Raw genomic sequence first — 55927 nt, forward strand, 5'->3', positions numbered from 1 at the left:
GCCTTATGCGGAGGAGATCGCCACGGTCATCATGAAGAGAAACCGAACTAAGAATTATGTGGAGACCACCACGCAGATGAAGGATGCCATCGAGGAGGCATTGGCATTTGTGCCGGAGAAGGACAGAAAAGAGGCTGTAAAGAAATCCTGTCAGAGGTGTTTTCAGGCTCTGCGAATAGATGTGAACAGTGAGTTTGAGGTTTTGTATGATTTCCTTGACAAGCTGCCGGATGCGCTCAGACCTGGTGGAAAAGTGGCGATACTGACATTCCATTCAGGTGAGGACAGACTGGTAAAGAGAGCGTTCAAGGCGGGAGCGAAGGCTGGTGTTTACAGCGAAGTCAGCAAGGATGTCATCAGACCGTCAGCGGAGGAGTGCGCCCGCAATCCGAGGGCAAGATCGACGAAGATGAGATGGGCTGTAAAAGCAGAATAAAGGACACAGAAAGGCGACATCGTCTGTATATCATGTTAATATGATGACAGGGGATGTCGCCTTTTGGACATATGTTTCAGATGTATTGTGGCTGACTATTTCATAGGAGTTGAGGCAAGTGAGATGAATGTGAGCTGCGCCTGTGATGGCATACAGGCAGAGGAAATGCTCTATGAGAATCGGTATGATCTTTTTTCGGTGGAGATAAGCTCCCAGTAAATGCGTAACAGGCATATAGAGGATAGTAAAAATGTCCAGGATAATTTAGGCAGAACATTTATAGAAATCATAATAAAATTTTCATATATAATACAAAAATATTCATATTTTTTTGATGTAATCGGTATGATATACTTCAAAATGTAGTGATAACTTGCATATATAAAAAGAAAACATCGTAAGGATAATTTTAAGAGAGGTATCAATATGGGAGATTATAAGGCAGCAGAGAATAGATATAAGAATGTTGAGGGAACAGGATTTTACAGACATTGCGGCAAGAGCGGTCTTATGATGCCGCCTCTGGCACTTGGACTCTGGCACAACTTTGGAACAAATGACGATTACGAGAATATGAAGAAGATGTGCTTTACCGCATTTGACAACGGAATAACACATTTTGATATAGCAAACAACTATGGCCCGGTGTATGGAAGTGCAGAGGAGAACTTTGGAAAGATACTCAGAGAGGAACTGGGTGCGTACAGGGATGAGCTGATAATCAGCACTAAGGCCGGATTCGATATGTGGGAAGGCCCTTACGGCAACTGGGGCAGCAGAAAATATCTCATAGCAAGTCTTGACCAGAGCCTTAAAAGACTTGGCATCCCATATGTGGATATATTCTATCATCACAGAATGGATCCGAACACTCCACTCGAGGAGACCATGGGAGCATTGGCGCAGATAGTGAAGAGTGGAAAGGCACTTTATGTCGGACTCTCCAACTATGACGGACCTACCATGGCAAAGGCGGAGCGCATACTTGATGAGCTTCATGTGCCATTTGTGATAAATCAGAACAGATACAGCATACTGGACAGATCTGTCGAGAACAATGGGCTTCTGAAGCAGACATACGCATCAGGCAAGGGACTCATATGCTTCTCGCCTCTGGCACAGGGAATGCTGACAGACAGATATCTGAAGGATATGCCGGCGGACAGCAGGGCAGTGAAGGACGGAAGATTCCTTCATGAGGATCAGGTGCTTGAAACTAGACCTCTCCTCAACCAGTTAAATGAGATCGCAGCCGGATATGATATGAAGCTATCAGAGCTTGCCATCGCATGGCTGCTGAACAAGCCGGAGGTCACAACAGTGCTGATCGGTGCTTCAAAGCCTGAGCAGATCATCAGCAATCTCAAGGCTGTTGAAAAGCAGGCACATACAGTCATGACCGATGACGAATTACAGAAGATCGAGGATGCCGTTGCAGCATTTGAAAGATCATAAAATAGGCAAAACTTTTTTTATACCCCCTCGCAGGAGAAGCCGGATAGAGCTTCTCCTGTTTTTTATATCTGTGCAGACGTTGGGAGAAGTCTGTGCTGTTACAAATACATAAAAGTATGGTATTATATCACACAGAATCTATGTTACGGAGAAAAACTGGTGAAGGAATATATAAATGAAGCACTTGAAAAATATATAGAGAAGGGTACATACCCGTGGCACATGCCTGGGCACAAGAGACAGCCGATAGAAGCCGTCCAAAATGTTGATAACATTTCAAAATCCCGGGAAAACTTCTGGAACGGGGTGTATGCACATGATTTCACTGAGGCTAAAGATCTTGACGACATGCATGAGCCGGAGATGTTCATAGCGGATAGTATTGCCGAGATGAAGAAGGTGTATGGAACATTTGCAACATATATGCTGGTGAACGGTTCCACATCCGGACTTATGACAGCTATACACGCCACCTGTCACAGAGGAGACGTGATACTTGCGGCAAGAAACTGCCACAAGGCGGTGTACAACGCTATCTGTATGTTGGAGCTTGAGCCCGAGTATATAGTGCCGGATTATGTGAGTATGAGCTGGCCTGACGGTGTGGGTCAGAATGAAGTCGGAGCAATATCGAATGGAATGTCAGATGATGGAGAAGATGACTGCGAAATATCGCAAATGATGGCTCCAGGCGATGAAGATGATCGTGAAATGTCAGAGAGGACAGACATACTGGGTGACATATCGCCGGATAAGCTGGAGCTTGCTCTTAAGGAATTGGTAGCAGATGGCAGAAAGCCAAGAGCGGTGATAATCACATCGCCGACATATGAGGGTGTCATATCTGATATAAGGACCATAGCCGGGATAGTACACAGGTATGGAATATATCTCATTGTGGACGAGGCACAGGGAGCACATCTGAACTTCATGGAAGGACATGAGACCGCCATGCAGCAGGGCGCGGATATTGTCATCGAGAGCCTGCACAAGACCATGCCGGCACTCACACAGACATCACTTCTTCATGTGATGAATCCTGAGCTTGATGAGAGGGTTAGAAGATATCTGCAGATATTCCAGACATCTTCGCCTTCATATATATTTATGCAGAGCATGGAGAAGGCAGTTGCATTTGGCGCAAATAACAGAGATGAATTTGCCAGGTATGGGCGGAGGCTTGAGGCATTTGCCGGGAAATGTGATGGGCTCAGAAATATACGGCTGTTCAGACCTGATGCTTCCTCAGTGAAAAATGATGAGATCTGTAATGCGTGTAAAGTGTTCGACCGTGATGAGGGCAGGCTGGTATTTGTCGTGAGACCGGGAACTGTAGACGAGTCGGGACAGAAATTTACAGGGGTTATGCTTGCTGAAATTCTGGCGGACAGGTATGGGTTGATTGTTGAGATGGCATCGGTGAGTTATGTCATTTGTATATCATCTGTTGTGGACAGTGCAGACAGTTATGATATACTATTTAATGCTGTGGCTGAGATAGACGGGAACCTTGGCTATGAGCCGGATAAAACAGACCGGCAGGAGCTGGATATCATATCCGGCAGAAGGTCAGCTATGCCGCCGGGAACCGCGTGGGACAGACCAGTGGAGAGCGTGCCGATTGAGGGTGCGGCTGGAAAGGTGTCGGGGGCATTTGTATATGCATATCCGCCGGGAATACCTGTGCTGGCGCCGGGAGAGGTCGTTGACCGGCAGGCGGTGAACGGAATAAAGTCCATGATAGACAGCGGACTTAATGTGGCAGGAGTCAATGACGGTTATATCAAAGTGCTGTGCGGAGAATGATATGTAGCATTATGATCTGGAAGGTTTGATAAGAATCACAATATAAATATGAAAGGTGTACATGTGCAGGAACAGCATATGGCAGGGTTAGGATATGAAAGGAATATTTATAACTATAGAGGGCCCGGACGGAGCGGGCAAGACCACACAGAGGGAGCTGCTTAAGGAATATCTGGAGAAGAAAGGCTATGACGTGCTGATAACCAGAGATCCGGGGGGAAATCCCATAAGTGAGGCGATCCGCGAGGTTATATTGAACAAGGATTTTACAGAGATGGGATATATGACTGAGCTGCTTCTGTATGCTTCGGCGAGAGCCCAGCTTGTGAAAGAGAATATCAAGCCTGCACTGGATGCCGGTCAGGCGGTGATTGCAGACAGATTTGTGGACTCATCCGCTGTGTATCAGGGAATCGGAAGAGGACTCGGAGTTGACACGGTGTATAAGGTAAATGAATTTGCACTTCAGGGAATCATGCCGGATATGACATTCCTCATGGATCTTGACGCCCAGGAGGGAATATCCAGAAAGAAGAACCAGGCTGAACTTGACAGAATGGAGAATGAAAAAATGGAGTTCCATCAGAAGGTCGTGGATGGGTACCGCATGCTTGCGGATATGCACACTGAGAGAATAGTGAAGATAGACGCTACTTTACCTATTGATGAGATTCATGGTATAATAGTAGGGTATGTAGAGAAGAAACTTAATCTTTAATATATTTTGATTTTGGAGAAGGTCAGAATAGAAATACAGAAACAATTAATTGTAAGGGGGTTGGTATATATGATAGATTTCACAGACATAATCGGACATGAGGACATAATACGCCACTTCAAGAGCAGCATTGAGCTGGGTAAGATATCCCAGGGCTACATCATCAATGGCGAGACAGGAAGTGGAAAAAAGACCCTTACCAGGGCGTTGGTCAAGACTCTCCAGTGTGAGGAGGGCGGTACAGAGCCATGTAATCATTGTAAGTCATGTCTTCAGTGTGAGACGGGAAATCAGCCTGATATCGTGTGGGTGACCCACGACAAGCCAAATGTGATCTCGGTTGAAGAGATACGTGATCAGGTGAATTCTGATATTGATATAAAGCCTTATAGCAGCAGATATAAGATATATGTTATAGAGGATGCACAGCTTCTGAATGTGAATGCACAGAACGCTTTGTTAAAGACGATCGAGGAAGCTCCGTCCTATGCAATAATCATACTGCTCACCAACAATCTTGATAAGATGCTTCAGACTATACAGTCCAGATGTATAGTGCTGAATGTGAAGCCTGTCAGAGAACATGATATACTTGATTATCTCATGAACGAGCTCAAGCTGGACAAGCAGAAGGCTGACTTCTGTATGGATTTTGCCCAGGGCAATCTGGGAAAGGCCATCAGGCTTGCAACTAGTGATGAGTACAAGGAGATCAAGGAAAATGTGGTGAAGTTCATGAGACATATAAGTGATATGTCGGTTGATGACATGATATTTGCCATTAAGAATATGGAGCTGTACAAGCTCAAGGTAAGTGACTACATCGATCTGATGATGATGTGGTACAGGGACATTCTTATGCTCAAGGTGTCCAATAACCCGGGCCGGTTGATGTTCAAGGAGTATTATTCTGATATAAGAAAGCAGTCCTCACACATCAGCTATGAGGGTATAGAAAAGGTACTCAAGTCTATGGACAAGGCCAAGGTCAGACTTGAGGCGAATGTCAGCTTTGACATTGTCATGGAGCTTATGCTCCTAACCATGAAGGAGAATTGTTAATGAAAGAGATTATAGGAGTTCGTTTCAGACCAAACGGTAAGATATATTATTTTGATCCACAGAACTTTGAGGTCGAGGCCGGCAGTTTTGTCATTGTCGAGACCGCAAGGGGTGTGGAGTACGGTAAAGTGGTTCTGGGAAGACGAGAGGTAGAAGAGGGCAAGATAACGGCGTCACTCAAGCCGATCATAAGAATTGCCACAGAGGATGACACCAGAAGATACGAGGATAACAAGAAGAAGAGCAAGAGAGCATTTGGCATATGTCTTGAGAAGATCGCAAAGCATAAGCTGGACATGAAGCTCATCGAGGCTGAGTATACATTTGACAACAATAAGGTGCTGTTCTACTTCACAGCAGACAGGAGAATCGATTTCCGAGAGCTGGTAAAGGATCTGGCATCTGTGTTCAAGACAAGAATAGAGCTCAGACAGATTGGTGTCCGCGATGAGACCAAGATGGTTGGCGGAATCGGCATATGTGGAAGGGAGCTCTGCTGTAACAAGCATTTGTCGGAGTTTGTTCCAGTATCAATCAAGATGGCAAAGGAGCAGAACCTGTCACTGAATCCTACTAAGATATCCGGTGTGTGCGGAAGACTTATGTGCTGTCTGAAGCATGAGCAGGACACTTACGAGTATCTGAATGAGAAGCTTCCGAATGTAGGAGATTTCGTTAGGACCATAGATGGCAACAAGGGCGAGGTCATGTCAGTGAACGTTCTCCGGCAGAAGGTTAAGATCGTGGTGACAGACAAGGATGACAACAAGGAAGTTATGGAGTATCCTGTGGCTGAACTCAAGTTCAAGCCTAAGAGAAGAAAGAATTCAGAGAGACTCAGCGCTGAGGAGTACAAGGCACTTGAGGCATTGGAGGACAAGGGTGGAAAGTCCAAATTTGACGATTAGACCGGAAGTGGTTATTAAATCCTGTGAGAGGATAGATGACCTGCAGTGCAAGGGTTATCAGATCATACAGAACAGCGGAATGTTCTGCTTTGGGATGGATGCTGTGCTGCTGGCAAACTATGTGAGATTTAAGCGCGGTGGCAGATATCTGGATCTCGGAACGGGAACAGGTATCATACCTATACTTCTTGCTGCAAAGGAGTATGGGGATGAAGCTCTTACCAGAGAGGAGAGACTTGCTAGTTTGAATGCCGATGATTATAGATCCTCACATGATTGTATTGCCGTAGATGGAGTTACTAATTCGGATGCAGGGGTGAATCAGCAGCCTAGCGGTAAAATGGCAGATGGAGCACGGTTTATAGGCATAGAGCTTCAGCCTGCATGTGCGGACATGGCGGCAAGGAGCGTGAGCCTCAATGGGCTTGACGGTTTAGTGCGAATAGATAACGGAGATATAAAGGAGGTCTCTTGTAACTACAAGAAGGCCTCCTTTGACATAGTGACCTCAAATCCGCCATACATAAAGGGCAGTCACGGTCTGGAGAATCCGGATGCACCTAAGAACATAGCGAGACATGAGGTACATGTGACATTGAATCAGGTGGTGGCGGCGGCAGAGTATGCCCTTAAACCCGGCGGAAGCTTCTATATGATACACAAGCCGTTCAGGCTTGCTGAGATATTTGAATGTCTGCATGAGCACAGGCTTGAGCCGAAGAGGATGCAGCTCGTACACCCATACATAGATAAGGAGCCGAACATGGTGATAGTTGAGGCTGTGAAGGGTGGCAATTCCATGATCAAGATCGATCCGCCTATGATAGTCTACAAGGCTCCGGGAGTGTATACGGAGCAGCTGCTGGCGACGTATGAAGGCAGTGCAAAGCGGTAACAGGCAACGGCTGCAGCATGAAAGTGAAAAATGTTGTAAACACCCTAATGTACATATTACAGATAGTGAGGTTTATATATGGCAGGCAAATTATATCTGGTGGCAACACCCATAGGAAATCTTGAGGATATGACATATAGAGCCGTCAGGGTTCTTTCCGAGGTGGATGTGATAGCGGCGGAGGATACGAGGAACAGTATCAAGCTGCTCAATCATTTCGAGATCAAGACTCCCATGACGAGTTATCATGAATACAATAAATACGACAAGGCGAAGGTTCTCGTTGAGAAGATGCAGCAGGGACAAAGCGTTGCAGTTATCACTGATGCCGGAACTCCGGGTATATCTGATCCCGGGGAGGAGCTTGTGAGACAGGCTCTTGCCGCAGGGCTTGAGGTTACACCGGTGCCGGGGGCGTGTGCATGTATATCGGCGCTCATCAGCTCAGGACTTTCGACCAGAAGATTTGCATTTGAGGCGTTTCTGCCGTATGACAAGAAGGATAGAACAAGAGTGCTTGAGGAGATGAAGCGAGAGACGAGGACTATGGTGATGTATGAGGCTCCACACAAGCTGAAGAAGACTTTGGCGGAACTCATGGAGGCTCTCGGTGACAGGCATATAACACTTGCCAGAGAGATCACCAAGAAACATGAGACGATAGAACCAATGATGCTTTCACAGGCGATAGCCCGCTACGAGGAGGAAGATCCAAGAGGAGAATTCGTTATCGTGATAGAGGGGCTTGATGTGAAGAAACTTGAGGAGGAGAAGAAGAACTCGTTCGAGGCTATGTCCGTGGAGGAACATGTCCAGATGTACGTTGATCAGGGTATGTCCAAGAAGGATGCGATCAAGCAGGCAGCTGTAGACCGCGGAGTCCCTAAGAGGGATGTGTATAATGCGGTGATGAAATAGAAAACGGAGGTAGATTGGTGTCAGGTGCGGATAAACAAAAGTTTATCTGTACCTGACACTTCTTGCTTAAAAATCTCCTTCATTTCAGATTTATCTCCATCATTTTATCAATAAATGATGGAGATAATAATAGACATGATGGAAATAACACTCCCCATATTCACACCTTATCTTTTGAATTGTAAAACATACTGGTTTCTTATTCTCTGTTCCGGTCTGACATCAACCAGATATAAGAATAATAAAAATATCCATTCCAATGGTTTCATTATAATATAAACAACATCTGCTCTAAGAGGATTTGTTATGAGTTTCGACAGTGGATAGCCGTATGTATCATATATGTGGCGAACCATCCTGTGAAAACTTGGAAATTTTATCTGAATCACTTCTTCAAATGCGTTGGCAATACATAATTGCCTGTTTACAATGATCGTTGCACCTCTCCTGCTTCCAAATCTAAGCGGTTTCACAACTTTTTTGTGCCCACCGGCGGCTACCGTACAAAGATAATGTCCTTCGTAATCTGATGGCGGTGGTGGTGTCTGCTTTGAAAATGTCCAATCTGCAGTATCTGTAAATGCCTTAATCGGAGCATCCAGTCCCTGACCAATTAGGACAAATATAATCTCGATAATTGCCACAACCAGAAACAGTGCAACAAAAATTACAAAGGTGTACCTGGATAAGCTGTTAATGATATCGTAAAATTTCTTGAAACGTATATTGTTATCCTGTGCTGCTGCTCTGTTTTTAAAGATTTCTACCTGTTGCAGCATATGCCTCTGAATTGCTCTTGCAGATAACAGCAATATGTTGAAATGATAAACATAAAATGACAATTCTAAGGGATTATTGATATTTTTAGATAACTGAACAGCAAACGTAATCTGCAATATATTAAGCAGGATAATAAAGGAAATTGCAGCCGCGGATACTAATGGCGGCAGTCGGTCTGCATTTATGTATAACAACACAAAATATGCAGCAAATCCTAATAAAGCAACCCAGGAAATTCCCCAATACCCGGAAGAAATCACATAGTGAAATTGCATAGTATTAACCTGTTCATACCAGTCGCCGGCTGTATCATACGTTATCGCAAACAGCATCAGATATAACAGGCCGCCAACCAGAACGGTTACGGTTGAGATAAGCTTTTCCTTTTTTGGTTTGGCAGAAAAACAATTGTAAATATTCCAGACTGTTAAAGTTCCGGGTATAACAAATGCGACTATACCGAAAAATAAAAATATTAATATGTCGTTCAAATGAAACATTTACAAATCTCCCTTTCCCCAATACTGCCGATCAGATATCCCCATTTATATACACCCTCGGAACCCTTACCGATATGTTGCACACGATCACATCCACATTCGTGTCAAGCATATTTGCCATGTCTTCGATGGACATGCCCTCGCCGAGAAGAGTCACGGTGTCGCCGCGCTTTACATCCGGGATGTCTGTAATGTCTGCCATGCACTGATCCATACATACGCGTCCGATGATCGGCGCTTCATGGCCGTTTATGATGACCTTGCCCTTGTTGGACAGATAGCGGCTGTAGCCGTCGGCAAATCCGACAGGCAGAGTGGCGATCTTTGTAGGCCTTTTGGTGACAAATGTTCCGCCGTAGCCGATTTCTGAACCGGCAGGAACCTCCTTCACCATGGCAACGTATGTGTACCAGCTGAGGATCTCCTGAAGTCCTGAATTCTTCCAGTCAAAATCATCAGAAGGAGTGAGACCATAGAGGATATCACCGCATCTGACTGCGTCGAGCTGTGCCTCAGGCAACATCAGTATGGCAGGGCTGTTGGCTACGTGGTGCTTTGGTATGACAACCCCCATTTTCTCAAGTTCATTTACGGCGTGGAGGTATAGGTCAAGCTGCTTTCTGGCGCTTGTGTGGTCGCCCTCGTCTGCCCTTGCAAAATGTGTAAATATACCTGTTACGTTCAGGTCATCCATCTCGCAGATCTTCTTTATAGTGTCAAATGATTCCTGACATACCGGGAATCCTATTCGGTTCATACCGGTGTTCAGCTTTATCTGGACATTCTGTTTCTTGCCGGCTCTTCTTGCAGCGGCAGCCATGTTCTCAGCACCCTCCATTGAAAAGACAGTGAGATCAAGGTCGTACTTTGCGGCCTCATCCAGCATGTCATCTGCTGTATCGCCGAGGATAAGGATAGACTCTGTGGCCCCCGCGTCCCTGAGCATCTTTCCCTCTTCCCAGATGGCAACGGCGTAGCTGTCTATGCCACATTCCTTGAGTGTCGGGTAAAGTCCTGCAATACCGTGGCGGTATCCATCGCCCTTCATGACAGCGATAAATTCAACACCCGGTTTCAGTCTTGATTTTATGTTGGCAATATTGCTCCTGAGCTTTGCCAGATCTATAACTGCTGCAGTTCTTCCTGCAAATGGTCTGTTATTCATAGTCATTCTCCTGTTTTACAACTGTCAAATTATAGTAACCATGTAATTATATTTTTATTTGTTGAATGAGTCAACATGTGTGTTATGATGTTGTCAAAAGCCACGCAGAATATATATTTTACAACCCCGTTGTATCTAACTCTATGATCATCTGTTCCAGTTTTTGCTCTCTTAATAAATAGCACATATAGATTGGAAGATATGTTATAGCACCATCTGTCTCCACGTTTCCAATTGATAAAACATATGCTTTTTCAAGATGATAATCCGGAACTTTCATAAAATTATCCAACGCTTTGTGCGATTTATAAGCCTTTCCCGATTTAACTTCAATTGGAACAACCTGACCATTCATTTCTATTGCGAAATCCATCTCTCCGATTTTCTGCTTTTTACAGAAATAAGGTTCGAAACCATTGGCAACCAATTGCTGTGCGACTGCATTTTCAAAATGAGCACCATTGTTGACCTCTCCGTTTTTATTTATCAGCTCAACTTTAGTTTCTGCCGGATAAGCGCTGGTCAGCAGACCGATGTCACTCGAGAAAAGTCTGAACACATTACTGCTCTTGCTCGCCAGAAGTGGGATTACCGGCGCATCTACATTGTAAACAGGCAACGCCACGCCTGCATCTTTTAACCATAAGAAGCTGTTTTCATATCGATTAAATTTCAATTCTTTATCCAACATGGTAAATACAAACTTCTTATTTTGCTTGTTCAGCTCAGCCGGAATAATCTCATATATAGATTTCACCTTTAACTTTTTGTCTTCAAGCTCATATTGTGAAAAATCTTCCTTGTAAAGAGTTGTAATATCCCGTTGAACTTTATCGACTTCCCGAATATCTTTGGTATTTATATAAGCTTTGACAGCATCCGGCATTCCACCGACAATAAGATACACAAAGAACATTGACAGAAGCTTTTTGTGTATAAATTCATCAACCGGGCTGGCTGTTTTAAATTTATCCTCTAACATATTCAAGGTTGTTGCTGAGACATTATTTGCCACCATAAATTCTTCAAAATCCATGGGATACATTCTTAAAACTGTCAGATACCCGACTGGGGCAGATGCAATTCCTTTAAGTTCCACACCCAATAGTGAGCCGCTCATGACATATTTATAACTGCCCTCGTCTACCAGAAATTTTATTTTTGTTACTATTTCTGGGCATTTTTGAATTTCATCAAAAAAAACAACCGTTTCGTGCTCCTTACAATCTTCGGGCATGATCATTTTCAGTTTAACCAGAAATTCTTCTGCACTCATTTCTGCATTTAGATAAGATACCATATCCGGTTGATCAATGAAGTTGACTTCAAACTTGGTATATTTGCCCCGTTTTTTCAATTGCTATGAGATTATTTTGCCCCGTTTTTTACTATTTTATTTTGGCAAAAAGCCCCGTTTTAATTGCCGCTCCGAATAATTATTGTCATTAAAACCCGCAGAGGGTATAATATCAGAATATAAGCTCTAAAACAGGATTGGAAGGGAATTAAGATGAAGAAAGAATATGTAATGGGAAATGGAGCGATCGCCCTTGGCGCTCTTGCAGCCGGAATCAATTTGGTTGCCGGATACCCGGGCACTCCATCCTCAGAGATACTTGAGACAGTAGCAAAATACCCGCATGACGGAGTCCATGTGGAGTGGTCGGTAAATGAGAAAGCGGCCATGGAGGTTGCTGCCAGTGCATCATACAGTGGAGCGAGGACACTTGTGACCATGAAACAGGTGGGACTCAACGTGGCATCGGATCCGCTTATGTCGCTGGCGTATGTCGGGATAAAGGGCGGAATGGTCATCGTGTCTGCGGACGATCCGGGACCGATATCGTCACAGACGGAGCAGGATACGAGGATGTTTGCAGACTTCTGCAGGATTCCGGTATTTGACCCGTCGACTCCTGAGGAGGCGTATCAGATGATACAGGATGCATTTGACTACTCGGAGAAATACAAGACGCCGGTTTTGTTCAGACCGACAACCAGAGTGTGTCATGCATACGCATCCATAGAGGTAAAAGACGAGTGGAAGGCAAAGGAATATGAGGGATTTGTAAAGGATTCAAAGAAATGGGTCATCTTCCCGAGATTGTCATTTGCCAATCATGCCATGATAGAAAAAAGAAATGTGGAGATTGGGGATGACTTCGGCAGCTACTCCATGAATACGGTGGAGGGCAGCGGCAGCAAGGCGGTATTTGCATCGGGAATCAGCTACTGCTATGCAAAGGAGACACTTAAGAACGTGCCTGATGTGAAGCTGGTCCGTATAGCAACCCCGCATCCGTTCCCTGAGCAGTTCGTGAAGAATGCGCTGGACGGAGTGACGGAGGTCATGTGTCTTGAGGAGCTCAGCCCATACATAGAGAATCAGATATTACGCCTTGCAGGCAAATATCATATGGATATAGATGTCAGAGGAAAGCAGACCGGGGATGTGCCGGCGAGCGGAGAGCTTTCTACCAACAAGGCTGCGGATATCCTGTGCGATTTTCTTGACCTTGAGAAGACTTCCCAGGTGGATGTGTCAGATGCACCAGAGCTTCCTGTGAGGCCTCCGGTGCTGTGTGCGGGATGCCCTCACAGAGCGTCATTCTACGCGGTAAAGAAGGCGATGGCCGGAAGAAAAAGCTACTTCTGCGGAGATATCGGATGCTATACACTTGGAAATGCCATGCCGCTTGACATGGTGGATACCTGTCTGTGCATGGGTGCCGGAATCACCATGGCGCAGGGCTTCCACTGGGTGGATGAAGATGGCGTGTGCTTTGCATTTGTGGGAGATTCCACATTCTTCGCGTCTGGTATGACCGGCGTGGTAAATGCAGTGTACAATGATGCAAATATGATCCTGTGCGTGCTGGACAATTCGACCACAGCCATGACGGGACACCAGCCACATCCGGGAACAGGACGCAACATGATGGGCCAGTTCGTGGACAAGGTGAGTATACAGAAGGTTCTTGAAGGAATCGGAGTGAAGAAGATAGTCACTGTTGATCCGCTTGATCTTGAGGCGAGCGTGGCAGCAGTTAAGGAGTGTGCGGATATCAGAGGAGTCAAAGCGATCATTTTCAAGTCGCCATGTATAGCCATCACCAAGCCGTCTGGCAAGATGGAGATATCCGAAAAGTGTATACAGTGTAAGAAATGTATCAGAGAGATAGGCTGCCCTGCGATAATCCTGAAGGATGGTAAGGTGGCGATAGATGAAAGCCTGTGTACGGGATGCGGTCTTTGTTCACAGATCTGTCCGGTGGGGGCGATAGGAGGTGCTTGCAATGAATAAAGATATTCTGGTCTGCGGAGTAGGCGGACAGGGAACGGTTCTTGCGTCCAAGCTCATCGCATCGGCTTATATGGCAAAGGGCGAGACGGTACATTCGGCGGAGACCATAGGAATGGCGCAGAGAGGCGGAAGTGTCACGAGCCATGTGAGGATCGGTGAGGCGTATTCGCCACTCATAGCCCAGGGCGGTGCTGACATTATACTTGCGTTTGAGCCTGCAGAGGCGGTGCGCAATCTGGCTTATCTGAAAAAGGGAGGAATCGTCATCACCAATAACGTCCCGGTGAAACCGGCGACTGACTCGCTTATGAATTCAGGCTACGAGGCGCAGCCGATGCTTGACTACCTGAAGGATAAATGCGATTGTATAGTCATGGACGGCGCGGCGATAAGCCGTGAATTTGGTTCGGCAAAGTTCTACAACATAGCACTTCTTGGAGTTGCAGCAGCCAGCGGTAGACTTGGACTTTACGAGGCGGATATAATTTCAGCTATTGAGAATGGAGTGAATCCGAAGTTTGTAGAGGTGAACAAGAAAGTATTTGAATATGCGATGAAGATGTAGTTGGCGATGGGCTGACCGAAGGGAAAAAGGAGAGTAAAAATTATGAAGTTAAATGACACACAGCTCAGTCAGGTGGACGCTCAGATAAAAAGACTTGTAAAGACTGACAGCTATTATGGTAAGAAGTACAGAGAGCTTGGTATAACAGATGTGACAAGTCAGGAGGCATTTGAGGAGCTTCCGTTTTCAAGCAAGGATGATCTGAGAAATGCTTATCCACTGGGAATACAGGCTGTTCCGGATGAGGAAGTGGTACGTATCCATTCATCTTCAGGAACAACAGGAAAGCCGGTTATCATACCTTATACAGCAAAGGATGTCGATGACTGGGCAACCATGTTCGCAAGATGCTACGAGACAGCCGGAGTGACAAAGAAAGACCGAGTACATATCACACCGGGATATGGTCTGTGGACAGCCGGAATAGGATTTCAGGCAGGCGCGGAGAAGCTTGGTGCCATGGTAATTCCTATGGGCCCTGGAAATACTGACAAACAGTTACAGATGATGATCGATCTTGAAAGTACAGTTCTCACAGCAACGTCATCATACGCACTTCTTCTTGCCGAAGAGATAGATAAGAGAGGGCTTAAGGATAAGATACATTTGAAGAAGGGCGTATTTGGCTCAGAACGTTGGAGTGAGAAGAAGAGAGAGTATATAAAAGAGAAGCTTGGAATAGAGCTGTATGATATATATGGACTTACAGAGATCTATGGGCCTGGTATCGGAATAAGCTGCGATGCCCAGAATGGAATGCACTATTGGGATGATTATGTTTATATAGAGATAATAGATCCGAAGACCGGAAAGACTCTCCCTGACGGAGAGGAGGGAGAGATAGTTATCACTACTCTGGTTAAGGAGGGGGCTCCGCTCATCCGTTTCAGGACACACGATATATCAAGGATCATTCCGGGTGAGTGTCCATGCGGAAGAAAGCATCCTAGACTGGATATCATCAAGGGCAGAAGTGATGATATGTTCAAGGTACACGGCGTAAATATGTTCCCAAGTCAGGTTGAGGAGCTGCTTGCACTTGTGGATGGAGTCCCAAGTGAGTACACCATAAATATAGCCCATGACGAGCCTGCCAATAAGGATATCATGCTGGTTACAGTTGAGGCCGAGGGACGTGTAGATTTTGAGCAGACAGGACGTCAGATCAGAGATCTGTTCAAGTCAAGGATCGGAGTTACACCGAAGATTACTGTTGTCCCTGTTGGAACGCTGCCTAGAAGTGAGAAGAAGACACAGCGTGTCATCGACCATCGTGAGCAGTAGGTGACGGACGGTGAGCGTACGTAAGACGGACGCATCGGGGTTCTCATATATCCAATCAGGGTCGCTTGCGCTTAACTTCGGCGCGTAGCGGCACATAAGGCTCCGCAAGCGATTGCCAAGTGCCGACGGCCTCGTATTCCCTGATTTGGATATCATGAGAACGCCCGTTGCTGAGTCCGACAACTGAATAGGCGCTCACCTGTCTGAGAAGGAGATTTATATTTGTGGATGGGTCTTACATTGCATAAGACAAGAAGTTAAAGAGACTTTATCGGTGCATGGTAATACTTATGTAGAAGGGATTTTATGTTTATGAATTCAATTAATATAGCAGCTTGTATAGTTGCGTTTTTACTTGGGGTGGTGTTGTTTACTCTGGCGAATGAGATCATACTCAAGCTGCCGAACAATGAGAATATATTTAAGGGAAAGCCGAAGAGCTTTGAGAAGTTTTCTCCGAGATGTCTGTTCATACAGATCCTTGGTGGGGTGTTCGGAGTGCTTATGGTGTGGCAGTTTGATGTGAGCCTTGAGGCGGTCACGGTATTCCTGTTCTTTGGACTGCTGACTATCATCACATTCATAGACGCTGATACCATGGAGATACCATTTGTGCTGAATGTGTGTATACTGGTGCTTGGAGTTATATCCATATTCACGAGAGGTGGATTTTCACTGACAGGCGGAGACCTCTCTCTTGTGAGCAGACTTATTGGAATGCTTTGCGTGAGCCTTCCGCTGTTTCTGATAGTGCTGGTTATACCGGATGGATTTGGCGGAGGAGATATCAAGCTCATGTTTGCCGCAGGATTCTTCCTTGGCTGGAAGGCAACCGTCATAGCATTCTTCATCGGACTTATCATTGGTGGATGCCAGGGCGTGATACTTCTTGCAAGGCGTAAGAAAGGCAAGGACGATCATTTCGCATTTGGCCCGGCGCTCAGCGTTGGCCTGATGATTGCGACATTTGTGGGATCACAGATGATGAACAGCTATATCAATATGATCAAGGCATCATTCTATGCGTAGAGTGATGAATCCATGAAAAAGAAATAGTGCTGATGTATAAGTGATAAAAAACTTATACATCAGCACTATTTTTTATGATAGTATTCAAATGTAATTGCCTATTGTATATTTTCCATGTGAGGGATATACTGTAAAGAGCGTGCAATTTAACGCGTTAAAGCTTTTAATTGAGAAAGAAGAGCAATTATTAAGAGAGGTTAGGAGTTACGATTATGCCAATCACAGATTACTTAGAGAGAAATGCCAGAGAATATGGAAATGATGTCGCTCTGGTAGAGATAAATCCTGATGTGCAGGAGACGAGAAGGGTTACATGGAGAGAGTATGAACTCATAGAGTCTAATCCTACATGTCAGTACAGAAGAGAGATAACATGGAGCGTGTTCAACGAGAAGGCAAACAGATTTGCCAATCTTCTGGTGTCACGTGGAATCCAGAAGGGAGACAAGGTAGGTATCCTCATGATGAACTGCCTTGAGTGGCTTCCAATATATTTCGGAGTGTTGAAGACGGGAGCCATAGTGGTTCCGTTCAACTTCAGATACGATGCGGAGGAGATCAAATACTGTGTAGAGCTTGCAGATGTTGACGTGCTTGTATTTGGCCCTGAGTTCATCGGACGTATAGAGGCTGTCGTTGACGAGATAGCTGAGAAGAGAATCCTCTTCTATGTGGGCGGCAATTGTCCTACATTTGCAGAGGACTATGACAAGCTGACATCCAACTGCTCAAGCGTGTTCGAGAAGAGAGACATCAAGGACAGTGATGATGCGGCTATATATTTCTCATCTGGAACAACAGGATTCCCAAAGGCTATTCTGCACAACCATGAGAGCCTGATGCATGCGGCAAAGGTCGAGAATGTACATCACGGACAGACAAAGGATGATGTGTTCCTGTGTATTCCGCCACTGTACCACACAGGTGCCAAGATGCACTGGTTTGGAAGTCTGATAGTGGGCGGAAAGGCAGTTCTGCTCAAGGGAGTAAGCGCCAAGACTATACTTCAGACTGTAAGTGATGAGAAGTGTACTATAGTATGGCTTCTTGTGCCATGGGCTCAGGATATACTGCTTGCCATAGAGAACGGCGATGTACATCTGGAGGATTATGAGCTGTCACAGTGGAGACTGATGCACATCGGAGCACAGCCAGTGCCACAGAGTCTTATAAAGAAATGGAAAGAGATATTCCCTAACCATCAGTACGACACGAACTATGGACTTTCAGAGTCTATCGGACCGGGCGCTGTACATCTGGGAGTAGAGAACATACATAAGGTCGGAGCCATCGGTGTGCCGGGCTACGGCTGGCAGGCAAAGATCGTGAATGAGGACGGAACAGAGGTTGAGCAGGGCGCAGTCGGCGAGCTTATCCTCAAGGGACCTGGTGTCATGACCTGCTACTACAAGAATCCGAAGGCGACAGAGGAGTGCCTGAAGGACGGCTGGCTGTACACAGGAGATATGGCTATGCAGGACGAAGATGGATTTATTTATCTTGTAGATAGAAAGAAAGATGTTATAATCAGTGGTGGAGAGAATATCTACCCTGTACAGATAGAGAACTTCCTCAGCAAATACGAGAAGATCAAGGACGTTGCGGTCATCGGTATCGCAGATGCCCGTCTCGGAGAGATCACAGCGGCTATCATAGAGGTAAAGGATGGCATGACCTGTACAGAGGAAGAGATCAACGAGTTCTGTAAAGAACTTCCAAGATATAAGAGACCAAGGAAGATCATATTTGAGCACGTTCCGAGAAATGCTACAGGTAAGATAGAAAAGCCACTTCTCCGTAAGATGCACAATAGTGAGAACCTGGTAGCGGCAGAAAACAACGCATAGTGAGATACTTGCCGTAATACAGCACAGAAAGGACAAAAAAAGATGAAGACACCATTTATTACAAAGGCAAAGGCAGAGGAGATCATCAGGGAGATCCCTACACCGTTTCACATTTACGATGAAGAAGGAATCAGAGAGAATGCGCGAAAGCTTTATAAGGCGTTTTCATGGAATAAAGGATTCAAGGAGTATTTCGCTGTAAAGGCTACTCCGAACCCAACGATACTCAAGATCCTCAAGGAAGAGGGCTGCGGAACAGACTGTTCATCACTGACAGAGCTTATGATGTCAGACAAGATGGGATTTAAGGGCGATGAGATCATGTTCTCGTCCAATGACACCCCTGCCGAAGAATTCGTGCTTGCAAAGAAGCTGAACGCAACCATCAATCTTGACGATTTCACACACATTGATTTCCTGGAGAAGGCAGCAGGAATTCCAGAGAAGATCTGCTGTAGATTCAATCCGGGCGGAAAGTTCTCCATATCAACCACCATCATGGACAACCCTGGTGATGCAAAGTATGGTATGACAAAGGATCAGATCATCGAGGCATACAAGATCCTCAAGGCAAAGGGCGTGAAGAGATTCGGAATGCATGCATTCCTTGCCAGCAATACAGTGACAAATGAATATTATCCAACACTTGCAAAGATTCTGTTTGAGACAGCAGTTGAGATCAAGGAGAAGACCGGAGTGAAGCTTGACTTCATCAACCTGTCAGGCGGAGTTGGAATCCCATATACACCGGACAAAGAGCCAAATGACATCATGGTCATCGGCGAGGGTGTCAGAAAGGTATATGAGGAAGTGCTTGTACCGGCAGGCATGGGTGATGTAGCTATCTTCACAGAGCTCGGACGTTTCATGCTGGCACCTTACGGGCACCTGGTTACAACAGCCATTCATGAGAAGCACACACACAAGGAGTACATCGGAGTGGACGCATGTGCAGTCAACCTCATGAGACCTGCCATGTACGGTGCATACCATCATATCACAGTTCTCGGCAAGGAGAATGAGCCATGCGATCACAAGTATGATGTGACAGGCTCGTTGTGCGAGAACAATGATAAGTTCGCTATAGACAGAATGCTTCCAAAGATCGACATGGGAGATATCCTTGTCATCCACGACACAGGAGCACACGGCTTTGCCATGGGCTACAACTACAACGGCAAGCTGAAGTCAGCAGAGGTTCTGCTCAGACCGGACGGCTCATTTAAGCTTATCCGCCGTGCAGAGACACCTGAGGATTACTTCGCAACCATCAAGGATTTCTGGAATGTAGAGCTGTAACAGGCAGACCATAGATAAGCATAGAAAACCGGCAGTATATGAGTTGAAGTCCAACTGTATACTGCCGGTTTTCTATGTGCATGAGCTGCGTTACACTGTCACCTCGAAGCAAATATAATTCTGTCCGGATATGGTTCGGTTATCCAGACATATCTTTCCCTCATATTCATCCACAAGCTTTTTCATGTTCGGAAGACCATATCCGTGATGCTGCTTGTCGATGGTCTTGGTTGTGTAGCCGTAGGTAAACATATTTCTTCTAAGATCAGAGCTCAACACAGGACCTTTGTTCATGGTGCTTATGATGATCTGGTTCTGACTGCTGTCAAGAGACAGGGTGGCAGATCCCGGAGCATCTACAGCCTCCAGAGCATTGTCTATTAATATTCCAAGTATACGTATGATTTCATATTCGGGCATACAGCTTTTCAATGTATGCTGTCTGACTATCACATTCAGAGTCTTTCCGTTCTTTTCGGCATTGATCATCTTGCTATATATAAAACCGGCGACAACAGACAGATTGATGCGAAGCAGCTCAGACTCACGGTATTCAGATACCATATTGTCTGAATAGTTTATCAGGGCATTTTTCAGAGACTCATAATCCCTATAGGTGTATGGAAGCATTCTGACTGCAGTCAGATGGTTGTCAAAGTCATGCTGTTTGCTTCGCAGATCCTTTATCAGATCAGCCATCATAGGCTGATAGGTTTTAAAGCATTCCAGATCGTGCTGCTGCTTTCCTATGGTTCGCTGCTGTCCCAGAATGATGATATCCGAGAGAATGACCACAACTGCAAAGCATGATATCACAGGTATATACACCGAGGTGTCGATGGTACTGAATTTGTACAGCCCGGTCTCGATCATAAACACAACGTACAAATGAATAGACAGGAATTTGATAATTCCACTGCCGCCCATGAAGGTTTGGAACACATGGTTCATAGGCGCATATCTGCACAGAGCCACTGAAATCAGAAATGAAAATACAGCACAGGAAATGGACAAGTATGTCTCATTGTTCGCACCCAGACGTGTCATACCCATGATGATAATGTCCTCAAGAAAAGCCGCATACAGATATTCAAGAATATACGCCATCAATACATAAAAATATCTGGTCTTCATAATATACAACAGCATGAGATAGGATAGCAGGCATAATGCCAGCCATCCAAATGCATTTGGGAAAATTAAGGATACCGTATTCCCGAGTATAAGGTAAGCAGCCGTTCCGATAATTGGGTGGCGCATATCCCGGAATTTTCTTCCGATGAGGGCAGATATAAAAATAACATCCTTCATTGTTTCCAATGTAAAGCATAGGAGATCTATTATAGAATTCAGCATTTCAAATACCCCTTATCATTGTTAAGCCTGTTCAACGTGTTTGCGCGCAGCCGTGGAAGCTTTAAGTCTGTGACCAAACTCTGTGGCGTATTTGCGGCCAACCGGTATCCATTGATAGTCCGGTGTGTCAAGCGATACCATGGCGGTAACCTTGTCGTAGGTATCCACATGGTGAAGGTTTACGACAAAGCTCTTGTGGCAGCGTGCAAAATACGATGGAAGAGAGTCCGCAAATACAGAGAGTCTTGTTCCTGTGGATATAAATAGTCCGGTGGTTGTGTGGACATGCATGTTTCGCAGCTCGGATTTAATGTATAGTATATTGTCTGGTCTGATCCTGGCAAGTACACCATCTCTGTCGGTAAGCTCTATTGGTTCCTCCCTGATCAGAGAAAAGTTCAGAAGCTTGGAGACAGATTCTATCAGATCCTGCTGTGAGTAGGGCTTGACCAGATAATCGTAGCAGTTGGTCTTGTGGATCGCTCTGGGAGCTTCGTTTACAAGAGCTGTCACGTACAAAATAGGAGTTGTCTGATAACGCGGATTTCTTCGCAATTGTTCTCCCAGCTTTATTCCGTCCTTATCCGGGTCGGCGCCAAGCTGTATATCCAGCAGAAAAAGCTGGATGCTGTGCGAATCTGCCAGAGCCAGAGCATCATCATAACAGGCGGCCTTCAGACATTCTATGTCGGGGAAGCTTTCTTCTATTATCTCTGCCAGACCATTTAATTGTGCCACATTGTCTTCAACTACCAAAGCTCTCATTATAAAAGACTCCTTCCTTCTATGTGTTGTATTTTAAACCATTACTTCAAAACGCACCAGAGTATCATCCAGAAGATAATCGTTTTCCAGATATATTTTTCCATTATATTTAAATACCAGACGCCTGAGATTGTAAAGACCAAGGCCGTGCTTCTGACGATCACAGGTCTTGGTGGTATAGCCTGCTGTGAAAAGCTTTGCTCTGATCTCGGGTGTTAGCAGAGGACCTTTGTTCAGAGTGGTGATGATGATTCTGCCGTCCCGGCTATCCAGGTGCAGAGTCATACTATCGTGCTCAGATATGGCCTCCAGTGCATTGTCGATGAGTATTCCCAGAACCCTGACCAGCTCATATTCAGGCATCCGGCTCTCGAGCAGATAGCTGTGAACGACAATATTCAGCTTTTTGTGCGCCTTTTCTGCCTGCTTTTGTTTGCTGTATATAAACCCGGCGATCACGAACATGTTGATTTTTAGAAGCTCGGTGGTTCTGTATTCGGATATAACCTCATCTGAACTGCTGATAAGAGCCTCCTTTAATGAACTGTAGTCGGTGTGTGTATATGGAAGCATTCGAATACCGGTCAATATATTGTCAAAGTCATGCTGCCTTCCCGTGACGTCCTCAATCAGATCATCCATCATAGGCTGATAGACGTTGTAATTTGCCAGATCGTGCTGCTGCTTGCTGATGATCTGTTGCTGGCTGAGGATTACTATGTCGGTGATGAGGACTATCACGGTGAAAAATGAGATGAGGGGGATATATATGATTGTGTTAAATGTGCTGTATTTACGCAGTCCCAGCTCAAGCATGATTATCAGAAAAACATGTATTACAAGGTACTTGGATAAAAATCTGCCATTAATCAACTGAGAGTAGAAGCTATGGAATGGAAGTAGCCTGCATATAGCACAAGCAATAGAAAAAGTAATCAGGGAGCCTGCGATGGAGGAGGCTATCTGATTATTAAAATTCACTCTGTAAAATAACAGAATTATAGAATTTTGAATAAGAAGGATAAAAGTGTGTGATATGACGAAGGCAATTAGAGAATTAAATATAGTCGTATTTAAGATAAAAAGAGTCGTTAAATAGGCTAGTGAACATAAGATGATCCACCCAAGCGCACCTGGAAACAGGGATGAAAAAAAGGTTCCCAAACAAAAGTATAAAATTGCACTTATCACAGGATGTCGCATTTCTTTTATATGTACTCCGGCAATGGATGAGAGCATGATGAGATCATATAAAATTTCAATAATATAACAAAAAGAGTCTACGATATGATGTATCATGGCAACCTCCATAAAGATAATATAACATTATACAAAGACGATTTATACCGCGTCAATTGTCGTTTATGACATGATAGATACCGTTCATGACAAATTAAGCAAAATATATTGCAATCTAAGTAGTTGTATGATAAAAGAAAAGTGGAGGTGGTCAAATAGATAATCTAAACAATAAGCTGGGAATATTATTAACACAGATCCTGCTGGGCAGAAAATACAGAAGCGATGAGGATCGTGATGTAAAAATACAATATTCTATACTGCTTCTTATTGACAAGGTAGAGAAATATTTAATTATTTTGGGCCTCTTTTCAATATTGGGACACGTTGATATAGCAATAATAACAGGATTGACAATAGAACTTACAAGAAATTATCTTGGCGGTATACATATGAAAACATGGTATGGCTGTACAGCGGTGACTGTATTGTTTTATATCGTGGTGTTAGCATGCGGAGAAAATATTATATTGTCAAGCAAACTGCAGAATTCATTGTGGGTATCGGAGATAGTAGTTATAGCATTATTTGCGCCTATACCATCAAAACAGAGACCTAAATATAATCAACATAGAAAAAATATGATAAAGGCTCGTGGTATAGCAGGTGTGCTGATAATTGGAGCGGTGAGTCTTGGGGTGAAATCTTACAATAACTATATTGTATGGATATGGTTGTTGCAGATTATAGAAGTGATGATATTAAAATTATCATCTCTGATAAAAAGAAATAAAAAGGGGGTGACAATGCGTGACGCAGAAGAGGGTTAGAAATATGCTGTCGGACATACTTGAGAATATGGCAGAAGATGTGATTAGACTGACAGGATGTTTCGGTGCATGGGGAGAGATAGAACTCCCAGAGTGTCTCAGGAATATCGATTCACAGAAAGAGACAAAGTAAAATATCCTGAAGAGTTGAGCTTCAGGATATTAGAAATATCAAGACAATCATTTGCTGGAAAAATCTTGATAAACGGATTGTACTATCAGACACAGAAAAGTACAATAGCAAAATTGTTAAAAGTGGCAAAATTGGAGTAAAGACCGCAGATAATTAATTAGGAGGGACAAAAGGTTATGAAGAAGTCAATGAAATCAAAGCTTGCGATGTTCGCTGTTGCAGGAGCGATGGCAGTGTCAGGAGCAGCGGGAATTGCTGCACCTGCTAAGGCTGAGAATGTACATACAAATAATGCAGGTACAGTGGTTACATGCAAAGAATCATATTCTAATACAGATAACGAGCTGTTTACTTTTAGCAACAATAACAGCGGATATGGTTATAGTTCGTACAGACGTAAATATAATAAGACAAAGGTTTATGTATATCCAACAGTAGGACCAAAGCTCAGTTACACAGTAATGGGCTCGCATTCATCAAAAGGGACAAACCCAATAGTAAAATCTGATACGCATATTATTCCGCTTGGAATTGAGGCGAGTATCACAAACATGGTAAACGAGAAAGGCTATGCCTATGCAGGCTTGAGGATGCACAGGACAGTCAAAGCACAGACTGATTCAAAGGGCTGGTGGAGTCCGGATTCCACAAGAAATTACACTATTTATGACTGATTAAAGCAGTGACATAAGACGGATGGCAAAGGCAGAGTTGGGAGGAGTAGAAGTGAAGAAGAAAAGATATCTTGTGATGACAGTGGCAGCAGTGCTGATCATGGCAGCAGTGGCAGCTTCGGCGTATGTGCTCCAGAAAAAACGGGAAACCCCAGAGGACAGAGCGTTAAGGAAGTCGTCTGAGGCGGCATCTGAAGAGACAGACAGCGAAGCTTCGGGAAACAAGACCGGAGAGAAAATAAGTGAAAAAGAAGGTGTGGGTGATAACGTGCTGATGTCAGGAGCGGTGAAGATAGAGCTGCTGTCGGCTGATGTATACACAGGTGACGAGATAACAACAGAGGATAAATATCCGGTTGAATATTTTCGCAGTGAGACTCTGCCGGAGCCTGAGTCGGAGGAGGAGATAACAGACTGGGATGCTCTGTATGAGGAGGCTCCGGGATACAAGGAATTTCAGGAGTCGGCAGGGGATGCGTATACTCCTGAGGAGTGTGAGGAGATAACTGCACAGTATCAGGATGTGATAGATAAGCATACGCAGACTGTGGTAAAGACCAATAAGCTGTATTTTATTAAGTGCAGACTGACGAATACCGGGGATGCGGTTGTGAAGAATGTGTTCCCATACGACATTGTGGAGAGGATTCCCGGTGAGAGTGAGGTTTCGTTCGTAGAAGGAATGGTATACTTTGACAAATCAGTCCACACAGAGGGCGATGACAGAGCCAGTTGGTACTATCTATACAGACTGGAAGGACACGAGACAATGGAATGTACGATTGGACTTGTTGTGCCACAGGAGCCGGAGGATGGCGTGAAATATTATTATGGACAGGTGATCACAGGATATTTTACGTACAATCCGGCGGATCTTCCGGATTTTGTGGATCTGGATGCACTCCCAAAGCCGGAAGCGGATGACAAGCCATGAGGTGGGAATCAGATTTTGTGGAGGTATATGCATGAGGAGAGGTGTTCTGATGGCATTGGGTGTTGTGAGCTTGTGTGCAGTCACCTTGTGGTGCGGAAGAATATTCAGCGTTAACAGGGCGTACAGTGATGACACCAGAGTTGTAGAAGCGGCTGAGAATGTATCGGTGGATGGATTGCTTATAAAATGCAGGGAGACCCGCATATACAGTATAGATGAGTATAAAGCACGTTTTAATGTGGACAGTGTGGATGTGCTGAGCCCGGAGGATCGGTTTATCTGTACACGCCTGAATGTAGATAATACAACTGAAGAACCGATCGATTGGGATACTGTGATGGCGGCGACTGAGTGTGGCTTTGAGTCACAGACATGGTGCAGTTCGGTGAATTTGTATTCTGGCCGGGAACTGAATACGTTTACAAGTAATGATCTGGAGCCCGGAATGAATCAGGATATATGGTATGTGACAAGTCTGGCGCGGGTGTCATTTAGCAGGGATACGTGGGATAACCTGGAGCGGGAGAGCTTCTATTATGTACTCACCCTTGAACCTGATAAGCTGATGATCAGACTGGATATTGAATGAAGTGGTGTTGAGATATGAGAGTATTAAGATTTGAAATGACCAGAGCGTTCAGAAATAAGTGGCTTGCAGTAAGCATAGCTCTGGGAACGTTGATTGGGCTGGCGGACATATGGCTTAATGTCAGCCAGTATGGATTTAACAGAGGCAGGGCTTTGATCCAGACATGGATCGGGACAGACTATCAGTTTGCATACAACAGCTTGTTTTACGTACTGCTGCCACTGATTGCGTGTTTTCCGTATGCGGGGTCGTGTTATCAGGATCAAAAAACCGGATATGAAAGCAGTATATGTATTAAGACGTCCCGCTTAAGCTATATGATTGCAAAGGAAGCGGCTGTGGCGGCTTCGGGAGCGGCAGCCGTGGCGTGCCCGCTGCTCATAGCCATGTTCATTGCTGCGGGGATATATCCGGATAAAAGACCGGAAAAACTGACATTTTTGTATGCAGGAATTATAGACTGCCACATGTTCCCGAGAATATTTGCAGAGCATCCTGTGTGCTATGCGCTGCTGTTTACGCTGCTCGATGCAGTGTTTGGAGGGATAACAGGTCTTGTGGCTATGTGCTTTGCGAGGTGGTGCGGGAGCAGATTTTCAACGATAATGGCTCCGTTCGCATTGTATGTATTTACCGGTGTGATGTTTGAGGGACGTGGGATTGGAACCTGGTCAGCCATGCAGATGGTCAATCCACTGCAGAATGTGGTTACATACAGGTACCAGATGGTGACGATGTATGCTGCGGTGAGTGCAGCGGCACTCGTTCTTATATACATATGGCACAGAAGAAGGGATATTCTATGAAAGAAGGAAATACAGATAAAAAAGGAATGTATGTGGTGGACAGATATGAGGTGATGCGGGAATGAGGACTCTGAGACTTCTCGGAAGAGATATGGAAAATGGAATATTAAGGAGATGTGTTCTTTTTATACTGCCGTTACTGTTTGCGGTGTCGCAGACACGTGAGCTCCACGCATATCTTATCGAGCTTGCAGATGGGAATATCCTGTTGACCAACGGAACATTTGCGGACTATCTTCTGTTTGCGATGAAGGGGATGGAGGTGTATTACTTTGATCCAAGGAGCGTATTTTACATACCGATATACTGGTTTGCGTTCCAGATAGGCCTGGCCTATTTCCTGGCATATTATTCCAGTGATGATTTTGCCGCAAATGCGAGAGTGGTGTGCCTTGCGTCCGGAAGCAGAAGAAGCTGGTGGGTCAGCAAGCTCATATACTGTACGGTGGCTGTGGTAATGTATTTTGCTGTATGTGTGCTGACGATATATTTAATGGCGGCGGCATATGGGGCAGATATGACCATGGATATGACGGCGGCGCTGACAACACGGCTGTATCCTCCGCAGACATACAATCTTAGTGCCGCAGATCTGCTTCTGATAACATTATTTATACCGATGCTGGTAACGCTGGGGATAAGCCAGCTTCAGGTACTGGCGGGTTTTATAATCACGCCGGTCATCAGCTTTGCAGCGGTGTGTGGAGTGTATGTTCTGTCGGCATACTATACTGTATGGTATCTGTCGGGAAATTATACGATGTGGCAGAGAGTGTCATATGTAGTGGCAGATGGGGTTAATCCCATGAGTGGAGTGGTGCTTGCGGCTGGTATGCTGATCACTGCATTTGCAGGAGGAATCGTGTATTTTGATAATAAGGATATAATCTGATAGGAGAATACATATGAGCGAGATAAGGATAGAAAATCTGAATAAGAAGATAAAGGGTTCAGTCATACTTGATGATATCAGTCTGACCATGACTCCGGGCAGGATATATGGACTCCGTGGAAAGAATGGCTGTGGCAAGACAATGCTTATGAGAGCTATATGTGGTCTGCTCATACCTGATGGAGGACACATATATATAGATGATGAGGAGCTCCACAGGGACATAAAGTTTCCACGGAGTATAGGCGCTCTGATAGAGAATCCGTCATTTCTGCCTCAGTACACAGGCTTCAGGAACTTAAGGCTTCTGGCAAAGCTCATGGGAGGGATCAGTGATGACGATGTCAGATATGCCATAGAGAGGACAGGTCTTGATCCGGATGATAAGAGGGTATACAGAAAGTATTCCCTTGGAATGAAGCAGAAGCTTGGCATAGCAAATGCAATCATGGGAGAGCCGGATGTCATAGTGCTGGATGAACCTATCAACGCACTTGATGAAGAGTCTGTAGAGAACATAAAGAAGGAGTTGCTGAAGCTGCGTGATGGAGGAAGTCTTATAATCACTGCCTGCCACGACAGGGAGGAGCTGGAATATCTGTGCGATGAGATATATGAGATGAAGGATGGAAGGATATGTGGCTGACAGATTTGAATACCCTTTTTGACTCATCAATAATCGGTATCATGATATCTGTGTAGAAAATATCATCTTTTTGCTGATATACAAAAAAACCATTATTTTTTTCAACAGTATGGCTTATATTGCTCAGACCAAAACCATGGTCAATGGAGTGTTGTCTTGCGGTGGGATCAATAACAGGTGACCGGTTTTCACAGTGTATAACAAATTTATCGTTGTCAGTAGTTTCTATACTTATATTTATATATCGGCTGTTATTACATTTTATACATGCAGCAATACAGTTATCAAGCAGGTTCCCTAGAATTATACACAGATCATAGTCGTTTGTAGGAACCCGGTTAAAATCTACATTTAGCCTTACGTAGAATGCGATGTTATTTTTTGTTGCAATATTGTCATAGTTTGTTATGAATGAATCTATTACCAGGTTGCCAGTATTATACTTGGCATAGTTATCCTCTATGGATTGGATCGCGGTGGAGGTGTAATTTTTCAGGTCGTCAAAATGCTGCTTGTTGATCTGTTCCTGAATATAGAAGTAATGTTTTTTCACATCGTGTATAATTCTTCTGTTTTGTCTGTAGGATTCACTTAACTGTTCAAATTTACCTTTTTGGAAGTCGAGTTGACGTTGAATGTTCATATTTGTGTAGTTGACTACGGTGGATATAAAAGCCTTTTGTATAAGAATATAATTAACTATGTTAAGCAGAGAAAGGCATATAAACAGTACTTCATAGAAAAACATATTATCATTCTCTGATAAAAAATGCAGAGGGGTAAATGAAAATATGGTTAATGTTATTATAGGAGTTGTAAACAACAGGATACTATATTCTGTTGTATGCTCGTATTTCTGATTTCTAAAAAATATGGTGACAATAAGGCAGAGCAAAAAGAGCATTACTTTTGAACCGAGATTCATAATGCTGTAAAGCAGAGTTTTGTTTGCCATGTCAAGAATGTCAGGATTGACATGAGTAATTATAAAAGTAAAGAATGATTCGCCAAGCGAGACAAGAACCTGAAAAGACAGGGCAGTAAGTATTTTTGCTTTTATGGAGTTTGAGAAAAAACAGCAGAGAGCAAATGTTGTCAGAATGCTGAGAGCAGGAGTTATCACCACAGAAGAAAAAGAATTGTATCTGGATGATAACAGTTCATTTATATATAATATGACCTCGACTAATATGAGGCATAGTATATATATAGTTGAGTATTTTTTTTTAAAGTGTTTTAACATGTTCTTAAGATAAGAAGATACGATAAAAATATCAAAAATATAGGTTACGGCGCTAATTAAGTAAGTCATAAAATCCCTCTACAATCAATGGTTATGTATTGCAACAATCTTGTTAAGAAAACAGTCAAGTAGTTTCTTTCGGTTGCGTTTACTCATAGTAACAACTTCATCATTTTCAAGAATAATCTGGTTATCTTTGATAAAGTGAATGTGCTGAATATTTATCAAAGCATTTCTGGAACATAGAATAAATGAATTATCGGCAAGTGTGGTATTCCAGTAATTCAGAGTGCCGGTTGTGTGTATCTGATTATCTTTCATATGAAAAATCAGGGCTTTACTGGATGAATCCGAACATTCTATATAGTAAATGTCCTTTATGTATATAGTGTGTTCGGTATCATAATCACTGATGATCGTGACCAATGAATGGGTTTTCTTATAATAATTATATATATCATCCAAAAGTGTATTTAAAGTTGTGTAATTAATAGGTTTTTGTAAGAAATGATATGGATGAACCGAAAATGAATCCAGCATATATTCTGGGTAGTTGCTGATAAACACTATCAATACATCAAAATCTTTGGTGTGTTTAATTTTTTCTGCTATTGATATACCATTTTCACCAGGCATTTCTATATCAAGCATTAAAACTTGATATGGTGAGGACTGAGAAGAATCGTATGCAGACAACAGTGCAGAACCATTTTGGTATTTATCTACGTGGATATCTATGTCAAACTGTAAGGAATATGAAATTAACATTTTTTCCAGATTTTCCATAAAAGATTTATCGTCATCGCATATAGCAATATTTAGTCTCATTTTCTTCCTCCGTTATTTATAAATAGACCAATAATCTGATTCACAAAAACTATAGTGAGACAAATCATTATCAGATTTCCATATCTATATAAACGAAATGATAACACAACAGATAAAAGGATGTAAATTATACCTATGCAAAAGCAGCAATATTTTTTTATTTTGTGTTTTGCTTGATAGCTTTGCTTCTTGTTCTTGTGTGGAACTGGAGATAGTGCACATATACCGATTCCGGTAACAAGACAGACTAATATGTTCAAAACTGGAATACCAGGAATCAACCGGCATAACAACATACAGAGTAGATATACAGAGTATGATATAGAACAGCATGCATATGTGCTCCCGGCATGTGCGCCACCAGCCAGCATCTTTGTTGGAACAAGAACGGTTACATAGATTACAGATAGGATAAAGTTATGGGTTAAGGCACCAATGATTATGATGCTTAAGTTGAACAATACTAAATCCAGAGCGAAATCAATGCAGTATATATATGCAGCATCCAAATGACTATCTATTATGTTGTTATCTGACATGATATTGACAATCTTTTTGCTTAATTGCTCAGATAAGATCATGGCACGCACTCCCTTTTAATCAAAAATTATAAGCTGATAAAATTATACTCTCTGATATAGACAGAAAAGACAGAGAATCCGCGAATGGTCGAAAAAAGCAGGTGAATGGTAGATACATTTCATTCACCTGCTTTTTTTGGCCATTCACAGACGATTTTGGTTGGGTGGTGTCGAATGATGTTAGCATACAAAGTGCATAAACCAATATGGAAGGAGGACTGGGGTATGAGTAAGTTGTTAAAAAGGGTCGTAGTAAGATATGGAGCAAGAATATGTGCTATTGCTGCGATGGTTGCAACAATCTCACCTGTATGTTGTAGGGGGCAGTGGTATCAGCCAGAGGAACCTGACGGCATAAGCGAGATAAAGAGAGAAATGGAATAGTAGAAAGGGGAAGTATTATGAAGAAAAGAATGAATTTGTTAAAGAAAAAAACAGCAATATTAGCGATAGCTGGAGCGATGGCGATATCGGGCGCAGCGGGAATGGCAAGTGTTGCAAAAGCAGATAGCACTGGAGCTAAGACTGCTGGCATAGTAACTTTGTCTGGTGGAAATACAGACAATGAGAAGTTTTCGTTCAGCAACAAAAACAGCAAGAATGGATATTCTAATTTTAGGCGAAAATACAACAAGACAAAAGTGTATGTATTTCCGACTGTTGGTCCAAAGCTGGAATATACTGTTCAGGGGGCGAATTCAGAAAAAGGAGCAAATGTAGTAGACAGATCAGATTCACATGTAATTCCACTTGGTGTTGAGGCGAGCATCACAAACATGGTGAACGAGAGAAAAAATACATATGCAAGATTGAGAATGCGAAGAACTGTCAGCGCACAGGTGGATTCTATAGGATGGTGGAGCCCTGACTCAACAAGAAATTACGAAGTATATGATTGATCAGAGGTTGGTCTACTGATAAAGTGAAGCGGGTGAAGGCAGGATCATGAGGAGGAATACAAGATAATGAAAAAAAAGTATCTGGCAGCAGTAATAATATGCGTATTGATTATGGCAACGGGAGGAACTTCAGCATATATGCTTCAGAAAAACAAAGAAACTCCTGAGGAAAGGTCGAATACGACTACGAAGACTACTTCAAATGCAAGTAGTGAAAACTCAACGACTTCAGAAAAAAGCGTGGTTGAGGGGGTAGGAGATAATGTTTTGATGGTTGGAGCTATAAAGATAGAGATGTTGTCAGCAGATGTCATAGAGGGATCTGAGATCTCCACGGAAAACAGATATCCGGTTGAATATTTTCGGGATCAGACCCTGCCGGACCCTGAAGAAACAGAGGATATTATAGATTGGGATGCAATCTATGAGGAGGCTCCTGAGGTAAAAGACGTTCAGTTATCAGATTATGATGCGTATACGGTAGAAGAGTCTGTAGAAATCATGGACAGAAATCAGGATGTGATAGATAAGTACACATACACTAAGGTTAAACCTAGAAAATTTTATTTTATCAAGTGCAAATTGACCAATATGGGAAACGCAGATGTAGAGGATGCATTTCCATATGATGTTGTATATGACTCTCCTGAAGCGAGTGAGATAAGCTACAATGAAGCTTTGTGTTACTATGATAAGCCGATTTATACAGATGGGGATGAAAGAGCGATGAAATATTATTTCTTCAGGTTGAAGGGCCATGAGAGCATGGAATGTACAATTGGTTTGGCGGTCCCACAGGAATTTGACGAAAATGAGAAACACTATTATGGAAGTCTTATCACAGGGAACTTCTCATATGATCCGGCAAAACTACCGGATTATGTTGATATAGATTCGCTTCCGAAGACGGAAACAGATGATCAGTAATGGGAGGACGCATGAAGAGATATATTGGAGTTATTGTAGTGGTGGTGGTTATATGTGCAGCCATATTCTGGTGCGGCAGAATATACAGTATAAACCACGGATACATTGACAATACGCAGGTCGTTGAAGCGGGAGAAGCAATAGAATGTGATGGTCTGGTCATCAGATGTGTAGAGGCACATATATACAGTATAGATGATTATAAGACACGTTTTGGAGTGGATAACGTGGAGACACTTAGTTCGGAAGACAGATTTGTATGCGCCTGTCTCAATATAGAGAACAATACAAATGAATCTATTTCATGGGATGCGGTGATGGATATGACATCCTGTGGATTTGAATCTGCTACATGGTGCAGCTCCGTGAATCCCTATGATATGCAGGATATCAATGTGTTTTCAGATAATGAACTGAAAGCAGGCGCAGACCAGAAGGTATGGTATGTAACCAAAGCGGCCCGGGTATCGTTTGGAGATAAGACATGGGGACATATGGATGAGGAGACATTTTATTATGTGCCGGTGCTTGAGCCGGTGAAGATCAGGATGAAATTGGATATGGAATAAATTGGTGAATGATATGAATATATTTAAGTTTGAAATGCGAAGGGCATTTAAGAATATATGGCTTGCTGTAAGTGTTGCGATTGGAACACTGATAGGATTGGCGGATATTGTACTCTACTTAAAACAGTATGGTCATAAAGCGGATTGCGCACTGATCCAGATATGGCTGGGGACTGATTATCACTTTGCTTATAATAGTCTGTTCTATGTATTGCTTCCCCTGCTGGCCTGTCTGCCATATGCTGGTACATGTTATCAGGACATAAAAAGTGGATATGAACGGAATATATGTATCAGGACATCGCGCATAAAGTATATGCTGGCAAAGGAGCTCGCTGTGGTGGCTTCGGGAGCTGCTGCGACAGCCATTCCCCTTTTGATAGATCTGTTCATATGTGCCGGGCTATACCCAAATAAAAAACCGGATAAGTTGACATTCCTGTATACGGGTATTATAGACTGCAATATGTTTCCAAGGCTGTTTGCAGAGCACCCGTTATGCTATGCGCTGGTGTTTATTGTGCTTGATGCTTTGTTCGGCGGTATTGCCGGGCTGGTGGCAATGTGTTTTGCCAGATGGTGCGGAAGCAGATTTTCCACAATAATGGCACCATTTGCACTGTATGTGTTTACGGGAGTTATATTTGAAGGAACCGGAATCGGCACATGGTCGGCTATGGCAATGATAAATCCTATTCAAAATGTAGTTACATATAGATATCAGATAGTGACAATGTATGTTGTGGTATGCGCAGTTCCACTTGCATTGATATATATATGGCATAGGAGGAGAGATATTCTGTGAAAGAGATAATAATAGAGGGACTCAGTAAGAAGATAAAAGGCACGCTCATACTTGATAATGTTAATATGCAGATGGAGCCCGGGAAAGTGTATGGACTCAGGGGAAAAAACGGGTGTGGCAAGACCATGATAATGAGAGCTCTTTGTGGCTTGCTCATACCGGACAGCGGCAAGGTCATTATTGATGGTGAGGTTTTGCACCATGATATAAAGTTTCCGCGAAGCGTTGGAGTTTTGATAGAGAACCCTTCATTTCTTCCGCAGTATACGGGATATGAAAACCTTCGTATGCTGTCAAAGCTTATGGGAAATATAAGCGATGAAGAGGTGAGGAATGCGATAGAGAGGGTCGGACTTGATCCCGATGATGGAAGGACATACCGTAAATATTCGCTTGGAATGAAACAGAAGCTTGGAATAGCAAATGCAATTATGGGAGAACCGGATCTGATAATTCTGGATGAACCGATAAATGCACTTGATGAGCAGACGGTGATGAGCATAAAAACCGAACTTCTGAAGCTGCGTGACGAGGGAAAGCTAATAGTAATTGCGTGCCATGACAGGGAAGAACTGGAATTTCTGTGTGACATAATATATGAGATCAAAAACGGTACGGTTGCGGGATGCGAGGTGATCGGGGAATGAAAACTCTGAGACTCCTTGGAAGAGATACAACAAATGGTATATTGAGAAGAAGTTTTCTGTTTATCATACCTTTATTATTTGCTGTATCACAGACAAGGGAATTACATTCATATCTCAATGATCTCGTGGATCGAAATGCGTTGTTTACAAACGGTACACTTGCAGATTACATATTGTTTGCTACCAAAGGGATGAGTGTATACTATTTTGATCCAAAGGAGTATTTCCAGATACCAATATACTGGTTTGCATTCCAGATCGGGCTTGCGTATCTGCTTGCATATTATGCAAGTGATGATTTTCACTCGAATGGAAGGGTATTGTTTATAGCCGTTGGGAGCAGAAGTAAGTGGTGGATAAGTAAATTTATTTACTGCATTGTGACTGTGGTGTTGTATTATGCTGTGTGCATTGGTGGAATATGTGTAACAGCAGCTTTATATGGTGCTGATATGAGATGGGGAGTAACCCCTGGATTGGCAGTGCGTCTGTATACCACTTCGACAGTGAGTATGGGTACGTGGGATGTGCTTTGTGTGACCATATTACTGCCGGTATTGGTGTCTGTTGCGGTCAGTCAGGTTCAGATATTGGCTGGATTTCTTATTACACCTGTAGTCAGCTTTGCCGGTGTGTGTGCTATGTATGTATTGTCGGCCTACTATACAGTGTGGTATCTGCCGGGAAATTATACCATGTGGCAGAGGACATCGTATATAGAGGTGGACGGCGTTAATCCGGCCAGCGGACTGGTGCTTTCGGCAGGGATGATCCTGATATCTTTGATCGGTGGACTTATGTATTTTGACAGGAAGGATATATTGTGAGACTGTGAACTATAATAAAGGGAGAACGGTACAGATGCAAAAAGACGTCTGTACTGCTCTCCCTTTAAATTTGTTTAATAAACAGGTTTTCTGTTTTCAAATTCCTGTATATGGGTTATAATACTTTCGATTAAGCCTTTACAGGTTCAGGATAATCAACACCGAAGGTTTCGACTGTTACAGTCTTCATCTTCTGTTCCTGACGAGGCTTGTCATTGTAGTCAGTTGGCACATTTGCAATCTTGTCTACGATGTCAAGTCCCTCGATAACCTTACCGAAGGCAGCGTAAGCACCGTCCAGATGAGGAGATGTCTTATGCATGATAAAGAACTGTGAACCTGCTGAGTCAGGCATCATGGAACGGGCCATTGACAGCACTCCGGGAGTGTGGGCCAGATCGTTCTTGAATCCGTTCTGTGAGAATTCACCTTTGATTGAGTATCCAGGACCGCCGATGCCGATTCCCTGAGGGTCTCCACCCTGTATCATGAAGCCTTTTATTACACGATGGAAGATTATTCCGTCATAGAAGCCTTTCTTGATCAGTGAGATGAAGTTGTTTACAGTGTTTGGAGCAATGTCAGGATAGAGTTCTGCTTTCATGACATCGCCATTTTCCATAGTGATAGTAACTATTGGATTTGCCATGTATATCATTCCTTTCTTGGTATAAGATAGGGTAATGATAACATCAGTTAACAGAACAGGCAAATGAAATTTGCAGATACAGAAGGAGAAAGAGATGGATTGGAGAAACATAGCAAGACCCGTTATTATAATAGCGCTGGCGGTATGTCTGGTGCTGTTCGGGGTATACAAGGTTAAGGAGACGTATACCGGATTTATGCAGGAATATGAGGGCACCTACAGTGCCGGCGGCGGAGAGAAGATCGAGGTTACCATACCTGAGGATACATCTGTCAAGGAGGCAGCATCTATACTTAAAGATGCGGGGCTTATAAAGTATAAGCTTGCATTCCAGCTCAGAATGACCGGCTCGCAGTACAGCCACAGTCTTCAGCCGGGTACTTACACACTCACAACAGGTATGTCGACATTGGATATGATAAAGACTCTGTGTTACGTGGAGTCGACCAGAGAGGTAAAATATACACTGACAGTTCCTGAGGGATTTACGGTTGAACAGATCGCTGACAGATGCGAGGAGCTGGGCTTCTGCTCTGCAAAGGAGTTTCTTGAGGCGTGCAAGTCGGGAGAGTTTGAGTATCCGTTTGAGATACCTTCATCGGAAGTCAAGTACGCATTACAGGGCTTCCTGTTCCCTGCTACTTACGACATATATGCAGATATGACTCCAAAGGAGCTCATACAGGACATGATAGACAAGTTTAACAGCATTTACACAGATGACTTCAGGAAGAAGGCAGAGGAGCTTGGATATACAGATTTTGAGGTTCTCACCATGGCTTCCATAGTTGAGAAGGAGTGTAAGCTAGATTCAGACAGAGCGATGGTTGCGGGAGTATTTATCAACAGATTGAATGATGACATGCCTCTTCAGGTAGATCCATCTGTTCTCTATGTTGTGACTGACGGTCAGTACAATCAGGCAGAACTGTCATATGATGATCTGGAGGTTGATTCACCGTACAATACCTACAAGTACACAGGACTTCCTGTCGGCCCTATATGTAATCCGGGCGAGGCATCCATAGAGGGTGTCCTGAATGCGGTTAAGCATGATTACTACTACTACCTGACATCAGATGAGAGCCAGGGAGCATGTATCTTTAATAAGACATACGAGGGACATCTTGCTGACATAGAAAAGGCTGATGCAGCCAAGGCGGAAAAGGAAGCTGCAGAGGGTGATGGATCAGAAGATGGCTCCGATGAAAGCACTGATTCAGAGTAAAAAAATATAGACAAAATTATATAGCGAAAATTATCTAAAAGGGTATAAACTGCTTGCGATATATAGACTTTTTATATATAATAAAGGAGTATGTACCCTTTTGGGTTTTTATGCATCTAGTTATGCGCTTATGGAGGTGCGATAGGAGGAATATTTGATGAGGAAAATAAGTTTCAAGGTAAGAAATATCGGCTCTGAGAAATATTTGTCATATATTCTGAATGATGATTGTGAGTTTGACGAGGAGTTATTGGATTATCTGGAGGAGAACCGGATTCCTGAGCTCATTGATATCATTTATGAAGAGGATGATGAGAACGATTATCTTACATATAACGTTACAGGCAGGACAACGGTTGACGCACTCCTTTCGAATACGGTAAATGCTGAGAAGATATTGGGGATAATCAGAGGGGTAGCTTCTGGTATAGTTAATTTACGTGATCTTGGAATACCGGCATCATATGTGGTTCTTCACAAGGAGTTTACATATGTTAATCCGGTTACATACGATGTTGGAATGTTATGTGTTCCAGTTGAGTCAGAAGCCAATATCAATGCCGAATTCAGGATGTTCGCAAAGGACTTGCTGACGAGCGTTATTTATGATGACAGTGAGGATTGCAACTATGTGGCAAAGCTTCTCAATCTGTTGAATGCGGATAAGTTCACAGTGAGAAACTTCTATGCACAGCTCACAGAGCTTATGGAGTCTGCAGGAATGCAGGTGGAGGAGAACTTCGTTGATATAGGCTCAGATATGTCGGTTTCACAGTCTTCGGTTGACACGGCGGCATCTGATACAAGTATGGATGATCTGCCTGAGTTTGAGGACGTGTCATTTGGCGATGATGAGGAAGACGAGCTTGATGAGGTAGAGGAGATCAGTGACGAGGCGGCCGCAGCGAATGCGATATTCAAGGATCTTGATCTTGATTCGGATGAGACGAAGAAAGAGAATGTATCAAGCGAGATAGATATGTCGGTATTTGATGACAGCGTTCTTGAGGAGCTCGAGTTAGATGAGAGCCTTGATGAGGAAGAAGAGGATGACGAGGAGGGCATGACAGAGGCTCTCACATCAGATATGGCAGTACATGAGCCATCAGGACTTACAGAGGTTGCAAAGGCTGCCGATGGAGTTACGGAGGTTGAGCTTGACAAGAAGGATGAGCAGAAGCCGGTTCTGATATCTACGGACGAGCTTATGGATAATCCACCTGTTGTTAAGAATATCAAGATCAACCGTGCGAAGATCATACAGAAGGCGGTTGCTGAGACAGAGGAAGCTCAGATAGATAACCCTACAGAACAGATAGTTGCACCACAGTTCATGGACGGTGACCAGCCGGAGCCTGAGACGAATATGGATCCGGTGAAGGAGAAGGCAGAGGAGCCTGAGCAGAAGGGCACAGGAAGCACTGTTGAGCTGACCGGAGGAATGAACGTAGTTAAGGATACCGAACCTGAGAAGGCAGCGGTTAACAGGAACGCTCCAAAGGCTATGCCATATATAGTCCGTGTCAACACAGGCGAGCGAGTTATGGTCAACAAGGCTGTGTTCAAGATAGGAAAGGCGGCAAGAGGTGTTGATTACCATGTCGGTGGTAATGGTGCCATCAGCAAGGTACATGTCATCATCTACCAGAGAGAGGATGGATGTTATCTGAAGGATAACAAGGCGACAAATGGCACATATCTCAACGGAGCACGCCTGGATGAGAATGCAGAGCAGAAGCTTTCAAACGATGCCATGATAAGCATCGGTGGAGAGGACTTTATCTTCAAATTAAGTTAATATACACCACCCACGATGTGGGACAAGAGCAGGTAGCAATACCTGCTTTTGGTGTTTGAATGAAGGAATAATTTTTGACGGAAAATATGCGGATTTAGACGAAAGGGATTGAAAAAATGAACAGAGAAAAGGTTGTTGTAGTTCCGGCGGGGGAAACTTACAGAGTGAGTTACAGTCTGGATATCAGTGATGTGATAGATGCTAAAGTGTATGATATGAGCAGAAGCGGATCTATGCCTGAGATGGCACCGTGTGACATGCAGGAGAATGCCGGAGTCAGGGTGTTCAATTATCAGATCGATGACAAGAAGCCTCTTGCGGAGATACTGAGACAGGAGATGAACAAGAAGGAGATACTCACACTTCTGTACAACATTCTGCATGCACTGGAGATGTTTGGTAAGAATATGGTTTCGCTCAGCTATGTTGCAAGGGACGAGCAGTGTGTATTTGTATCGCCTGAGACATACGATGTCTGCTTTATTGTCGCTCCGGTACAGAAGGAAGTGACAGATCTCAATGAGGTCAGAGCATTTGTGAAGTCGGTGATAGTTGATGCGAGATACTCAGAGAATGACAATGACAATTACGTAGCACGCCTTATAAACTGTGCGAATATGAGAGGTACATTTTCAAACTCGGACATGAAGAACGAGGTTAAGGCGATGCTTGCAGAAGCAGGCATAGACGCTGCTGAGATAGACAGAATGAAGGAGCTTTCCACAAATACTCCAAAGGGTGGCAACAGCCACATACTTCGAGGTGAGTCACCTAAGGTGAGCAGACTCGAGGTTATGAGAAATAATGCGAGAATGAATGGATATGCACAGCCGATGGGACCAAACGGCCAGATGCCAAACGGAATGCCATCGATGGGCATGCCACCGATGGGACCGAACGGCCCGATGGGATCAAACGGCCAGATGCCAAACGGAATGCCACCGATGGGAATGCCACCGATGGGACCGAACGGCCCGATGGGATCAAATGGTCAGATGCCGAATGGCCAGGTTCCGAACGGAATGCCACCGATGGGCATGCCGCCAATGGGACCGAATGGCCAGGCACCGAACGGAATGCCACCGATGGGCATGTCACCAATGGGACCGAATGGCCAGGTGCCAAACGGAATGCCACCGATGGGCATGCCGCCAATGGGACCGAATGGCCAGGCACCAAACGGAATGCCACCGATGGGCATGCCGCCAATGGGACCGAATGGCCCAATACCAAACGGTCCAATGGGATCAAATGGAATGCCACCGGTAGGCGTGCCGCCGATGGAGGAGCCGGTTAAGCCTGAGATGGCTGGAGCACAGCCGCAGGGGGATAAACCGGAGAATGTTGAGACGGTTGAAGCAGAAGCACAGGATGCCAAGCCGGAGATTGTAGAGCCTCCTGTTGAGGCAGAGCCGCAGGATGTCAAGCCAGAGGCAGTAGAGCCGGCTGAGACAGAAGCACAGGATGTCAAGCCTGAGCCAGCAGAGCCGGTTGAAACACAGCCACAGGAGATAAAGCCAATACCTCTAATGCAGGGCAACCCATTTGGAGGAAGACCGATTCCGCCAATGCCACCAATGCCACAGGCACACCAGATGCCAGAGATGCCGCAGAACCCACAGATGCAGCCGGTACCGCCAATGCCACAGATGCAGCCGGTACCACCAATGCCACAGACACCGCCGATGCCACAGGCACAGCCAGTGCAGGGCAATCCATTTGATGGAGCACCGGCACCATATTTCCTTAGGGTGAAGACGGGCGAGAGAATAAGCTTGGACAAGGCAGAGTTCAAGATCGGACATAAGGCAAGACTTGTGGACTATGCGATTACTGACAATTCAGCTATAAGCAGAGTTCATTGTGTTATCACCAAGAGAAATGGCGTGTGCTTCATCAGCGATAACAAGTCTACAAATGGTACATTTGTGAACGGAGAGGAATTGAAGGCGGGCGAAGAAAAGTTCCTGACGAACAATGCAATCGTTATACTCGGGGACGAGGAGCTTGTCTATCACATTAGATAGAATATCCGCAACGAAAGTTGAGACATAAATATTGGGAGGAATGTATATGGGGTTTAGCGCAGTATACAATACAGACGTAGGAATAAAGAAAAAGACAAATCAAGATTCGCTGGCGATCAAGATAGCGGATACTCCAAATGGACAGGTCGTGTTCTCCCTCGTATGTGATGGCATGGGAGGTCTGGCAAAGGGAGAGGTTGCCAGCAAGGAAGTCATAACAGCTTTCTGCAATTGGTTTGACACACAGTTTGTTGAGATGGTTGACAACAACAGCTTTAGTGAAGAGCTGCTGAGATACCAGTGGATAAGACTTGCCGTGGAGCAGAATGAGAAGATCAAGGCGTATGGCGAGCAGAATGGATTTATGCTTGGTACGACCATTTCTGCGATCCTCATATACAGAGAAATGTACTACATTCTCCATGTTGGAGACAGCCGAGTGTATGAGATCACTTCAGGGATAAGGCAGCTCACCGCAGATCAGACGCTTGTTGCAAGAGAGATCGCAGCGGGAAGACTTACACCGGAGCAGGCGGAGACGGACAGCAGACGAAGCGTGCTTCTCCAGTGTATCGGAGCTTCACCTGTGGTGGAACCGGATTTCGTAGTTGGGCAGGCAGCTCCCGGAGCGCATTACATGCTGTGTTCTGATGGATTCAGACATAAGATAACGCCTCAGGAGATGATAGAGAGACTTGGCCCGGGAACATGCGTCGACGAGGCGAAGATGAAGGAGGGCTGTGAGTTCCTCACAGAGCTTGTGAAGTACAGAAAAGAAACGGATAATGTAACAGTAGTGCTTATTAAATCGGAGTAATGGGGATCGATATATGACAGAGTTAGGAACGGTATTAGACGGAAAATACGAAATACTTAAAAAAGTCGGCCAGGGTGGTATGTCAATAGTTTATCTTGCCATGGATAACCGACTTAATAAACAGTGGGCTGTAAAGGAGATCAAGAATGATGGCTCCAAGAGTACAGCCACACTCTTAAAGGGATTGGAGCGAGAAGCAAATATCCTCAAGGATGTGGATCATCCGGTACTGCCACGAATCGTTGATATCATCAATGAGAATGGCACGATCTACGTTGTCATGGACTTCGTAGAAGGACGTCCACTCAGCGATGTGCTCAAGGCGGAGGGAGCACAGCCACAGGAAAAGGTAATCGAATGGGGCAGGGCGCTTGCCAGTGCACTTGACTACCTGCATTCCATGAATCCGCCGATCATATACAGAGATATGAAGCCTTCAAATGTCATGCTGAAGCCGGATGGCTCGGTAAAGCTTATCGACTTTGGAACGGCTAAGGAGTACATAGTGGAGAACAATGCGGATACCACGGCTCTTGGAACAAGAGGCTATGCGGCACCGGAGCAGTTCGGTGATGCGCAGGGACATGGAATCTACAACACGGATGCAAGAACAGATATTTACAATCTGGGAGCAACGCTCTATCACCTTGTTACCGGCAAGAATCCATGTGAGCCTCCTTACGAGATAAAGCCTATCAGACAGTGGAATCCGATGCTCTCATCAGGATTTGAGAGAATTATACAGACGTGCTGTCAGCCGAGTCCTGAGGACAGATATCAGTCTTGTTCAGAACTACTGTATGCGCTGGATCACTACAACGAGCTCGACGATGCATACAAGGCAAAGGCAAAGCATAAGATAGCAGCGTTCTCAGTGGTTGCGGGATTATCGATACTCTCAGCGTGCTGTGCTGTGATAGGCGGAGTAAAGAAAGGCCAGCTCAAGGATCTTGATTACAACAACAAGGTCAACGAGGCGAGGGATGCAGTCGATGAGGGCGATTACAACAAGGCATTTGAGTGCTATAAGGCGGCTGTCGACATAGACCCAACAGCATCGGATGCCTATATAGGCTATATGGAGACATATGCTTACTATTATACAGAGGACGATGGAAACACTTCGGCCAACACCGAGACGGCGGCAGAAAAGGGAATAAGACTTGCACTTAAGAACAAGGACGAGATAAAGGACGACGTAAAGTTCAAGATAGCCATGTTGTATTACGACGAGGTCAAGGACTACAGTGCGGCCAAGAAATATTTCAATATGGTTGATGAGAGCAAGGACTTCCCGGATCAGGCAAAGCAGGCAAAGTATTACGCTGCGATATGTGACAGCAAGATAAACAAGTCTGCAAGCTTTGATACGAACAAGGAAAATATATTTGCATTCCAGGATTACAACAGTGACAACATAGATGACACCAATCCTGACAAATACACCAATTACCTCAACATAGCTTACATATATCTTGGCGAGATATCCAATGATCCGGAGCTTGCGAACAGAATAGAGGTGCTGATGGATGAGGCGATGAAGAACCTGGACGACAACGCAGAGGTGCTGAACAGCCAGTTCCCGGCGGACAGAGGCGTAAAATACTACAATGGCCAGTATTCAGGAGTTATGTACTCAGTATATACAGAACTTGCCGAGAATGCGGATGATGCGGGCCAGCAGTTACATTATTACAACTCTGCGGCGAACAGTGCAGCGCTTTATCTGAACAGTCTGGATATAGAGGGCGAGAATGCGACAGAGACATCCAAGAAAGCATATTCAGAATACTCGGTGAACGAGGCTGAGACTTATATCAAGATGGCAGAGAACAGCGGCGATGACAGCTACTATGATGAGGCAGAGAGAATATATGGCAACGCTGAGACGACACTTGGAACCGATGACAACGCAGCGGTCGTGTACGTAAGCCATCTGAGTTATCTGGTCGATAGATATTCGAATAAATTTGGAAGCGATTCGGCAGCATGGAATGCCAGTGCCACAAGGGCTGTGAGGAAAGTGTACGAGAACGGTAACAAAGTTCCGGCACTTGCAAATGGTCTTAAGCAGGGATGGCAGTCGTTATCCAATGACCTGACAGTTAAGAGCATAGTAAATGGCAGTTCAAGGTCAACGAGCGAGTAAGGGAGGAGTGAAAGGTTATGGCAACAGTTTATAATGTAATGTTATATGGCGGCCTGGCACTTGCGATCGTATTCGCTATTGTGGCGGTGGTACTGTTCTTTGTGTTAAAGATACCGAAGGCGGTGGGAATTGCCACAGGCTCAACAGCCCGTAAGAAGATCGATGAGATCAAGGAGAAGGGCTATGAGAGTGTACAGGGAGGCGGTGCCTCCAAACAGGAGGCGATCAAGAACCATACATCCAGAATTTCGGTAAGGGATGTAAAGTCAACTGCAGCCGAAAAACATTCTGAGAAGGGAATGGCAAATTACGAGAAAGCGATAGCTGATCTCGGGAAAAAGAGACTGGAGGATGAAGGCGAGACTGCAACTGATATTCTCCGCGATGATGCCGAGGAGGCAACAGATATTCTGAGGGAAGACGAAGAGAATCTTGACATCAATGGCAGCAGCTTTGAGGAGGCGACAGACATCCTCAGAGAAGATGCGGATGAGGAAGCAACGGATGTACTCAGAAATGACGAGGCAGACGAGGAAGCAACGGACATACTCAGAAGTGATGAGGCGGACGAGGAAGCAACGGACATACTCAGAAGTGATGAGGCGGACGAGGAAGCAACGGACATACTCAGAAGCGATGACGCAGACGAGGAAGCAACGGACGTACTTAGAAGCGATGACGCAGATGATTCCACAGCCGTTCTTCAGGGAGGACGCGCAGCGAGCTCGGTAAGAATGATAAAGAATGTAATTATAGTACATTCCGATGAAGAGATATAGGAGGAGAGGGACATGAAAAAGGTTATGCAGAATAAATCACTTTTGCATCGACTGATCGCGCTTACGATGGCGGTAGTTATGACACTCACTCTTGTGGCGATCGATTCACATTTTCATTTGTTTGCGGAGGAGGAAGATACACAGACCATAGATGTAACGGCCATTGTAAAGGGCGATAAGGCGGATATGGTGTATGGCTTCAAGGATTTTGACAAGGCAATAAAGTTCAAGATCAAGTCCGACAAAGTTGACGGAATCGACAGCAGCAAGTTGGGAGTGGCTGTTTACAAAGGAGCTACAGCGGACGATAAGATCGCTACAGCCACAGATGCAGCAGGAAAGCTTGTCACATTTGATAATGTGTATGAGCTGAAGAATGACACAGCAGTACAGAAGATAGCTATTTACTATTATACAGGTACTGATGAGAGCGGTGATTTCGAGCTGCTTGGAACCATAAAGGTTGCCGTGGATAAGCAGGCACCTACAATATCGGTTGAGGCTGATGATAGCTACAATCTTCACAACAAGGTGAGCGATGGCTATTATCTCCTGAACCTCACAAGCAGTGATGCCGACAGAACATTTGTGATAGACGCCAAGGATACCACAGATGCAGCAGAGGAAAATGCCACAGGAATAGACTATGTGGAGTATTCATCAGACAATGGAAAGACCTGGAGCAAGACTGAGAGCACATCCCAGTTTGTTGCACCTGATAAGAGTGGAGCATACAAGTTCAGAGCGGTCGATGTTGCAGGAAACAAGTCAGAGGAGACCAGTGTTATCGTCAAGAAGCTCAACGAAGCTCCTGTCATAACAAGTGTTACCCCTGAGATCATACAGAAGAACGGAGTGGATTACAGATTCCCTCAGCTCAAGGTAGATGATGCTTATAAGTTCACTGTACAGGTGAAGAAGGTTACAGCCGGCAGTGATAACACTGAGATAGATGACGTGAGCCTGTACTACAAGCTTACGGGTGCAGCTTCAGCAGTGGAGTGCACAGGCAAAAAGGCTGTGTCCGGCGGATATGAATATGAATTCGAGATAAGTGCACAGTGGTTCAAGAAGGACAATGCAGACAATGCAAAGAAGCTTGTCATTTACGCCAAGGAGAACGAGTTTGGCAATAACTCAGTCGGCGCAGATGAGGATGGCGACATTGTATTTGTAAAGGAAGGAAAGCCTGAACTCACAGTTACAGGCGGTTCCACAAGCTATGTGAAATCCACAAAGCTGACAGTGAAGGCAACTGGAGAGTATTCTTACATAGACACCGTGTCATACAGCGTGGATGGCAAGAAGGAAACGATCCTTGAAAAAGGAAACAAGTTCACATACAGCAGCGATGTCCGTGTGAGCGGTGGAGATGTACAGGATTCAACAAAGTCAGACATATATCTGGCTGATGGAGAGCATACCATCACATTTGCGGCAAAGGACTTCGCCGGAATAGATGGCAGGATAGAGACTGTAGTCAAGGTGGATAATACAGCACCTGTTGTAAAGGTTACGGACAACGCCGGAACAGACAGGACAAACAATGATCAGCAGTACACGGTCACAGACGCAAAGGAAGCTGTTCTTAATATAAAGTACAGCGATGCCACATCAGGTGTTGCATCGGCGGTCGCTTCACTCAAGAAGGCAGATGCAAATGGATCATATACATCAGTCAAGAACTGGTATTCAACATCTACAGGTGACAATGGCCTGCAGAGCGGAAAAGAGATAAGCATAGATGGTTCAGGAAGTTATGTCCTGACAGTTGTGGTAACTGACGAGGCTGGAAATAAGACAGAGACGAACACATATGTGTATGTCAATGTGGATGGCCTTTCAGGAGAGAAGTTATCTGCGAACGGTACAGATGCTGACAACGGCGCTATATTCTGGAGAAATGATGATACTCTGACTGTAGAGGGTGCAGTATCAGGCTTCCAGCTTGCAGCAGATGACGCAAAGCTGGTGATCACCAGAACATCATTTGCAGGAAAGAAGGATAAGGCAGTTGAGGTAAAGGGTACAGTTGCCGCTGCATATGACAAGAATACGGTCAACATATCCTACGAGCTTCCAGATGAGGGTGTGTACGAGATCTCACTCATGGCGAGAATACACGATCCGAACAATGCTGACACGAAGTTCAAAGAAGTACAGAGCATAAAGGTTTACTATGATAAGACTGCACCGGCAAATGTGAAGCTGGAGTGTGCAAACCAGAAATACAAATCAGGATCGACATTCTATTACAGATCAAAGAGTGACGTGAAGATCAAGGTCTCTGGTTCCGATAACGATGACAGCAATGGCAAGGTTACATATACAGTAGGCAGAAGCAGCACAGCCGGATCACAGGACATTACAGGAAGCATTAATGTATCAGGAAATGATATAGAAAAGACACTGGATGCAAAGGCCCTTGGCATAACAGATGAAAATACAGAGTACACGATGACTGTTAAGCTGAAGGACAGAGCAGGAAACGAGAGCAAGGCCAGTCAGGAGATACACCTGATAGTTGATACCGTCAAGCCATCAGTGTCAATAGATGGAACTGCCGGCGGAAAGCTGATAAATTACTGGAATAACAGCAATGTGACCATAACAGCAAGGGGAACTGACAATTACTTCGTGGAGAAGTTCGTTGTGACAGGAACACGCGATGGCAAGAGCATAAGCAAGTATGAGCTGGATGCGGATTACACTGCAAATGCAGAAAAGACCACAATATTCAGAGAGCCTGGACTTTATAATATCACGATCGTTGCTGTCGATGAGGTTGGCAATGAGTCGGGTAAGGCAACAACTTCATTTGTAATAGATAAGAAGAGCCCTGAGATATCAGTTGTGTCCGGTGGAAGCAGCAGATTCCTTAACAGGAGCAGAACTATTACATTTGGCATAGAAGACGATTATGGAATGGATACACAGAATGCGACGCTTAAGGTGTACTACAAGACCTACAGTGATTCAAACTGGTCAGAGACCACAGTTCCGTTCCAGACAGCAGATGGCAAGACCACTGCAGCATATAAGATGACAGCCAAGGGCGGCAAGGCAACTGTATATTATTTCACAGTTGAGGGAGCCGATAATTCCGGCAATGCACTGAAGCCGGCAGCAGACGAGGCGTTCGGTGTTCAGGAGGGCACAAGTGCTCTCAAGACAAAGAATTATTACGTCGACACCACAGAGCCACTTGTGTATGTGGACGATGATCCTGAGTACAGACTGGATAATAACAATTACTTCAAGACTTCAATATCATTCAGAGTTGGTGTGGAGGAACAGTTCAAGTCGCTTCAGAACACTATTATCACAGAGAATGATGGAAATGTAGCAGTGGATGAGAATCCGCAATACTTCTATATAAAGAGTAACGGCGGAACATGGGGCAAGAAGTACACATATGATAAGGAAGGTGAGTATGATCTCACCATGACCGTTACCGACAAGTGTGGAAATGAAGGAACAACAGGAACCCATTTCTACATAGACAAGCACAAGCCTGAGATACAGCTTGGAAATGTCAACACTATAAACAACAGCGATGTGACAGTCCCTGTAACACTTACAGATAACATGAGAGGTGGAAAGTACACCATTCATGTAGTCAGAGCAAATGAGGGTGGATCTGTTGTAGAGAACAGAGATATCAGAAAGAATGTTACCTGGGGAACAAAGGGCGATGGAGTCAGCACAGTCAGAGAGGTACTCAGCGGTGTGACATTTGACGCCCAGGGTGATTACACAGTCACCGTGTCCGCAGAGGATAAGGCGGGCAACAAGGCTGTGACCAGAACAGTGAAGTTCAGAATCGATAAGACTGCACCGGTTATATCGATTTCAGGAATGAACGACAGACAGACAACGGCGGTAAATGCAACCATCAGCATAGATGAGGCATTCTCATTTGCATATGAGAACAACAATCTTGCCGCAGATGCATTTAACGTGACAATAACCAGAAAGACGGACGGAACAGCGGCATCGAATATCGCTACGCTGGGAACAAGCAGCTTCTCAGGAAGCAATCCACATACCGCAACTTACAACTTTACAGAGGATGGCGAGTACACGATCACAGCAAATGCAAGAGATCTTGCAGGAAATGTGGCAGCCAGCCAGACCAAGACCTTCAAGGTTGACTCAAAGGCACCTGTTGTAAAGGTGAGCGCAGTGGATAAGGACAACAAGGAAGTAAAGAATTACGACCCAATAGGAAGTATGGATTCTTCCGCACCGAACTATGTTGATATGTCACTGAGCGTTCAGGAGTCATTCTTCTCGACAGATGATGTGAAGATAACCGTGAAGAAGGACAGCAAGGATGTGTCATCATCATACTTTACAAATTACAGCAATTCTTCAGAGTTCAGCACAGGAAGCCAGAGATTCTCTGAGGATGGTGTATACGAGGTGTCAATAACAGCGCAGGATGAACTGGGAAATAAGGCTGATGATTACAGCCTGGTATTCACAGTCGATAACACACCACCTGAGCTCAAGGCTACATCGACACTTGCCGGATTCATGAGCAAGAGCATTGCAAGCGATGACGGAACACTGCTTCTCAATGCATCAGATTTTGCTGATATACGAGACAAGGGCTACGAAGCACTGTGGGATGTAAGTGATACTTCAGACTTCTCGGTTGACGCCAAGATAGACGGAGTAAATCTTATCGATTTCTCAGATATGACAGACGGATATCACAAGATAACACTTACAGTAACTGACAAGGTTGGACACACGGCAACACAGGAATTTGATTATACGTATGATGGTACTGCACCACGAATCATCATAACAGGTGTTGAGGATGGAGAGACTCTCAGAGAGCCATTCAACATGACGATAGGTCTTGAGAATGAGGAAGACGAGATCACATCCATCGTTATAAATGGCAATACCATAGATCCTGCAAGCTATCAGGCAGATAACAAGTATGAGATGCAGGTAGATCAGTATGATACATACACGGTTGAGGTAACAGCCCAGGATAAGGCCGGTAATATAGCGACAACATATGACAGAGAGACCAGAGAGGTATTCACCTTCAAGCTCAGCGAAAAGATGTCACCGGTTGTGCTGATCATAATAATAATCGCAGCGATCCTGCTTCTTGCATTGCTTGCATTTATCATCATAGCTGGCAGAAGAAGAAAGAAAAACGCCGCTGCTTAATGTAGGAGAAAGTGCTATGTACAGGGCAGTTGTATTTGATATGGACGGCGTGTTGGTAGACACGGAGAAGATATACAGGAAGTGCTGGAAGGAAAACGGCATGAGCATAGGAATTCCTGAGGCACAGATGGAAAATGTATGTGACCGGGTGGCTGGAGGCAACAAGACCTCCAACGCCCGGGTATTTAAGGAAATAATGGGCGAAGATTTTGATTATCTTGCGTTCAGACAGAGAACAATGGATCTGTTCGATGAACATGTGGAAAAGTATGGAATAGACATAAAGCCACATGTCGAGGACACGCTGAGATTCTTAAAAGAACACGGCGTGAAGATAGCACTTGCAACCTCCACTGCGAGGACGAGGGCGCAGCAGAGACTTGATAGCGTTGGAATAGCCGGATACTTCGATGAAAAGGTATGCGGAGACGAGATCACCCACGGAAAGCCGGAGCCTGATATATATCTGAAGGCCTGCGGGAAGCTGGGCGTAAACCCAGACGAAGCGGTGGCCGTTGAGGACTCTGTGAATGGTATCATATCTGCCAGCCGGGCAGGGCTATGTACGGTCATGGTGGTGGATCTGATAAAACCAAATGATATCACGCGCGAGCGTGCATACAAAACCTTTTATGATATAGAAGATATATGCAGCCTGTTTGAGTAAACAGGCTGTATTTTTATTAATAAAATGAGGAGGAACATCATAATAATGTAAAGAGTAAAGAATATGGTGGTAGTATGTCTGCAAGTCAGAAATTTATGGGAGTTGTAAAGGGACTGATCCTGTCCTATCTGCTCACGATAATCATGCTGTTTATAACGGCGGTGGTCGTATACAAAGTGGGGATAAGCGATAAGGTGCTCGGTATACTGGTTGTTGTGATATACATAGTGGCCACATTTGCCGGGGGCTTTGTTACGGGCAGAAAAGTCAGGGAGAAGCGTTTCCTGTGGGGGATGGTGTATGGCCTGACTTACATATCGGTCGCATTGACCGTGTCGGTGCTGTTTACAGGTTCAGGCGACAGAGAGGGAATAGCAGTTATAACCAAGTGTATTATGTGCGTTGCAGGCGGGATGCTGGGGGCTATGCTCAGTTAAAAAAAACTTTTACTTTATATATCTTTGTGTTATAATCCCGATATATGACATAAAAAGAGAGGTGTATCCAGAATGAAGAGAATTAAAACACTCACAAACAGGACTATGAAGAATACAATGGTCAAGGGTGGATGTGGCGAGTGCCAGACATCATGCCAGTCAGCTTGTAAGACATCATGCACAGTTGGTAATCAGAGCTGTGAGAATGTTAACAACAAGTAATTTGTAACAGGTTTGTATTTGATCAGCTAAAGGGGACCGTCGTTTATGATGACAGTCCTCTTTAGTGCGTGTATAAGGGTGCCGTGTGTGGCGCCTTGAATTAGAATTTCACGGATAGATCCGATGGAATATATTGAAGGAGAATTATGGTTCATCAGTACAAGAACAATGGTTATAATATAGTGCTTGATGTCTGTAGTGGTTCTGTACATGTCGTAGATGATCTTGTCTATGATATTATTTCTTTATATGAGGAGAATGATAAAGAGCAGATTATAAAGGCACTGTCACAGTATGACAGCGCAGATGTTTCCGAGGCTTATGACGAGGTAGCCCAACTGGTAGAGGACGGAACATTATTTACAGATGACGTATACAAAGATTATATTATAGATTTCAAGAAGAGAAAGACAGTTGTCAAGGCGTTGTGTCTGCATATCGCCCATGACTGTAACCTTGCCTGCAGATACTGCTTTGCCGGTGAGGGAGAATATAAGGGAGACAGGGCGCTTATGTCACTTGAGGTGGCAAAGAAATCCCTGGATTTTCTGGTTGCGAATTCCGGTTTAAGAAGAAATCTCGAGGTGGATTTCTTCGGCGGTGAGCCGCTTATGAACTGGGATGTAGTCAAGAAGACTGTGGAATACGGAAGAAGCCTTGAGGAGAAGTATGACAAGAAGTTCAGATTCACACTTACTACCAACGGAGTGCTTCTGAATGACGAGATCATGGAATTTGCCAACAGAGAGATGGCGAACGTGGTGCTCAGCATAGATGGAAGGAAGGAAGTCCACGACTACATGAGACCTACAAGGAATGGCAAGGGAAGTTATGATGTGATATTATCCAAGTTCCAGGAATTTGCCAAGAAGAGAGCAGGCAAGAGCTACTACGTAAGAGGTACTTACACTCATAACAACCTTGATTTCTCACAGGACGTGCTTCATATGGCGGATCTGGGATTTGACCAGATATCCGTTGAGCCTGTTGTATCACTTCCGGACGAGCCATATGCTATAAAGGAAGAGGATATACCGGTACTGCTTGAGCAGTACGATATCCTGGCTAAGGAGATGATCAAGAGACATAAGGAGGGAAGAGGCTTCAATTTCTTCCACTTCATGATAGATCTTGAGGGTGGACCTTGCGTAGCCAAGAGACTTTCCGGTTGTGGTTCAGGTACAGAGTACATGGCGGTCACTCCTTGGGGAGACCTTTATCCTTGCCATCAGTTTGTTGGTGAGGATGATTTCTGTATAGGAAATGTATTCGATGGAATCAAGAATCAGGATATAGTCAATGAATTCAAGCTGTGCAATGTATATGCCAAGGATAAGTGTAAGGACTGCTTTGCAAGATTCTATTGCAGCGGTGGCTGTGCGGCCAACTCATACAAGTTCCACGGCAATATACTTGATGCATATGACATAGGTTGTGAGCTTCAGAAGAAGCGTATAGAATGTGCAATCATGCTGAAGGCGGCTATGGCCGATGAGGCAGAAGAGGAATAAAAAGGGTAAAAGGAGAAGACGATGAAGAAGACAAAGAGAAACGCTGTGCTCGTCATCATTGCCTTTCTGCTTATACTGGGTGTTGCTATATATACAGCAATATTCGGTGTTGCAGACAGAGGTAAAGTCGAGTACATCAAGCTTGGACTTGACCTTAAGGGTGGTCTGAGTGTAACTTACGAGATTCAGGAGGATGATTACAGCGACAAGGATCTCGAGGATACCAAGTATAAGATTGAGCAGCGTGTAGAGGCCTACACCAATGAGTACTCAGTCTATGAAGATGGAGACAAGAAGATCACAGCAGAGATCCCGGGTGTAACAAATGCAGATGAGATACTTAATGCTCTGAATATTGAGGGAAAGCTTGAGTTTCTTGATCCGGACAATTATACAAAGTGGTCACAGGGACAGGAGTATGAGGCTGCTCTTACAGGAGATGACATCAAGAATGCCACAGCCGGAATTGACTCAGATAACGGCAATGACAATGTGGTACAGCTTGCATTCACCGATGAGGGAGCTCAGAAGTTCGCTGATGTTACCGCGGCAAATGTTGGAAATATAGTATACATTATATATGACAACAAGGTCGTAAGTGCACCAACAGTACAGTCAGCCATAACAGGCGGAAGCGCAGAAATCAACAAGATCGGAAGCTACGAGGAGGCCGAGCAGCTTGCTACTACTATCCGTATCGGTGCACTTCCTCTTACACTTAAGCAGGTTCGTTCCAATATAGTAGGTGCTACACTTGGATCAGATGCCATCAGCACAAGCCTTAAGGCAGGTGCGATCGGTATTGCACTTGTATTTCTTATCATGATCATAGTATTCAGGATCCCAGGTCTTGTGGCATCATTTGCTCTGGCATTCTACACAATACTTGATCTGCTGGTACTCAATCTGTTCAACGTAACACTGACACTTCCTGGTATAGCTGGTGTTATCCTGTCAGTAGGTATGGCGGTCGATGCCAATGTAATCATATTCACGCGTATCAAAGAGGAGCTGGCGGATGGCAAGTCCGTAAAGCAGGCTGTAAAGGGTGGTTTCCACAATGCCCTGTCAGCCATCATAGATGGTAACGTTACAACACTTATAGCAGCTCTTGTACTTGGAATATTCGGAACAGGTACTATCAAGGGATTTGCGATCACACTGGCTATCGGTGTTGTTCTTTCAGTATTCACAGCTCTGGCAGTCAGCCAGTCACTGCTCACAGCGCTTGTAAATCTCGGCGTTACAGATGCCAAGTATTTCGGCGTTGCAAGAGAGCCAAAGAAGACAAACTTCGTGAAGGCAGGTAAGTTCTGTATGCTCGGATCACTCATTGTGATCATCGCATGCTTCTGTATGATGCCTGTTAATAATAAGTCAAAGGGTTCACCACTTAACTTCAGTGTTGAGTTTGCAGGCGGTACAAGCCTTACAGTAGGTTTTGACAAAGAGTACTCACTTAGCGAGGCTGAGAAAGATATAGTTCCTGTCATTGCAGAGGCAGCCGGTATCGGTGAGGCGGGAATATCAGTACAGACAGTATCAGGTACAAATGAGATCGTGTTCAAGATGCCTGAGCTTTCAGATGACGGAACAGATGACTCACAGATGTCCAAGGTGCGCAGCGCACTCACAGACAAGCTTGGCGCAGATGTCAAGGAGGCAAACGTAATAAGTGGATCAGTCAGCAGCGAGATGTCCAAGAACGCTATATTCTCAGTTATCCTTGCAGCTATCCTGATGCTTATATACATTGCTATCAGATTCCATGATGTGAAGTTTGGTGCAAGTGCAGTTATCGCACTTCTCCACGATGTTGCGATGGTATTCTGTCTGTATATTATACTGAGACTTACAGTTGGTAACACATGTATCGCATGTCTGCTTACCATAGTGGGTTACTCGATCAATGCTACTATCATCATATTCGACCGTGTAAGAGAGAATATAGGTGTTATGAAGCCTAAGAAGGCCACATACAAGGATATAGTCAACCTGAGTATCAACCAGACCTTCAGCAGAACAATATATACATCACTCACAACATTTGTTACAATATTCGTTCTGTATATCATGGGTGTAGCTTCTATCAAGGAGTTCGCTCTCACACTTATGGCTGGTGTAGTTATCGGTGCTTACTCTTCAGTATGTATCACAGGACCACTCTGGTACTACATGAAGACAAAGCTTGGTAAGACAGAAAAAGATGCTTAATGAAAAATCCTAATCCCCCAGCTATGCTGGGGAGAATAGTGTAAGTGGAAACGATAAGGATTACAATAAAAAACC

At 44.4% G+C, this 55927-nt stretch carries 52 protein-coding genes; 42 read left to right on the forward strand and 10 right to left on the reverse strand.

Annotated features, from left to right (window positions below):
• The 9 genes from mraW to rsmI all read left to right on the forward strand — a co-directional run.
• Positions 1–436: 16S rRNA (cytosine(1402)-N(4))-methyltransferase (gene mraW, locus AB5150_RS13110; protein ID WP_368292016.1), on the forward strand; the 436-nt coding region annotated here is incomplete at its 5' end.
• 63 nt (positions 437–499) lie between these two features.
• Positions 500–655: a hypothetical protein gene (locus AB5150_RS13115; protein ID WP_158565907.1), complete on the forward strand. Its 156-nt coding sequence runs from the start codon at positions 500–502 to the stop codon at positions 653–655.
• Between the two features lie 207 nt (positions 656–862).
• Entirely contained in the window at positions 863–1891 is a 1029-nt protein-coding gene (locus AB5150_RS13120) for an aldo/keto reductase (protein ID WP_022217435.1), read from the forward strand.
• A 159-nt stretch (positions 1892–2050) separates the two neighbouring features.
• On the forward strand, positions 2051–3697 hold the full coding sequence (locus AB5150_RS13125; protein WP_368292017.1) for an aminotransferase class I/II-fold pyridoxal phosphate-dependent enzyme: 1647 nt from the start codon (positions 2051–2053) through the stop codon (positions 3695–3697).
• A gap of 94 nt (positions 3698–3791) precedes the next feature.
• Complete coding sequence (gene tmk, locus AB5150_RS13130) at positions 3792–4415, forward strand: dTMP kinase (RefSeq protein ID WP_055146089.1); 624 nt, start codon at positions 3792–3794, stop codon at positions 4413–4415.
• A gap of 69 nt (positions 4416–4484) precedes the next feature.
• Positions 4485–5477 carry an ATP-binding protein gene (locus AB5150_RS13135; protein WP_015534369.1) on the forward strand — a complete coding sequence of 331 codons (993 nt, stop codon included), beginning with the start codon at positions 4485–4487 and terminating at the stop codon, positions 5475–5477.
• On the forward strand, positions 5477–6385 hold the full coding sequence (locus AB5150_RS13140) for a stage 0 sporulation family protein (RefSeq protein WP_015534368.1): 909 nt from the start codon (positions 5477–5479) through the stop codon (positions 6383–6385). The genes AB5150_RS13135 and AB5150_RS13140 overlap by 1 nt, the downstream gene beginning before the upstream one ends.
• Positions 6360–7280: a tRNA1(Val) (adenine(37)-N6)-methyltransferase gene (locus tag AB5150_RS13145; protein ID WP_368292018.1), complete on the forward strand. Its 921-nt coding sequence runs from the start codon at positions 6360–6362 to the stop codon at positions 7278–7280. The genes AB5150_RS13140 and AB5150_RS13145 overlap by 26 nt, the downstream gene beginning before the upstream one ends.
• A 78-nt stretch (positions 7281–7358) precedes the next feature.
• Complete coding sequence (gene rsmI / locus AB5150_RS13150) at positions 7359–8198, forward strand: 16S rRNA (cytidine(1402)-2'-O)-methyltransferase (protein ID WP_015534367.1); 840 nt, start codon at positions 7359–7361, stop codon at positions 8196–8198.
• A 167-nt stretch (positions 8199–8365) separates the two neighbouring features.
• Here the strand turns inward: rsmI and AB5150_RS13155 are convergent, their stop codons facing one another.
• From AB5150_RS13155 to AB5150_RS13165, 3 genes are all read right to left on the reverse strand, one after another.
• Positions 8366–9478: a DUF6688 family protein gene (locus tag AB5150_RS13155; protein WP_015534364.1), complete on the reverse strand. Its 1113-nt coding sequence runs from the start codon at positions 9476–9478 to the stop codon at positions 8366–8368.
• A 31-nt stretch (positions 9479–9509) separates the two neighbouring features.
• Complete coding sequence (alr, locus tag AB5150_RS13160) at positions 9510–10643, reverse strand: alanine racemase (protein ID WP_055146092.1); 1134 nt, start codon at positions 10641–10643, stop codon at positions 9510–9512.
• Between the two features lie 118 nt (positions 10644–10761).
• Positions 10762–11943, reverse strand: coding sequence for an ATP-binding protein (locus tag AB5150_RS13165; RefSeq protein ID WP_278319649.1), 1182 nt, complete (start codon positions 11941–11943; stop codon positions 10762–10764).
• Positions 11944–12153: 210 nt separating this feature from the next.
• Between AB5150_RS13165 and iorA the strand changes: the two genes are divergently transcribed.
• The 6 genes from iorA to AB5150_RS13195 all read left to right on the forward strand — a co-directional run bounded on the left by iorA (position 12154) and on the right by AB5150_RS13195 (position 19971).
• A complete protein-coding gene (gene iorA, locus AB5150_RS13170) occupies positions 12154–13947 on the forward strand; it encodes an indolepyruvate ferredoxin oxidoreductase subunit alpha (protein WP_015534362.1) in 1794 nt (597 codons plus the stop codon).
• Positions 13940–14512, forward strand: a complete 573-nt coding sequence (locus tag AB5150_RS13175) for an indolepyruvate oxidoreductase subunit beta (protein WP_015534361.1) — start codon at positions 13940–13942, stop codon at positions 14510–14512. The genes iorA and AB5150_RS13175 overlap by 8 nt, the downstream gene beginning before the upstream one ends.
• 42 nt (positions 14513–14554) lie before the next feature.
• Positions 14555–15796, forward strand: a complete 1242-nt coding sequence (locus AB5150_RS13180) for a phenylacetate--CoA ligase family protein (protein WP_015534360.1) — start codon at positions 14555–14557, stop codon at positions 15794–15796.
• Positions 15797–16108: 312 nt separating this feature from the next.
• On the forward strand, positions 16109–16825 hold the full coding sequence (locus AB5150_RS13185; protein WP_055146396.1) for an A24 family peptidase: 717 nt from the start codon (positions 16109–16111) through the stop codon (positions 16823–16825).
• 212 nt (positions 16826–17037) lie between these two features.
• Complete coding sequence (locus AB5150_RS13190) at positions 17038–18672, forward strand: class I adenylate-forming enzyme family protein (protein WP_055146095.1); 1635 nt, start codon at positions 17038–17040, stop codon at positions 18670–18672.
• A gap of 42 nt (positions 18673–18714) precedes the next feature.
• The gene (locus AB5150_RS13195; RefSeq protein WP_055146098.1) at positions 18715–19971 is read left to right on the forward strand and encodes a diaminopimelate decarboxylase; all 1257 of its coding nucleotides are present in this window, start codon (positions 18715–18717) and stop codon (positions 19969–19971) included.
• Between the two features lie 90 nt (positions 19972–20061).
• Here the strand turns inward: AB5150_RS13195 and AB5150_RS13200 are convergent, their stop codons facing one another.
• From AB5150_RS13200 to AB5150_RS13210, 3 genes are read right to left on the reverse strand one after another with little or no spacing between them, the layout of a single operon-like run.
• Positions 20062–21327: a sensor histidine kinase gene (locus AB5150_RS13200; RefSeq protein ID WP_055146101.1), complete on the reverse strand. Its 1266-nt coding sequence runs from the start codon at positions 21325–21327 to the stop codon at positions 20062–20064.
• A 21-nt stretch (positions 21328–21348) separates the two neighbouring features.
• The gene (locus tag AB5150_RS13205) at positions 21349–22092 is read right to left on the reverse strand and encodes a LytTR family DNA-binding domain-containing protein (protein ID WP_015534355.1); all 744 of its coding nucleotides are present in this window, start codon (positions 22090–22092) and stop codon (positions 21349–21351) included.
• Positions 22093–22125: 33 nt separating this feature from the next.
• The gene (locus AB5150_RS13210) at positions 22126–22908 is read right to left on the reverse strand and encodes a sensor histidine kinase (RefSeq protein WP_015534354.1); all 783 of its coding nucleotides are present in this window, start codon (positions 22906–22908) and stop codon (positions 22126–22128) included.
• Between the two features lie 686 nt (positions 22909–23594).
• On the opposite strand from AB5150_RS13210, the gene AB5150_RS13215 reads away from it, so the two are divergent.
• From AB5150_RS13215 to AB5150_RS13250, 8 genes are all read left to right on the forward strand, one after another.
• Complete coding sequence (locus AB5150_RS13215; protein ID WP_243147829.1) at positions 23595–24161, forward strand: accessory gene regulator B family protein; 567 nt, start codon at positions 23595–23597, stop codon at positions 24159–24161.
• The gene (locus AB5150_RS13220; protein ID WP_156332998.1) at positions 24142–24294 is read left to right on the forward strand and encodes a hypothetical protein; all 153 of its coding nucleotides are present in this window, start codon (positions 24142–24144) and stop codon (positions 24292–24294) included. The genes AB5150_RS13215 and AB5150_RS13220 overlap by 20 nt, the downstream gene beginning before the upstream one ends.
• A 176-nt stretch (positions 24295–24470) precedes the next feature.
• Positions 24471–24968, forward strand: coding sequence for a hypothetical protein (locus tag AB5150_RS13225; protein WP_015534352.1), 498 nt, complete (start codon positions 24471–24473; stop codon positions 24966–24968).
• Between the two features lie 52 nt (positions 24969–25020).
• On the forward strand, positions 25021–25902 hold the full coding sequence (locus AB5150_RS13230; protein ID WP_238051178.1) for a hypothetical protein: 882 nt from the start codon (positions 25021–25023) through the stop codon (positions 25900–25902).
• 31 nt (positions 25903–25933) lie between these two features.
• Positions 25934–26491 (forward strand): hypothetical protein, encoded by a 558-nt coding sequence (locus AB5150_RS13235; RefSeq protein WP_015534350.1) that lies wholly within the window; start codon positions 25934–25936, stop codon positions 26489–26491.
• Positions 26492–26505: 14 nt separating this feature from the next.
• Positions 26506–27297 (forward strand): hypothetical protein, encoded by a 792-nt coding sequence (locus AB5150_RS13240; RefSeq protein ID WP_055271978.1) that lies wholly within the window; start codon positions 26506–26508, stop codon positions 27295–27297.
• Between the two features lie 61 nt (positions 27298–27358).
• On the forward strand, positions 27359–28189 hold the full coding sequence (locus AB5150_RS13245; RefSeq protein WP_117549805.1) for a hypothetical protein: 831 nt from the start codon (positions 27359–27361) through the stop codon (positions 28187–28189).
• 13 nt (positions 28190–28202) lie between these two features.
• Complete coding sequence (locus AB5150_RS13250) at positions 28203–28835, forward strand: ABC transporter ATP-binding protein (protein WP_022217454.1); 633 nt, start codon at positions 28203–28205, stop codon at positions 28833–28835.
• On the opposite strand, the gene AB5150_RS13255 is transcribed toward AB5150_RS13250, so the two are convergent.
• Genes AB5150_RS13255 through AB5150_RS13265 form a run of 3 tightly spaced genes read right to left on the reverse strand, consistent with a single transcriptional unit; the run spans position 28753 to position 31487 of the window.
• Complete coding sequence (locus tag AB5150_RS13255; protein ID WP_368292020.1) at positions 28753–30147, reverse strand: sensor histidine kinase; 1395 nt, start codon at positions 30145–30147, stop codon at positions 28753–28755. The two genes, AB5150_RS13250 and AB5150_RS13255, sit on opposite strands and share 83 nt — an antisense overlap.
• 15 nt (positions 30148–30162) lie before the next feature.
• Positions 30163–30906 carry a LytR/AlgR family response regulator transcription factor gene (locus AB5150_RS13260; protein ID WP_368292021.1) on the reverse strand — a complete coding sequence of 248 codons (744 nt, stop codon included), beginning with the start codon at positions 30904–30906 and terminating at the stop codon, positions 30163–30165.
• A complete protein-coding gene (locus AB5150_RS13265; protein WP_173795532.1) occupies positions 30903–31487 on the reverse strand; it encodes an accessory gene regulator B family protein in 585 nt (194 codons plus the stop codon). Before AB5150_RS13265 ends, AB5150_RS13260 begins: the two co-directional genes overlap by 4 nt.
• Before the next feature lie 225 nt (positions 31488–31712).
• Here AB5150_RS13265 and AB5150_RS13270 point away from each other — a divergent pair, with 225 nt between their 5' ends.
• From AB5150_RS13270 to AB5150_RS13300, 7 genes are all read left to right on the forward strand, one after another.
• Positions 31713–31871: a cyclic lactone autoinducer peptide gene (locus AB5150_RS13270; RefSeq protein WP_368292022.1), complete on the forward strand. Its 159-nt coding sequence runs from the start codon at positions 31713–31715 to the stop codon at positions 31869–31871.
• A gap of 17 nt (positions 31872–31888) precedes the next feature.
• Complete coding sequence (locus AB5150_RS13275) at positions 31889–32386, forward strand: hypothetical protein (protein ID WP_368292023.1); 498 nt, start codon at positions 31889–31891, stop codon at positions 32384–32386.
• A 66-nt stretch (positions 32387–32452) separates the two neighbouring features.
• The gene (locus tag AB5150_RS13280) at positions 32453–33313 is read left to right on the forward strand and encodes a hypothetical protein (protein ID WP_368292024.1); all 861 of its coding nucleotides are present in this window, start codon (positions 32453–32455) and stop codon (positions 33311–33313) included.
• 11 nt (positions 33314–33324) lie between these two features.
• On the forward strand, positions 33325–33882 hold the full coding sequence (locus tag AB5150_RS13285; protein ID WP_368292025.1) for a hypothetical protein: 558 nt from the start codon (positions 33325–33327) through the stop codon (positions 33880–33882).
• A gap of 13 nt (positions 33883–33895) precedes the next feature.
• Positions 33896–34687 carry a hypothetical protein gene (locus tag AB5150_RS13290; RefSeq protein WP_349823105.1) on the forward strand — a complete coding sequence of 264 codons (792 nt, stop codon included), beginning with the start codon at positions 33896–33898 and terminating at the stop codon, positions 34685–34687.
• Positions 34684–35334: an ABC transporter ATP-binding protein gene (locus AB5150_RS13295; RefSeq protein ID WP_368292026.1), complete on the forward strand. Its 651-nt coding sequence runs from the start codon at positions 34684–34686 to the stop codon at positions 35332–35334. The genes AB5150_RS13290 and AB5150_RS13295 overlap by 4 nt, the downstream gene beginning before the upstream one ends.
• On the forward strand, positions 35331–36161 hold the full coding sequence (locus AB5150_RS13300) for a hypothetical protein (RefSeq protein ID WP_022217462.1): 831 nt from the start codon (positions 35331–35333) through the stop codon (positions 36159–36161). The genes AB5150_RS13295 and AB5150_RS13300 overlap by 4 nt, the downstream gene beginning before the upstream one ends.
• Before the next feature lie 130 nt (positions 36162–36291).
• Here AB5150_RS13300 and AB5150_RS13305 read toward each other — a convergent pair whose 3' ends face one another.
• Positions 36292–36810: a peptidylprolyl isomerase gene (locus tag AB5150_RS13305; protein WP_015534342.1), complete on the reverse strand. Its 519-nt coding sequence runs from the start codon at positions 36808–36810 to the stop codon at positions 36292–36294.
• Between the two features lie 94 nt (positions 36811–36904).
• Between AB5150_RS13305 and mltG the strand changes: the two genes are divergently transcribed.
• The 12 genes from mltG to AB5150_RS13365 all read left to right on the forward strand — a co-directional run bounded on the left by mltG (position 36905) and on the right by AB5150_RS13365 (position 55852).
• Positions 36905–38038: an endolytic transglycosylase MltG gene (mltG, locus tag AB5150_RS13310; RefSeq protein ID WP_055146128.1), complete on the forward strand. Its 1134-nt coding sequence runs from the start codon at positions 36905–36907 to the stop codon at positions 38036–38038.
• A 157-nt stretch (positions 38039–38195) separates the two neighbouring features.
• Positions 38196–39836: a DUF6382 domain-containing protein gene (locus AB5150_RS13315; RefSeq protein ID WP_015534341.1), complete on the forward strand. Its 1641-nt coding sequence runs from the start codon at positions 38196–38198 to the stop codon at positions 39834–39836.
• A 116-nt stretch (positions 39837–39952) separates the two neighbouring features.
• On the forward strand, positions 39953–41863 hold the full coding sequence (locus AB5150_RS13320) for an FHA domain-containing protein (protein ID WP_368292027.1): 1911 nt from the start codon (positions 39953–39955) through the stop codon (positions 41861–41863).
• 46 nt (positions 41864–41909) lie between these two features.
• Positions 41910–42680: a PP2C family serine/threonine-protein phosphatase gene (locus tag AB5150_RS13325; protein WP_015534340.1), complete on the forward strand. Its 771-nt coding sequence runs from the start codon at positions 41910–41912 to the stop codon at positions 42678–42680.
• Positions 42681–42693: 13 nt separating this feature from the next.
• Positions 42694–44829, forward strand: a complete 2136-nt coding sequence (locus AB5150_RS13330; RefSeq protein WP_015534339.1) for a serine/threonine-protein kinase — start codon at positions 42694–42696, stop codon at positions 44827–44829.
• A 17-nt stretch (positions 44830–44846) separates the two neighbouring features.
• Positions 44847–45608 carry a hypothetical protein gene (locus AB5150_RS13335; protein ID WP_015534338.1) on the forward strand — a complete coding sequence of 254 codons (762 nt, stop codon included), beginning with the start codon at positions 44847–44849 and terminating at the stop codon, positions 45606–45608.
• A 12-nt stretch (positions 45609–45620) separates the two neighbouring features.
• Positions 45621–50801, forward strand: coding sequence for an Ig-like domain-containing protein (locus tag AB5150_RS13340; RefSeq protein WP_368292029.1), 5181 nt, complete (start codon positions 45621–45623; stop codon positions 50799–50801).
• 16 nt (positions 50802–50817) lie between these two features.
• Positions 50818–51468 carry an HAD family phosphatase gene (locus tag AB5150_RS13345; protein WP_118018006.1) on the forward strand — a complete coding sequence of 217 codons (651 nt, stop codon included), beginning with the start codon at positions 50818–50820 and terminating at the stop codon, positions 51466–51468.
• A 74-nt stretch (positions 51469–51542) separates the two neighbouring features.
• The gene (locus AB5150_RS13350) at positions 51543–51905 is read left to right on the forward strand and encodes a TIGR04086 family membrane protein (RefSeq protein ID WP_015534335.1); all 363 of its coding nucleotides are present in this window, start codon (positions 51543–51545) and stop codon (positions 51903–51905) included.
• A gap of 72 nt (positions 51906–51977) precedes the next feature.
• Positions 51978–52127: a six-cysteine ranthipeptide SCIFF gene (gene scfA, locus AB5150_RS13355; RefSeq protein WP_015534334.1), complete on the forward strand. Its 150-nt coding sequence runs from the start codon at positions 51978–51980 to the stop codon at positions 52125–52127.
• A 146-nt stretch (positions 52128–52273) separates the two neighbouring features.
• A complete protein-coding gene (scfB, locus tag AB5150_RS13360; protein WP_015534333.1) occupies positions 52274–53638 on the forward strand; it encodes a thioether cross-link-forming SCIFF peptide maturase in 1365 nt (454 codons plus the stop codon).
• A gap of 21 nt (positions 53639–53659) precedes the next feature.
• Entirely contained in the window at positions 53660–55852 is a 2193-nt protein-coding gene (locus AB5150_RS13365) for a protein translocase subunit SecDF (RefSeq protein ID WP_015534332.1), read from the forward strand.
• Positions 55853–55927: the final 75 nt, after the last annotated feature.

It is taken from the genome of Coprococcus sp. RTP21281st1_F1_RTP21281_210402 (genome assembly GCF_040915325.1).
GTDB classification, from domain to species: Bacteria; Bacillota; Clostridia; order Lachnospirales; family Lachnospiraceae; genus Coprococcus; species Coprococcus aceti.

What these genes read in the sequence shown, in the direction of transcription:
- AB5150_RS13120 (WP_022217435.1), top strand. Translation starts at nt 863, where the DNA reads ATGGGAGATTATAAGGCAGCAGAGAATAGATATAAGAATGTTGAGGGA.
- tmk (WP_055146089.1), top strand. Translation starts at nt 3,792, where the DNA reads ATGAAAGGAATATTTATAACTATAGAGGGCCCGGACGGAGCGGGCAAG.
- AB5150_RS13135 (WP_015534369.1), top strand. Translation starts at nt 4,485, where the DNA reads ATGATAGATTTCACAGACATAATCGGACATGAGGACATAATACGCCAC.
- AB5150_RS13140 (WP_015534368.1), top strand. Translation starts at nt 5,477, where the DNA reads ATGAAAGAGATTATAGGAGTTCGTTTCAGACCAAACGGTAAGATATAT.
- rsmI (WP_015534367.1), top strand. Translation starts at nt 7,359, where the DNA reads ATGGCAGGCAAATTATATCTGGTGGCAACACCCATAGGAAATCTTGAG.
- AB5150_RS13155 (WP_015534364.1), bottom strand. Translation starts at nt 9,478, where the DNA reads ATGTTTCATTTGAACGACATATTAATATTTTTATTTTTCGGTATAGTC.
- alr (WP_055146092.1), bottom strand. Translation starts at nt 10,643, where the DNA reads ATGAATAACAGACCATTTGCAGGAAGAACTGCAGCAGTTATAGATCTG.
- AB5150_RS13165 (WP_278319649.1), bottom strand. Translation starts at nt 11,943, where the DNA reads ATGGTATCTTATCTAAATGCAGAAATGAGTGCAGAAGAATTTCTGGTT.
- iorA (WP_015534362.1), top strand. Translation starts at nt 12,154, where the DNA reads ATGAAGAAAGAATATGTAATGGGAAATGGAGCGATCGCCCTTGGCGCT.
- AB5150_RS13175 (WP_015534361.1), top strand. Translation starts at nt 13,940, where the DNA reads ATGAATAAAGATATTCTGGTCTGCGGAGTAGGCGGACAGGGAACGGTT.
- AB5150_RS13180 (WP_015534360.1), top strand. Translation starts at nt 14,555, where the DNA reads ATGAAGTTAAATGACACACAGCTCAGTCAGGTGGACGCTCAGATAAAA.
- AB5150_RS13185 (WP_055146396.1), top strand. Translation starts at nt 16,109, where the DNA reads ATGAATTCAATTAATATAGCAGCTTGTATAGTTGCGTTTTTACTTGGG.
- AB5150_RS13190 (WP_055146095.1), top strand. Translation starts at nt 17,038, where the DNA reads ATGCCAATCACAGATTACTTAGAGAGAAATGCCAGAGAATATGGAAAT.
- AB5150_RS13195 (WP_055146098.1), top strand. Translation starts at nt 18,715, where the DNA reads ATGAAGACACCATTTATTACAAAGGCAAAGGCAGAGGAGATCATCAGG.
- AB5150_RS13200 (WP_055146101.1), bottom strand. Translation starts at nt 21,327, where the DNA reads ATGCTGAATTCTATAATAGATCTCCTATGCTTTACATTGGAAACAATG.
- AB5150_RS13205 (WP_015534355.1), bottom strand. Translation starts at nt 22,092, where the DNA reads ATGAGAGCTTTGGTAGTTGAAGACAATGTGGCACAATTAAATGGTCTG.
- AB5150_RS13210 (WP_015534354.1), bottom strand. Translation starts at nt 22,908, where the DNA reads ATGCTTGAGCTGGGACTGCGTAAATACAGCACATTTAACACAATCATA.
- AB5150_RS13225 (WP_015534352.1), top strand. Translation starts at nt 24,471, where the DNA reads ATGAAGAAGTCAATGAAATCAAAGCTTGCGATGTTCGCTGTTGCAGGA.
- AB5150_RS13235 (WP_015534350.1), top strand. Translation starts at nt 25,934, where the DNA reads ATGAGGAGAGGTGTTCTGATGGCATTGGGTGTTGTGAGCTTGTGTGCA.
- AB5150_RS13240 (WP_055271978.1), top strand. Translation starts at nt 26,506, where the DNA reads ATGAGAGTATTAAGATTTGAAATGACCAGAGCGTTCAGAAATAAGTGG.
- AB5150_RS13245 (WP_117549805.1), top strand. Translation starts at nt 27,359, where the DNA reads ATGAGGACTCTGAGACTTCTCGGAAGAGATATGGAAAATGGAATATTA.
- AB5150_RS13250 (WP_022217454.1), top strand. Translation starts at nt 28,203, where the DNA reads ATGAGCGAGATAAGGATAGAAAATCTGAATAAGAAGATAAAGGGTTCA.
- AB5150_RS13255 (WP_368292020.1), bottom strand. Translation starts at nt 30,147, where the DNA reads ATGACTTACTTAATTAGCGCCGTAACCTATATTTTTGATATTTTTATC.
- AB5150_RS13260 (WP_368292021.1), bottom strand. Translation starts at nt 30,906, where the DNA reads ATGAGACTAAATATTGCTATATGCGATGACGATAAATCTTTTATGGAA.
- AB5150_RS13265 (WP_173795532.1), bottom strand. Translation starts at nt 31,487, where the DNA reads ATGATCTTATCTGAGCAATTAAGCAAAAAGATTGTCAATATCATGTCA.
- AB5150_RS13270 (WP_368292022.1), top strand. Translation starts at nt 31,713, where the DNA reads ATGAGTAAGTTGTTAAAAAGGGTCGTAGTAAGATATGGAGCAAGAATA.
- AB5150_RS13275 (WP_368292023.1), top strand. Translation starts at nt 31,889, where the DNA reads ATGAAGAAAAGAATGAATTTGTTAAAGAAAAAAACAGCAATATTAGCG.
- AB5150_RS13280 (WP_368292024.1), top strand. Translation starts at nt 32,453, where the DNA reads ATGAAAAAAAAGTATCTGGCAGCAGTAATAATATGCGTATTGATTATG.
- AB5150_RS13285 (WP_368292025.1), top strand. Translation starts at nt 33,325, where the DNA reads ATGAAGAGATATATTGGAGTTATTGTAGTGGTGGTGGTTATATGTGCA.
- AB5150_RS13290 (WP_349823105.1), top strand. Translation starts at nt 33,896, where the DNA reads ATGAATATATTTAAGTTTGAAATGCGAAGGGCATTTAAGAATATATGG.
- AB5150_RS13300 (WP_022217462.1), top strand. Translation starts at nt 35,331, where the DNA reads ATGAAAACTCTGAGACTCCTTGGAAGAGATACAACAAATGGTATATTG.
- AB5150_RS13305 (WP_015534342.1), bottom strand. Translation starts at nt 36,810, where the DNA reads ATGGCAAATCCAATAGTTACTATCACTATGGAAAATGGCGATGTCATG.
- mltG (WP_055146128.1), top strand. Translation starts at nt 36,905, where the DNA reads ATGGATTGGAGAAACATAGCAAGACCCGTTATTATAATAGCGCTGGCG.
- AB5150_RS13315 (WP_015534341.1), top strand. Translation starts at nt 38,196, where the DNA reads ATGAGGAAAATAAGTTTCAAGGTAAGAAATATCGGCTCTGAGAAATAT.
- AB5150_RS13320 (WP_368292027.1), top strand. Translation starts at nt 39,953, where the DNA reads ATGAACAGAGAAAAGGTTGTTGTAGTTCCGGCGGGGGAAACTTACAGA.
- AB5150_RS13325 (WP_015534340.1), top strand. Translation starts at nt 41,910, where the DNA reads ATGGGGTTTAGCGCAGTATACAATACAGACGTAGGAATAAAGAAAAAG.
- AB5150_RS13330 (WP_015534339.1), top strand. Translation starts at nt 42,694, where the DNA reads ATGACAGAGTTAGGAACGGTATTAGACGGAAAATACGAAATACTTAAA.
- AB5150_RS13335 (WP_015534338.1), top strand. Translation starts at nt 44,847, where the DNA reads ATGGCAACAGTTTATAATGTAATGTTATATGGCGGCCTGGCACTTGCG.
- AB5150_RS13340 (WP_368292029.1), top strand. Translation starts at nt 45,621, where the DNA reads ATGAAAAAGGTTATGCAGAATAAATCACTTTTGCATCGACTGATCGCG.
- AB5150_RS13345 (WP_118018006.1), top strand. Translation starts at nt 50,818, where the DNA reads ATGTACAGGGCAGTTGTATTTGATATGGACGGCGTGTTGGTAGACACG.
- AB5150_RS13350 (WP_015534335.1), top strand. Translation starts at nt 51,543, where the DNA reads ATGTCTGCAAGTCAGAAATTTATGGGAGTTGTAAAGGGACTGATCCTG.
- scfA (WP_015534334.1), top strand. Translation starts at nt 51,978, where the DNA reads ATGAAGAGAATTAAAACACTCACAAACAGGACTATGAAGAATACAATG.
- scfB (WP_015534333.1), top strand. Translation starts at nt 52,274, where the DNA reads ATGGTTCATCAGTACAAGAACAATGGTTATAATATAGTGCTTGATGTC.
- AB5150_RS13365 (WP_015534332.1), top strand. Translation starts at nt 53,660, where the DNA reads ATGAAGAAGACAAAGAGAAACGCTGTGCTCGTCATCATTGCCTTTCTG.